The organism is Leptospira adleri (assembly GCF_002811985.1).
In the GTDB taxonomy this organism is placed as follows: Bacteria; Spirochaetota; Leptospiria; order Leptospirales; family Leptospiraceae; genus Leptospira; species Leptospira adleri.
In genome coordinates this window covers 1-57,671 of sequence record NZ_NPDU01000025.1, presented here as the reverse complement: position 1 = coordinate 57,671, position 57,671 = coordinate 1, and the positions used below count along the sequence as shown (strand labels likewise).

Here is a 57,671-nt window from a genome sequence, read left to right as displayed (position 1 = left end):
TTTCTCACCTTGTATATGCGTCCAGTTCCTCCATTTATGGTCTGAATACTCGAATGCCTTTTCAAACCGATCAGAATACGGATCATCCGGTAAGTTTATATGCGGCTAGTAAAAAATCCAATGAACTCATGGCGCATGTCTATAGTCATTTGTATAAACTTCCAACTACTGGTTTACGTTTTTTCACGGTTTACGGACCTTGGGGCCGTCCCGATATGGCGATTTTTCTTTTTACAAAAGCCGTCATTGAAGGCGCTCCGTTGGATGTTTACAACGAAGGTAAAATGAAAAGGGATTTTACTTATATTGACGACGTCGTAGATGGCGTTGTTAAAGTTATCGAGCGTCCGGCGACCCAAGATCTCAATTGGAATTCAGATTCCCCGAATCCTTCCTCTTCCGTTGCCCCGTATAAGATTTACAATATTGGAAATTCGTCGCCGGTTCAACTCCTAGAGTTTATTCAAGCCATAGAAGATGCAATAGGGAAGAAGGCGGTCCTTAATTTTCTTCCGATGCAAAAAGGAGATGTTGTATCAACCTGGGCGGATACGACGGATTTGGAAGTTGTATTCGGTTATAAACCCAACACGCCTGTGAAAGAGGGCATTGCAAAATTTGTAGAGTGGTACAATAGGTTTTATAGATCTTAAAGCGGACTTTTCTTTCATATTAAAAAATTCATAAATGAGTGTAAACGAATGTATTTAAAGTTATTTGATCAAGAAGTCGGAGAAGGGAAGCCAACGTTTATTATCGCTGAAATCGGTTTGAATCACAACGGCTCCTTAGATATCGCCAAAAAGTTGATCGATGTAGCCGTCGAAAGCGGTTGCGACGCAGTGAAGTTTCAAAAAAGGGATGTAAAGAATCTCGCGATCAATTCCTTCCTGGACGCACCGGACAATCGTTTTCCTGAATTTGGAAAGACCTATCGTGAGGTTAGGGAGTTCGTTGAATTTTCAGACGATGAACTTTTGGAACTCAAAAAATATTCCGCGCAAAAAAAGATTAATTTCTTTCTGACTCCTTTCGATCTGGAATCGGCTAAAACAGTCGAGAAGTTGGATTTAGAGGTCGTTAAAAGCGCCAGCCACAATTTGACCTTCATTCCTTTGATTCGATATTTAGCAAGGAGACAAAAACCGCTGATCATTTCTACGGGGATGTCGACCTTAGAAGAATTGGATCATACTGTTTCTATCGTTAAAGACGCCCAATGTCCTTTCGCCTTACTTCATTGTGTCTCCGCTTATCCGACTCCGCTTGAATTGGTAAATCTGAAACTGATCGATTTTTTAAAGGAAAGATACGGAGTACCGGTGGGATATTCCGGACATGAAGAATTTTCCGTTAGTAGTCAGGCAACTCTAGCAGCCGTCGCTAGGGGAGCTTGTATCATCGAGCGACATATAACACTAGATAACAATATGATGGGATTTGATCATAAAATTTCACTCAATCCTGCCGATCTGAAGTCTTTAGTCAATTCCGTAAGAAATATCGACAAGATGATGGGGGATGGAGTCAAAAGACTTCTTCCCGAAGAAAAGATCAAAAGAGATCAACAAAGAATATCCATTGCTTCTAAGATGGCCATTAAGAAAGGAACCAAGATAGAAGAATCTATGTTGTCTTATAAGGGTCCGGGAACTGGATATGCAAGTTATGATTTACCTAAACTTCTCGGAAAAGTTGCGACAACCGATATTCAGGAAGATATCTTGATTCTTCCTGAAATGATAGGCTGATAGACTATGGCAGAAATTTCCATCATAGTTAGGACAAAAAACGAAGAGAGGTGGATCGGTCATTGTCTTCGTACTCTCTACAATCAAGACTTTAAAGACTTTGAAATCATTTTAGTCGATAATGAAAGTACGGATCATACCGTACAAGTTGCGAAACGATTTCCAATTACGAAACTTGTTAATATTTCCAAATTTAAACCCGGCCTGGCGATCAACGAGGGGATTCGAGCTTCTACGGGAAAATATATAGTATGTTTGTCGGCGCATTGTATTCCTAAAAATACGAATTGGCTTTCCACCCTTCGAAAAAATTTCGATGAAAACGAAAAATATGCCGCGGTGTATGGAAGGCAATTGCCTTTGAGTTTTACGGATCCGGTCGATAAAAGAGATCTTTTAATCGTCTTCGGACAGGATCGTAGGGTTCAGATTAAGGATTATTTTTTTCACAACGCCAATAGCATGTTTAGAAGGGATATCTGGGAAAAATATCCCTTCGACGAAGAAGTCACGAATATCGAAGATCGGGTATGGGGTAAAACGATAACCGAGGCCGGATATCAGATCGTTTATGATCCGGAGGCTTCAGTCTATCATTACCATGGTCTCCATCAGGGGAATTCTCCTTCTCGCGCAAAGGGGGTCGTTTCGATCATAGAGAAGGTAGACGGTGAAATTTTTGCGGAATTACCTGAATTCTTAAAACCGGAGAATATTTATGTTACCGCAATAATTCCGATTTTAACGGATTCAGAGTTAAAGAAAGAAGAGATCAGATTGGTAGAAAACGCCGTTCAGCAGGCTAGTCAATGTTCATATATAAAGAACATATTTATCGTATCAAATAATGCAAAAATTGCAAACGATCTTCGCGTGGGTTGGATTGATAGAGATAAAATAGATAAGGAAAAAGAGTCTAGTTTGGATGAACTTCTCCAAAACGTTCTTACTCGACTTGAGTCCACCGATATTTATCCTGATTCTATTCTTTATATTAATTATGATTACTTAAATAGACCCGACACAATTTTTAACGAGCTGGTCGTGGATGCGCAATACAAAGGATGTGACACGATTTTTCCGGGGCTAGTCGATTTTGGCCATTATTGGGTTCAAACTGCCGACGATGGTTATAAGGAAACCGATTCATCTCTGAAATCGAGAAAGGATAGGGTCCCTCAATATAAGGCAATGTATGGCCTTGGATGTCTTACTTCCTCCTGGGTAATTCGTTCCGGTAAAATGGTTGGAGGAAAAATCGGAATTCTTTCCGTTCACGATTTTAAAACCTCGTTTAGATTTAAAGAAGTTCAGTGATTGGATGCTCGAATATGAAAATTGTTAAAGTTACACCGTTCTTGTCGTCTTCCAATTATGGCTCGGGAAAAGTTTTGGGTCAACCCTTGGGTGCGAAGACGCTCGGTTTCGTTGAGATCGAAACTTCGGAAGGTGTGCTCGGTTACGGAGAAGCGTATTGTGCCATTTACGCGCCGGAAAGTTTTATAGAAGTAATCAAGATATTCTCCGATGAATTAGTTGGCGAGGATGCTCTTAATCCTGAGTTTTTATACGATAGAATTCATATTCCATTCGTAACCAGAAGCGGTTTCTTTCGGTCTGCATACAGCGCTATTGACATAGCTCTTTGGGACATTAAATCCAAGTATGAAAAGAAAACCATTGCCGGGCTAATAACTATCGATCAATCAAAAAAAAAGATTAAAGTTTATGCTTCAGGCGGATCGGCTGCGTTCACGCCAAAAGAGATAGAAGAAGATGTAAATACGCAAATTTCGTTGGGTCATAATAGCTACAAGATGAGGGTAGGTTTTCAATCTTGGGAGAATGATTTAGAGAGAATCGAAAAAGCTAAGAATATTTTAGGAAATTCGAAAGAACTAATGGTCGACGCAATTATGGGGACTATCAACCCGCCGTGGACTATCGAGATCGCAAAAAAACAATTAAAGCAGGTCGAAAAGTTCAATTTAACTTGGATCGAAGAGCCCCTTGCGCCGGATAATTTACTCGACTATAAGGAATTAAAAACGCACATTTCAATTCCAATTGCCGGAGGTGAGGCTTTATCTTCTAAGCTCGATTTTGAAAGTTATATTTCTAATCAGAGCGTAGATTATTTGCAACCGGACGTTACGCATTGTGGAGGAATCACTGCGGCAATACGAATTTGTAAACTGGCAAAAAAGTATGGAATGAAGATTTCTATGCATGTGTGGGGAAGTTCACTTGCCTTTGCCGCTAATAAAGAAGTCGCATTAGCTTTTGATAATGTTCACTGGTTGGAAGAACCGACGGTTAGCTTGGATATTTCGAAAGAGTTCAGTTTTTCTAAAACCATCGTAGAAGGAGAATTGATTGCAACCGAGGAATTTGGTTTACCTTTTCCTGATCGAAAAGAAATTCTAAAAAAATATCCTTACATTCCGGGGAGCGGTTTTAAATTTCCTGCACGTGCAAAATAGATGAAAAGAATTATCGCGTGTGACCTTTTTACGCATCTTAATCTATATCGAATTCCAACTGAGTTATTAACGGCATTCAAGAATGAATTTCCGGAATTTGAAATCGTACCCGTTAACTGTCCGGGGTTTCCGCGTACGGTCGAGGGCGCGGAGATTTTCTGGGGAAATCGTCTCAGAGCGGATATGTTGGCCGGGTATCCAAAGCTTAAATGGATTCATTTCGGGTCCATAGGAATCAGCGATATCCGAAGTTCTGAAGCGAAAGAACGACAAATTCTTATAACCAATAGCAAGGGAACTTCGGAAAAGGCGGTGGCTTTGACCGCCTTAGGCTTTTTATTAAGTTTGACAAGAGGTTTAAAAAAATCTTCCGAATTATCCGCCCGATCGAAATTTTCAAGAGAGGATTTCGATGATTACTTTGGTCGAGTATCTGATTTTTCAGAATTTTATAATATACTAATTTTAGGGTATGGCGAGATAGGAAGAATCTTTGGTTCTTATTTGACTTGTTTAGGGATTCGTTATGACGTCGTGGTCGCGGATAAAGAAAGAAAGAGAGAGGGCGGTTACAATTCTTCCTACGAGTTAAAAGATTTGGACGGAATCGTTGGCCATTACGACGCAGTCGTGAATATTCTTCCCTTGACCGATCTTACAAAAGGGATATTCGATTCTTCTAAGTTTTCCCGGATGAAAACCAACAGCTTTTTTATAAATGTGGGAAGAGGCGAAACCGTAGTCGAAAACGATTTAGTGCAAGCGTTGGTTGAGAAGAAGATTGCTGGGGCCGGTTTGGATGTCTTTCAAAATGAACCTCTGGATAGTTCTTCGCCGTTGCATACGCTAAGCAACGTCGTCATCACTCCGCATATAGGGGCAATGTCTCGCTCTTATTGGGACAAGGAATTTTCTCTGTTTTCTGAAAATTTGAAACTTTTCATTAAAAATCAAGAGTTGAAGAATATAGTTGATCTGAATAGGGGATATTAACTTGAGAATTTTAGGCATCATCGTCGCAAGAAGCGGCTCTAAGGGAATACCGGGTAAAAATTTAAAAAATCTCGCGGGTAAACCTCTCATACAATATTCTATAGAAAGTGCTAAAAGATCTAAACGACTAACAAAGTTTATTGTTTCAACGGATGGAGAAGAAATTCGAGACTTTTCCCTTACGCTTGGAGCAGAGGTGCCGTTTCTAAGACCGAGTGATATTTCGGATGACAAGGCTAGTCCGATTTTGGCGATATTACACGCTAAAAATTACTTTGAAAATATAGGGGAAGAATTTGACGGATTTCTAATGTTGCAACCCACAACTCCGTTTCGATCTGAAATAGATATCGACGGAAGTATCGACTTGTTGGAAAGCTCGGGCGCGGATAGTGTCATAAGCGTAATTAGCGTCGGCGCGAACCATCCTGCGAGAATGAAATATCTTGAAAACGGTAAATTGATTGATCCTCCTTTTTGTGAGGAATACGAAAATCAAAGACGTCAAGAGTTGAAGCCGATGTTCATAAGAAATGGCGCAATTTATTTAAGCAGAAAGGAAACGATTATCAGAAATTCATTCAAAGGGAACGATTGTAGGGCCTGGGTTATGCCAAGCGAACGCTCGGTAAATATCGACACCGAGGAAGATTTTAGATACGCAGAATGGATCCTGACCAGAGAAGAGTCAAAATAGAATTCACGGAAATCGAATCATGAATAAGAATTTAATTGAACAACAGTTGCTCGACCTTGGAATTATTTCCGAAAATTCTTTGGAAGAATATTTTCCATCCGTGCGGGATCGAAACGATATATCCGTTCTGCGTTGTAAAAATTCCGGGGTTATCTTTTTATCTAAAACGGATCATATTAATCTATCCTATTATGAAAACAAAGTGAGTTTCAGAATAGGACACGAATTAGATCGAAAGGTAGCGATTCGAGTGGGACAGGAGGACGCTCGGCGGAGGGCCGATTCTTTAGGTAATTTGCTGTTAAATAAAAAATGGCTTGATGTCGGATCGGGTGTCGGAGCCGTTTTAGATCTACTGCGACCTATGGCTAAGGAGATTGTTGCAGTGGAATTGCAGGATAATATTCGAAAGGAGCTGATAAGCGCCGGTTATCGAGCCTATTCAACAATTGAAGAGGTCGAGGATGGCAATTATGACGTTGTTTCCTTGTTTCATGTTTTCGAGCATTTGGTAAATCCGATTGATACACTTAAGTTAATTAAAGAAAGATTAAATACGAACGGGAAAATAATCGTAGAAGTTCCTCATGCAAGAGATTTTCTTTTTGATTTTTTAGATTGTGAAAGTTTTAAAAAATTTACCTTTTGGAGCGAGCATCTCATACTTCATACTCGCGAGAGTCTCCGCTTATTTTTAAAAGAAGCCGGTTTTTCAAAAGTCGAAATTATTGGCGTTCAACGGTATCCGCTTGCAAACCACCTTTACTGGTTAAAAAATGGAGCGCCGGGCGGACATCATCATTGGAATTTTCTAAGCTCGAATGAATTGAATATCGCTTATGAAAACAAATTGGCGTCTTTAGATAAGACTGACACCTTGATGGCAATAGCCGAGCCTTGATTTATGTCGATTGACTTTAATTAAATTTGATTTTCGTATTTCAGTTTCAACGGTATACCAATATTCCAGATCTTTTTTAGAGATAATTTCAAAAATCAACAAGTCGAGGGTTAAAAGCCTTAGACGATGTTTTCTCTCTTTCTACTGAGACGGAACTTTCTTACCAAATTTTTTGCAAGCATGAAAACCATCAGATTGGAATCATCCGGATCCGATGACGTAGCGTTGTTTTTGTCTGAGGGTAAGAATGGCGTTAAATTATCAAAAACTGAAATATACGAATTTTCTTCGGAGCTTTCTGATCTCTATATTCATCTCATTGATACTTTCGCCGACGAGCTCTCGCTTAAAAATAGAAATCTAATAACGAAAGAGTCTTTGAAGATTCTTCTTCGTAACGCGGTCGTTCCGCTCTGTCACTGTTTTTGGGAAAGGGCTCTGCGCACTCAAAAAGCATTACGATTCAATTCTAATTTAGTCGTCACGGAAGATGAAACGTTTCCTAATTTTATTTTTCAAATTACAGAAGAGTTGAATGAAAAAATTTCTGAATCCAAATTTAACGAATATTTGCTAAGTGTTTTAGCTCCCATTTGGAAATTGAATCAGGCGAAAACAAACGGGGTCTCCAATCAGGAAAAAAAAAATCAATCCGTCATGACGGTAAAAAATGAGATCTTTTTTATTGGAAAAAATAAAAGAGTCATAAACAAAGTAATAGGAATTTTAGAAAGAATTTTCAAACGCTTATTTCAATTCGAAAAATTTTCCGTCCTGACATTTGCAAATGCAGAAGCGGCATTAAGATATAAGGTTTTTATTTGACACATTTTGATCGAGTTGAGGCCGAATGGGTTTTTGAGCCTCTGGATAAATTGTCCGAAACACGAAATCAACTTTTTAATAGCGGCAAAGTCAAAAGTGAAAGATTCGAAAGTTTTCTTTTTCGAATTGGCTTTTCCTCGGACGAGGTCACAACTTCTTGGGGTCAATTTTGTTTTTTTCTCCGGGAATGTTTTCCGATTCAATTATTGGAAGGAATGGAAATTAATTTCAAAAAAGCGAAATCCAAAATCGAAGGAGGTTATAAAAAATACCTCATTTCCTCTGGTGACGGAGATGCACGTTCGACGTTCGTTATCGCGGCTGCGAAATCGATAGGTCATAAGATCATCAAGGCGCAGCATGGAGGTCACTACGGTTATTTGCGGGATATTTCTCCCGTGATCGAATCCGAACTTCCCTCAGCCGATATTTTTCTAACTTGGGGTTGGACGAAAATGCATGAAGGTAAACAGCTTGAACATATCAAGACGATTCCCTTACCTTCACCTTGGCTTTCGGAACGAAAAAAATATTGGAAGGACGTCAAGGCCGGTAGGACGGGAGAATATGACGTGCTCTGGATGCCGCAGATGATGAAACGTTTTACGGGAGCGCCTCAAGGCGGATCTAGTATTCGAAAGGATGTCATTCACGAATTTTCAAAATATATGATCGATTTTATTCAGAAGACGACGGAAAATAAAATCAAAGTCTATGCAAAACCATATAATCCGCTTACGGTCGCTCTCCTAAATCACACCTATTCTCGACTGAAAGAAATTGGGGGGGAATACTATACTTGTTCCGAAACTTTTGATAAAGGATTAACTAAAAATCTCATTGAAAGATGTAAGATAGTTCTTTGGGATCAACCTGGAACCGGTTTTTTGGAATGTCTTTCTTCTGAAATTCCAACGATGATCTTGTGGGATCGACTTTATTGCGAAGAAGAGAGTTGGACCGAAGATAGTTTTAAAAAATTAGAAGAAGTTGGCGTAATTCATAGAACGTCTGAATCTTTAGTTAACGAAATCGTCGAATTTAAAAGAAATACTTCTGCGTGGTCGGAAAATTCACGGCGAAAGAAAGCCTGTTCCGAATTTAGCGCTCAATTCGCACTTACTTCAAAGCGTTGGGCTAAGGAATGGAAAAAGTTTCTTAAGACGCTAAATTAGAAATCTATAATTTGGAAAAAAGTATGAATAATCTTTTTGAAGAGACTCGGGCAATTGTAGAAAATTTAAAAAGAAATGGGTTTGCTAAAGGTTCGTATCCTCTTTTAACTCAATCCGAGATTGATGAATTAGAATCGTTGATTGAAAAATGTTTTAATGAAAATAGCCATGAAAGCAATTTCTCGGCCGATGCTCCAACCTTATTGAGTTTGATCGGTCGTGACGATCGAATCGACGAGTTGTTCCATAAACTTCTTTGTTCTAAAGAGGTTAAACAAATCCTTTCTGCGATTCTTGGAGATAATCTCAAAGTTTGGCAGGTTAACGTTAGAAAATCGATTTGCGGCGATCCGGGGCTTTATCTTCATCAGGATAGTTACGGAGAAACCAATTTCGTCTTTTTACTGAAATCTCAAAAAGGGAAGGAAGGAAACACCGCATTCTTACCCTGTTCTCATTTAATTCCTCGATGGGCAAAGAATATCTCCTGGGCTCAAATCGGGATTTCGAAATTCTTTCTCAAACCGTTTGAGGGGAATCGAGGAGAATTCGGATTCTTCTTTAACAAAACTTGGCATGCGAGATTTCCAAATCGCGAGGAAAGTAAGCTAATCATACTCTGTTCCTTTTTTCCGGAAGGTGGAGTTTTTAAGCCGGACGTAAAAATGCAAGAGGCTCTTCAGAGGATAAAGCAAAACGAATTGCGGGATTTACTTTCCGTTAAGAATGGAGTCGATCATCTGCCTGACGGAAGGGTGAAAGTTCTTCCTAAAAGTGGCAGAAAAGAAGTGCCTTTTGCGGTACGGATCGAGCAGAGTTCGGCCGTTAATTTAGCGGTAATGCATCTTTACGTTCTCATTTTCTTCCTTGAGCTATTTTTTAAGCCGTTACAGATTTTCTATCGAACCCTCAAAAAAATAAAAACTAAGATGGCGTAGTCCTCATGAAAAAAATATTAGTAACAGGTGCTGATGGTTTTATCGGTTCTCATCTAACAGAATCGCTTGTTCGTCGCGGTTTTGACGTTAAAGCATTCGTTTTTTATAATTCTTTTAATTCCTGGGGTTGGTTGGACCAATGTTCGGAGGATGTCAAAGGTAAATTCGAAGTTTTTGCGGGTGATATTCGGGATCCGTACGGCGTCCGGGCCGCGCTGAAAGATTGTGAAGCTGTTTTGCATTTGGCTGCGTTGATCGCGATTCCGTATTCCTATCATTCTCCGGATACGTATATCGATACAAACATCAAAGGTACTCTGAATGTGGTTCAAGCGGCTAGAGATGTCGGCGTTACAAAGGTTATCCATACTTCCACGAGCGAGGTATATGGAACCGCAAAGTTCGTTCCAATTACCGAAGATCACCCACTGCAAGGTCAATCACCTTATTCGGCGAGTAAAATCGGAGCGGATCAAATCGCCATGTCATTCTTCAATTCCTTCAATACGCCAGTCTCCATCGTTCGTCCATTCAATACATACGGCCCTCGCCAATCCGCGCGTGCCGTGATTCCTACGATTATCACCCAAATTGCGAACGGAAATAAAAAAATAAAATTAGGTTCCATCCATCCAACGCGAGACTTTAACTTTGTGAAAGATACGGTGAGTGGTTTTATCTCGGCTTTAAAATCCGAAAAATCGATCGGACAAGTTATCAACTTAGGTAGTAACTATGAAATTTCAATCGGAGATACCGTCAAAGAAATCGCAAAAGTAATGAACGTCGATGTCGAAATTGAAACGGAGGACCAGAGACTTAGACCGGAAAAAAGTGAAGTAGAACGCCTATGGGCTTCGAATGAGAAAGCGAAATCGTTGCTCGACTGGGAGGCGTCCTTCGCGGGGGTCGAAGGTTTTAGGAGAGGTTTGGTCGAGACGGTTGAATGGTTTACTAATCCTGCGAATCTCGCTTTATATAAAGCGAATATTTATAATTTGTAATTTTTTAAATATTAAATTTAAGTTATATGTCTTCAGATCTTTTCGTTAAAGACGTTGTTTCCGCTATTCGTAATGTGGTCGGGAGTTCGCCGGTTCCTTTACATGAGCCAATTTTTGCCGGCAATGAATGGAAATACTTAAAGGAATGTTTGGATTCTTCATTTGTGTCTTCGGTCGGTAAGTTTGTAGATAGATTCGAAAAGGATATAGCGGATTTTACAGGTTCGAAATACGCTGTTGCGGTCGTCAACGGAACGGCCGCGCTGCATATCGCTCTGCTTTTGGCAGAGGTTGCAAGAGGCGACGAAGTTCTTATTCCCTCTCTTACCTTTGTTGCTACGGCAAACGCGGTTACTTATTTAGGTGCTGTTCCGCATTTTGTCGAATCGGATGAAAAAACTTTAGGCATGGATCCTTTTGCGATTCGGTCTTATCTTAATTCAATCGGTGAAATGAAAGACGGCTTTTTATGGAATCGAATTACGAAGCGAAGAATCAAAGCGATCGTTCCTATGCACACATTCGGCCATCCGGTCGACTTAGATAATCTCCTTTTACTCGCAGCCGACTTCGGTTTAGAACTAGTCGAGGATGCAGCGGAATCTTTAGGAAGTTATTATCAGGGGCGGCATACCGGAACCTTCGGCCGATTCGCAACCTTGAGTTTTAATGGAAATAAGACAATTACAACGGGCGGAGGGGGAGCCATTCTTACTCAAGATGAGGCCTTAGCCAAACGGGCCAAACATTTGACTACCACCGCTAAACTCCCTCATCCTTGGCAGTATACTCACGACGAGATCGGTTACAATTATCGTCTTCCAAACTTAAACGCTGCTTTAGGATGCGCCCAGCTGGAAATGCTTCCGGAGTTCTTGTCCGCAAAGAGAAGACTGTTTCAACAATATAAGGAATCCTTTTCAAAGTTAGACGGAATTAGAATCTTTGAGGAGCCTCGCGGTTGTAAGAGCAACTATTGGTTACAAACAGTGTGCCTTTCCCAACGCAGATTCGAAGAAAGAGAAAATATATTAAAAAATACGAATGAAAGCGGTTTGATGACGCGACCAGTTTGGACTTTGCTGCATAGGTTGAAGCCATTTCAAGAGTCTCCTAGGATGGAATTGCCCGTAGCGGAAACACTTGAAAAAAGTTTAATAAACATTCCGAGCAGCGCAAACTTACCAAAGAAATTTTAATTCGTTTTTTTGGATTTAAATAGAGCTTCAATATGATTAAATTATCAGGTTGAAGAGCGATTCTTTTCGAAAAAGAATTTTATACACGAAGAATGAAAAAGAAAAAAGTGTGCGTAATAACAGGAACCAGGGCCGAATATGGTCTCTTGCGTTTTGTAATGGATGAAATTGCAAAAAGCGATCTCCTTGAATTACAACTGATCGTTACGGGTATGCATCTTTCTCCCGAATTTGGGTTAACATTTAGAGAAATAGAAAATGACGGTTTTTTTATCCATAAAAGAGTGGAGATGTTATTAAGCGCAGATACGAGCACTTCTATCACTAAGTCGATTGGACTGGGAATAATAGGCTTTGCCGATGCTATAACCGATTTGAAACCGGATCTTATTCTTTTGCTCGGAGATCGCTTCGAGATATTAGCTGCAGCAACCGCAGCGCTTATATCTTTAATACCGATCGTTCATCTCCACGGGGGTGAAATTACCGAAGGCGCTTTTGACGAATCGATTCGACATTCCGTTACGAAGATGTCCCATGTCCATTTTGTCGCCGCCGAGGTGTATCGAAAGAGAGTGATTCAACTTGGAGAAGATCCTAAATACGTCTTTAATGTGGGTGGATTGGGAATCGATTCCATTCAGAAAACCCAATTGCTTGATAAGTTAGAGCTTGAACAAGCGATGAATTTTCGATTTGGCCAAAAAAATCTGCTGATTACTTATCATCCGGCCACTTTGAACGAGAAGACGAGTGAGAAGCATTTTTATAATTTATTAGAAGCGTTGGAAGAATTAAAAGACACTCATCTGATCTTTACCTTGCCGAACTCAGATACCGGAAGTCGAAATATCATCGAGATGATTCACGAATTTGTTTCGAAACATCCGAATTCCAAAGCCTTTACTTCCTTAGGTTCATTGAAATACTTTTCTTGCTTGCAATTTATTGACGGTGTCGTCGGGAATTCATCAAGCGGTTTAATAGAAGTTCCCCATTTTAAGAAAGGGACAGTAAATATAGGCGATCGACAAAAAGGTAGATTAAAGGCTACCAGTGTAATTGATTCCGCTCCGGATAAGAATTCTATTTTAAATTCAATTCTTTTGTTATACGATCCAGAGTTCTCGAAAAGTTTAATGACCGTCTCCAACCCTTACGGAAACGGCGGCGCTAGCGAGAAAATCGTAAGAATTCTTGAGGCTTTGGAACTTTCGAATCTTGTTTCGAAAAAATTTAACGATATAGAATTCAAATGTTAGATAAAGCAGCCTATATTATCGCGGAGGCGGGTGTCAATCACAACGGTTCCACGGATATGGCGATCGAGTTGATCGACGTAGCCGTCCGTGCACAATGTGACGCTGTCAAATTTCAAACTTTCAAAGCGGAACTTTTGGTCAGTAAGACCGCACCGAGAGCTGAATATCAAAAGCACAATACGCAAAATTCCGAATCTCAGTATCAGATGCTCAAGAGATTAGAGCTTTCCGAGGATCAGCACCGAATTCTTATCGAATACTCGAAATCCAAGTCGATCGAATTCTTATCCACTCCTTTTGACAGAGAAAGTCTCGAACTGCTTACCGGGAAATTCGGTATTTCTAAAATTAAAATCCCGTCCGGCGAGATCACAAACGCTCCTTTTCTTCTGGAGATATCTAAAAGAGCGGAAAAAATCATTCTTTCCACCGGGATGAGTAATTTATCCGAAATAGAAGCTGCGTTAAGCGTCATTGCTTTTGGTTTTTTATTTCCCAACGATCTTTCCCCATCACTTTCTAAGTTCACGAACGCTTATTCCTCGTTTGAGGGCAGGCAGGCTCTTAAAAAGAGAGTCGTATTACTTCATGCGACTACTGAATATCCGGCTCCATTCGACGAAGTGAATTTAAGCGCAATGAATACGCTGAAAAAATCCTTTAGTCTGCCCGTAGGTTATTCTGATCATACGGAAGGAATTCATATTCCGATCGCCGCGATCGCTATGGGCGCGAGCGTAATCGAAAAACATTTTACCCTCGATAAGAATCTTCCGGGACCCGACCACAAAGCATCCCTAGAACCGGACGAATTGATAAAAATGGTTCGATCGATTCGCGAAATCGAATCGGCCTTTGGGGACGGATTCAAAATACCATCCAAATCCGAAATTAAGAATATGAAAATCGCGAGAAAGAGTCTTCATGCGTCCGAAGATATTTCGAACGGTGATTTATTTGCCTCTCATAATCTGATTTGTAAACGACCCGGCAACGGAATTTCGCCGATTCATTACTGGGAATACATCGGTAAAAAGTCCAATCGTGATTACATTCGAGACGATATTCTTGATCCTTTATAAACTATGACTAAAACAAAAACAATTCTCGTCGCTTGCGGTGGACACGGTCGAGTCCTACTCGATTCGTTTTTGAACTTAGGGAATTCAGTCGACGGCATTGTGGATAAGAATTTAGAAATCAACTCTTTTGTTTTTGGCGTTCCGGTGGTCGGAGGCGACGACTTCTTAAAGCACCTCGATCCGAAATCCACTCAGTTGATAAATGGATTTGGATATATAAGTTCTATTTCGTTCAGAAAAACCAAATATGAGAATTGGGTCGATTCTGGTTTTCAAGTCGCGGGAATTAAACATAGATCCGTAATTTGCGGCGGCGAATGCGATATTGCAAAATCGAGTCAGATACTCGCCGGCGTTGTTTTACAAAATAGAATCACGATCGGCGAAAATACGGTAATCAATACGAGTGCGAGCATTGATCACGATTGTGTAATTGGAAACCATACGTTCATTTCACCTGGAGTCGTTCTTTGCGGAGGAGTTTTTGTCGATGAATCCGCTTTTATCGGCGCGGGTGCAATCGTTCTTCCAGGTGTAAGAATCGGAAGAAATTCCGTCATCGGCGCTGGTTCCTTAGTGAATAAGGACGTTGAGATTGGAACTGTAGTTGTCGGGAATCCGATCCGAGCATTGAAGGGATAAAATAAACGATGGAGCATTGGGACAATAGCAAGTTAAATCCAGAACAAACTCTGATGCAGGCCATACGAGCTATGGATTCTTCGGGGATTCAGTTGATTTTGGTGTCTTCAAAAGATAATATTCTCGAAGGAATTTTAACGGATGGGGACATTCGAAGAGCGATACTAAAAGGAAGCAGTCTTGATATCAAGATCGGTGAGGTGATGAACCGAAAGCCGTTGACGGTGCAGGTCGGAACTCCGCAAGACGAAATGCTTTCTATAATGAGGAGATATACGCTCCATCATCTTCCGGTCATCGATAGAGAAGGTAAGATAGTAGAAATTATTACGTTAGACGAATTAATCGGGGCAATCGAACGACCGAATTGGGTCGTTCTTATGGCAGGAGGTTTAGGGAAACGACTGAGACCGCTTACGGATCAAATCCCCAAACCGATGTTGAACATCAGCGGTAAACCGATTCTTGAAAATATCTTACTCGGGTTTATGGAACAAGGATTTAGAAAATTCTACATATCCGTAAATTATAAGGCTGAGATGATTCGAGATTTTTTCGGAGACGGAGAAAAATGGAAAGTCCGCATCGAATACTTGGACGAAAGTAAAAGTCTTGGAACCGCAGGCGCGCTATCTACGATAAATGAAAAACATAAATACCCACTGATAGTAATGAACGGGGATCTGCTGACGAGAGCGAATTTCTCGACTCTTCTGAAGTTCCATCAAAGCGAAGGTTCTTCCGCTACTATGTCCGTTCGGGAGTATGATTTTCAAGTTCCATACGGCGTTGTGAACGTAGAAAATCACCAAATTAAAAATATAGAAGAAAAACCTATCCATAAATTTTTTGTAAACGCCGGCATATATGTACTTTCTCCGGAAGTGATCGAATTGATTCCTAAAGATACCTTTTTCGATATGCCGACTTTGTTCGAAAATTTAATTGCGATGAACAAAAAAACTTCGGCGTATCAACTGAAAGAGTATTGGTTAGATATCGGAAGGATGGAAGAATTTGAACGAGCTCAGCGCGAATGGGGAAACCAGGCATTTTGATAAACGGACAGAAAGTTTTAGCGATCATTACCGCTAGAGGCGGCTCCAAAGGAGTTCCTAAAAAGAATATTCGGCATCTCGGCGGAAAACCTCTGATCGCATGGACGATTGAGGTCGCTCAGAAATCAAAATACATTGATCGGTTAATCCTATCTTCCGACGATCAAGAAATCATTCAAGTCGCACAAAGATATGGTTGTGAAGTCCCATTTGTAAGAGAGGCAGGTCTTGCAACTGATACGGCGACAAGTATAGACGTCGTTATTGATGCACTCGAAAGATGTCCAGGTTTCGACTGGGTAATTCTTTTACAGCCAACTTCTCCGTTACGAACGACTGAAGATATCGACGCTGCAATGGAAACTTGCCTTTCGTTCGGAGCGGATTCGTGCGTTTCGGTAACGGAAGTGGAAGAAAGTCCTTTTTGGATGTACCGTATTGAAAATTCCAGGTTAACTCCGATACTGGAGCCATCCTCGGCTTCGAGAAGACAGGATTTACCCGAGATATATTCTTTGAACGGCGCCGTTTATATTTCTCAAGTAAAATCTTTACTCGAGAGAAAATCTTTTCTTCGAAGTGATTCGGTTTCCTATATAATGCCGAAAAATCGTTCCGTGGATATCGATAACGAAATCGATTTCGACTTTTTAGAATATTTAATAAGAGAGAAAAAATAATGAACCCTTACCCAAGAAGAAGGCCCTTTCAAATTGAAGCCTACACTCTGAAAGATGCTGAGCTAAAGGCTTACTATGGACTACCGCAAGAAATCGGATTTTGTAAGCGTTGTGTCATTTCTAATCAGCGACCTAACTCTACGCCTGAATATTCTCATACTAAAGAAAGTAAAAAGAAAACCATCCATTTTGATGAAGAAGGAATTTGTGATGCTTGTCGTGTTTCCGAACAGAAACAAAAAATAGACTGGGAAGAGCGGGAAAGACAGTTAAAAGAGTTATGCGATAAGCACCGTAGTAAAGACGGTTCTTACGATTGTATCGTTCCCGGATCCGGCGGAAAAGATAGTTTTTATGCAGCGCATATGCTCAAATATAAATATGGAATGCACCCTTTGACCGTTACTTGGGCGCCTCATATTTACACCGAATGGGGATGGAAGAATTTTCAAAGTTGGATACACGCAGGTTTCGACAATTTTCTATGCACTCCGAACGGACGAGCGCATAGATTGCTGACACGTTTAGCGGTGGAAAATTTATTTCATCCATTTCAACCTTTTGTCTTCGGTCAAAAATCTTTGGCGCCGAAAATGGCCCTTTTGCACAAGATTCCGTTAGTATTCTACGGTGAAAACGAGGCTGAATACGGAAATCCAATTGAAGACACAACCTCTGCAAAGCGAGATTGGTCTTACTTTACCTCGGAGGATAAATCCAAAGTTTATTTAGGAGGCACTTCCGTTTTCGATCTAAATAAGTATTTTGGAGTTGATGACCACGACTTGCAGCCTTACCTGCCTGCGGATCCGCAAAATATCGAAAAACAGAAAGTAGAAGTTCACTACTTAGGATATTATCTAAAATGGCATCCGCAAGGTTGTTACTATTATTCGGTTGAAAACGGAGGCTTTCAGGCCTCTCCTGAAAGAACTCCAGGAACTTATAGTAAATACAATAGTATAGACGATCGTATCGACGATTTCCATTATTATACTACGTTCATTAAGTTTGGTATCGGTCGCGCTACGTACGATTCTGCCCAAGAAATCAGATCTGGCGATATTTTGAGAGAAGAGGGAATTGCCCTGGTCAAACGGTTTGATGGAGAATTTCCCGAAAGATTTGCGGAAGAAATTTTCAAATACTTAAGTATTCCGAAGACTGAATTTCCGGAAGCGTCTAAAATGTTCGAACAACCCATTATGGATTACGAATATTTTATGCATCTTTCCGATTGTTTTCGATCTCCCCACTTATGGAAATTTGAAGACGGGGAATGGAAATTGAGAAATCAAGTCTGGCACTAAAAACAGATCTATATGTCAAGAGTTAGATTCATTGCAAGATTAGATATTAAAGGTCCGAACTTAATCAAAGGTATTCATTTAGAAGGCTTAAGGATTGTGGGAGATCCGCAGGAGTTTGCTAAAAAATACTACGATCAAGATGTGGATGAGTTAATATATATGGACATCGTCGCAAGCCTATATGGAAGAAATAGCCTTCATGATCTGATTCGGAATGCAGCGCATCACGTGTTTGTACCGATGACCGTAGGCGGCGGAATCAGGTCAGTCGAAGACGTCAGAGACATACTGCGAGCAGGAGCCGATAAAGTCGCGATTAATACCGCGGCGGTGAAGAGACCGGAATTAATAAGTGAAATCGCCCAAACCTTTGGATCGCAGTGTATGGTCTTGTCCATAGAGGCTAAGTCTATTGGGAACGGTAGATGGGAGGCTTTCACTGATAATGGAAGGGAGAGAACCGGTCTCGATGTTGTGGAGTGGGCCCAAAGAGGTGTTAATCTTGGTGCAGGTGAAGTTTTGCTAACTTCGGTCGATCGCGAGGGAACTCGAAAGGGATTCGATTGTGATTTAGTAAAAGCGGTGAGTGAGTCGGTCTCCGTTCCGGTCATTGCAAGTGGTGGAATGGGAAATCCGGATCATTTAGTAGAAGTCGTAAAAAAAGGACATGCCGACGCTGTGGCTATCGCAGATGTGCTACACTACGATAGGTTTAGTTTATCCGAACTTCGAAAAGCGGCCATGGAATCAGGTATCGAGGTAAGAGAAATTAAGTGAGAAAGGAAGTTGTCATCATCGATTACGGAATCGGTAATCTATTCAGCGTTAAACGTTCTTTCGAATTCTGCGATGCGAACGTAGTTTTGACGAACGAAATCGATCGGATTCAGTCGGCGGATCATTTGGTTTTACCAGGGGTCGGCGCATTCTTAGATGGAATGAACGGACTAAAAAACCGCGGATTAGATTCCGTCATCGTGCAGTATGCCAAAACCGGAAAACCGCTTCTTGGTATCTGCCTTGGAATGCAGATGTTGGCTACAACGAGTCAGGAATTCGGATTGCACCAAGGGCTTGATCTTGTTCCGGGGAAAGTGATCCCGATTGAAAATACTACCTCAGAAGGCAAATCTCATAAAATTCCCCATATCGCTTGGGAGGATCTAGTAAAACCTAACGAAAAAAGAAGCTGGGATTATTCAATTCTTAGCTCGATACCGGAAAGATCGTCCGTCTATCATATCCATTCCTATACATTCTTTCCGGACGAAGAAGAGTATAGGTTAGCGGACTGTTTCTATAACGGAAGAAGACTTTCTTCCGTTATTAGAAAAGGAAACGTGTATGGTTGTCAGTTTCATCCCGAGAAGAGCGGAAAGATAGGTCTTGAAATACTTAAAAATTTTTTGAATCTTTGAACGGTCGAAATTCTTTCTCTAGTAGGGCGCTCTTTAGAGTCATTCTACCGCGTAGATTATGAATGAGAGAACGTTATGATATCTTATCCCGATGAAGTTAAATTTTAGAAGGTTGAAAAAAGTCCCTGTCCTTGTCTTTGACAAGGAAAGAAGTAGCGACCTCGCCGCCGCCTTGCTTGAAAAAATTGAGTATGAAATCCTTCCTAGCAGGAGGGAAGAAGTTTACGTAAATTGGCGCGTTTTAGTCGTTTTTATAGGATTGTCTCTTCAGTTTATTTTAAAGAATATTATTCTTAATTTTAAATCGTTAAAATCCCCGAAACTATTGGTTCGCGGTCTGTTCTTACAATATTTTAAATCTGTAATATTCTTGATTGATCCTAAAGTTGTACTTACTTATATCGATAATAGCTTTTTTTTTCAACTTTGTTCGAAGGAATTACCTAAAATTCATTTTTGGGCGATTCAAAACGGTTTCAGGTGCGAGTTGGATGTCACCAGATGGCTTCCCAATTATCCGAAACATGAGAAAATTTTTCTTCAGAGGTTTTATTGTTTTGGAGAGTTTGAAAAACATCTCTATGCCAGAAATTTGCACGATGTAAAAGAATTTAGAGCTGTTGGTTCCATTTTTTTAGGACAGTTTTTGGAGCAAGCCCGATCCGAGCGGATTAAAGAGATATACGATATCTGCCTAATCTCTAATTACGTCCATGAATTGGGCGATAAGGATACGCGGAGCATGGCGCGAGCCAATATAAAGTTAGCTGGCTATTTATCCAAATATCAGAAAGAGAATCGGTTAAAGACGATAGTCGCTCTGAGAGGGAATGATTCTTTAGAAAAGGATTTCTATATAAAATACTTTGGCGATTCCGTCCAATTTACCGATCGAAGACAAAATAAGTTTTCTACCTACTATGCAATTCTTCAAAGCCGTCTTAGTCTAACTTTTTTTTCGACGGTAGGTTTTGAGGCGTTGGGGATGAAACAAAAGATCGTTTTTTTGAATTACTCACGGGTTCCTCAATTTAGTCCTTCGATGATCGGGCCATGGTTTTCCTCGGAAGAAAAATACGAAATTTTTAAAAAAGTTGTAACAGAAAACTTGAATATGAGTAAAAGTGAATTTAATAAAATAACGTACGATTTTCAGAAATACACCATGAATGTTCCTCTGGATTCGTACACGCACCGCCTAATTCGCAAAGATATTGAGTGTGTTCTGAATACTATTACTTAATGGAACTGAAGATACTTATATGATCCCATACGGAAAACAAGAAATTTCTCAAGAAGACATTGACGCAGTCGCGAGCGTTTTACGTTCTGATTTTTTGACTCAGGGGCCTACGGTCCCGAAATTTGAAAAGTTAATCGCCGAACAATGCCGAGTTAAATATTCGGTTGCCGTAAATAGCGCAACATCGGCCTTGCATATCGCTTGCCTATCATTGGGAGTCGGACCTGGTGATATCGTATGGACGAGTCCGATTTCCTTCGTCGCAAGCGCAAACTGCGCGCTCTATTGTGGCGCCACAGTCGACTTCGTTGATATCGATTCAAAAACTTACAATCTAAGCGCAACAAGGTTGGAAGAAAAATTGGTCCAGGCTGAAAAAACGGGCAAACTTCCGAAAGTCGTGATTCCCGTTCATTTTGCAGGTCAACCTTGTGATATGAAGCAAATCCATGCACTTTCCATAAAATACGGCTTCAAAATCATTGAAGACGCATCGCATGCGATTGGCGGCCGTTATTTAAACGAACCGATCGGGAATTGTAAATATAGCGCGATCACTGTGTTTAGCTTTCATCCGGTAAAAATTATTACGACCGGTGAAGGCGGAATGGCTCTTACAAATGATATCGAACTTTACAATAAGATGTATCGTTTGAGAAGTCACGGAATCACTCGGGATGCGGCTGAAATGACTCAGACTCCGGATGGTCCGTGGTATTATCAACAACTGGATCTTGGTTATAATTATCGGATGACCGACATACAAGCTGCGTTGGGTGTGAGTCAACTGTCTCGTTTAAACGAGTTTGTAAGTAAACGTCACGAATTGATGAAGAATTACAATCAACTTTTATCCGATAAACCTGTTCAAATACCGTGGCAGCATCCTGACGGTTATTCCGGGTTGCATCTATACGTAATCCGTTTAAAATTAAACGAAATGAAAGAGAGTCATGCTCAGATATTTGAGCGCTTCAGAAGCGCTGGAATTTTGGTCAATCTCCATTATATTCCGATCTATCGACAACCGTACTATGCCAAATTCGGATACGACATTAATGAATTTCCGGAAGCGGAAGCATATTACAAGGAAGCGATTAGCATTCCTATGTTTCCGGGATTGAAGAAAGAGGAACAGATAGAAGTCGTAGAGCGTTTGATCAAACCGATCGGTCATCAAACGTTATTCTAATCTTTTAAAAGATATCGTTTATGATCTCTTCATTAACGCTCGGAACGGTTCAATTCGGTTTGCAGTATGGTATTGCGAACCAAGTCGGGCAAATTTCTTTAGGAGAAGCCTCGAATATATTGCAAGAAGCCTGGGAAAACGGCGTAAGAACTTTGGACACGGCCGTCGCCTACGGCGAAAGCGAACAGGTATTAGGCCAAATCGGTGTAAACGACTGGAGCGTCGTTTCCAAACTTCCGCCGCTACCAACCGACGTTAGTCTCGTTCACGAATGGGTCGACAGTACGATAGCAAGTTCGCTTTCAAGACTGAAAGTAAATAATCTAGCCGGCTTGCTTCTGCACAACTCAGCGAACCTATTGGAAGAGAAAGGTGAAGAGCTTTACGCAGCCTTGGCGCGTCTTAAGCGGCAAGGAATAGTTAAAAAAATAGGAATTTCAATCTACGACGTAAAAGACATAGATTCCTATTTGGCGAAATACGAACTCGATATCGTTCAATTACCGTTAAACGTGTTCGACAGACGTTTGATTCGTTCCGGACGCATTGATCAATTCACTGCAATGGGAATTGAAATTCATGTCAGATCTGTATTTCTTCAAGGACTCTTGCTGATGGAATCTAAGTTTCGCCCTCCGTATTTTAATCAATGGGCGACCCTTTTATCAAAATGGGACGATTGGATTCTTCAAAATCAAATAACGCGCTTAGAGGCAAGTTTAGGCTTTGTCGGCTCGGTTTCAGGAATCGATAAGATCATTGTAGGAGTCGATTCGCGTGCTCATTTAAGCGAGATTATCGAGAATTCGGTAAGAAATCGATTATTAGAAATTCCGGATGAAATTTCCTCCGAGGATCCCAATTTGATTCTTCCTTACAATTGGAAATCATAAATTTATAATATACCTTTCTCTAAAATTTATATGAATAAGATTCGAATTTTGGGCGTTTTACAAGCGCGAACTTCTTCCACGCGTCTTCCGAATAAGGTGCTTAAGAAAATTTTGGGCAAACCGATGCTCGAGCTACAGTTAGAGAGGGAAGCTCGGAGCAAAAAGATCGAAAAACTGATCGTCGCCACCAGTGAAGATCCCTCCGACGACGAACTGGCATCTCTTTGCTTAAAGCTGAATGTTCCATGCTTTCGCGGTAGCTTGAACGATGTTTTAGATCGATTTTACAATGCAGCAAAGGATTTTAAGCCGGATTGGATTGTTAGATTGACCGGAGACTGCCCGTTAGTCGATCCCGATCTCTTAGATAAGATTATTGAATTCACAATATCAAGTGGTTTCGATTACGGAACAAACGCTCTTGAGCCGACCTTTCCGGATGGACTTGACGTAGAAGTTTTTAAATTTTCGGCTTTAGAGGACGCCTGGAAGAACGCGACATTACCTTCCCAAAGGGAACACGTAACGCCGTTTATCAACAGGCAATCGGATAAATTTAAGATCGGACACTATCGTTGTGAAACTAATTTATCGAATTTGCGATGGACCGTAGACGAACCGGAAGATTTTGAATTGGTTGAGAATCTTTACAATCAACTCTATCCGCAAAATCCGGAATTTGCGACAAAAGATATTCTTGATTATTTAGAATCGAATCCCAAATGGAAAACGCATAACTTGAAGCATGAACGGAATGAAGGATATAGGAAATCTTTAATGGAAGATAAAAGACAGAACTTTCGCAATAAAATAAAAAAGTCTTTGGAAACTCAGGAGTTAGCGCGCAAAAGAATTCCGGGAATGGTTCAGCTTCTTTCTAAAAGGCCGGATTTATATTCCTACGGTGTTTGGCCCGGATATTACAAAAGGGCGAAGGGAGTCGAAATTTGGGATTTAGACGATAACCGATACATTGATATGAGCATCGGTGGGATCGGTGCGAATGTATTAGGATATGCGGATCCTGACGTTGACGCGGCGGTCTTGGAAGCAATTCAGAAAGGAAGTAGCTCCTCTCTCAACTGCGAGGAAGAATTACTATTAGCGGATCTTCTGTGTGAGATCCATCCATGGGCTGAAAAAGTTAGATTTGGAAAATCAGGAGGCGAGTCGATGGCGATCGCCGTTCGAATCGCAAGAGCTTATACAAAAAAAGACAAGATCGCTTTTTGCGGTTATCATGGATGGCATGATTGGTATTTGGCTGCAAACCTCGGTACTGAAAACGCGTTAGGAGAGCATTTGATATCCGGGCTTCTGCCGAATGGAGTTCCTCGATCCTTAAAGGGAACTTCTTTTCCCTTTAGATACAACCAACTTTCCGATTTAGAAGCGATAGTCGCTAAAGAAGGAAAAGATCTTGCGGCAATCGTAATGGAACCTATCAGAGGAACTCCTCCGACAAAAGAATTCATTGATGGGATTCACGAGATTTCGAAGAAAACGGGAGCTGTTTTGATTATCGATGAAATTTCCTCCGGATTTCGGATAAATTCCGGAGGAGCTCATCTTGTATTAGGGATCAATCCGGATATCGCCGTGTTTTCGAAATCATTGGGCAATGGATATCCTATTGCTGCCATTATCGGCAAAGGTGATATTATGGAATCCGCGCAGACAACATTTATTTCCAGTACTTTTTGGACTGAAAGAATCGGACCAACCGCAGCGATTTCGATGATCAATAAGCACAGAAGCCGGAACGTCGGGTTACATTTGAAACACATCGGAGATAGCGTTCAGAATGGATGGAAAGAACTATTAAAAAAACATAATATCCCCGGTGGGGCGGGAGGATTAACCCCAATCGGATATCTTACTTTTGACCATCCGGACGCCCTCGTATGGAAGGCTTATTACATTCAAGAAATGATCTCAAAAGGTTTTTTGGCTACCACAGGATTTTATTCGATGTATGCTCACACGGACGATCACGTGAAGGCTTATTTGGCCGCTGCGGACGGAGTGCTGAAAGACCTTGCATATCTAATTGAACAAAATACTGTTCGAGAAAATTTAATTGGAAAGCCGGCAGTTAGTAGCTTTGCAAGAATAAACTAACTTGGAAGCAATCTCGTTATGAAATTAGAAAAAGAATCAAAAAATTGTCCGGCCTGTTTGAGTTCTGACATTCAATTCAGTTATTTTGTTTCGACGGAGGGATTTTTAAGCCTCCCGGGATTCAATCATTCCCGATGTAATCTCTGCAATTCGGTTTTTATGAATCCGCGACCAACGGAAGAGTCTTTGGCGACCTTCTACAAATCGACTGAAATGGAAGAGACCGTAGAAGCCGAAATTGCTAGGAATTCTGCAGAGCGGATATTGAATGAGGATAAAAGATCATACTTTTTAAAAAATAGAATCAATCCTCTTAAAAAGTTTTTAACACCTAAGGCGAAGATATTCGATGTTGGATGTGGCGTCGGGGCTTTTGTTCGAGCTATGAAAGACGAGGGATATTCCGCTCGAGGCTGTGATTTATCTAACGTATCTTTAAAAGTAGGAAAGTCTCTTTTGGGTTTGGACGGCTCCGATATATTCTCTGGAGATTACGATGCCATTCCGGAAGATAATTATGATTTAATTACCTTGTGGACCGTCGTAGAACATTTGCTTGATCCGGAAAAGACGCTGTCGTTTATCAAAAGTCGACTCGGCTCCGGTTATCTGCTGCTCGAATTTCCAGCCGCTGATAGCTTAATGATGGAACTTTACGGAAAGAATTATTTTTGGGTAATGCCTCCGTATCATATCAATTTATTTACTCTCTCCGGGCTTAGAACGTTGCTTTCAAGAGTCGGTTTCGAAATTCTTTATGTTCACGGAATGCCATCCAACTGGAATTTTTTCGAATCGATCGCCAAGGCTGCATCGATGTCGAGCGAGTTGAAAGAGACGATTAAAAAACAATGTCCGGAATTTGTTTTTGAAATCGATCGGAACATGGATAATTATGCGACGGTTCTTGGAAAAGAATCGGTGAAATACGTAGTCTGCAAAATTCGAAATTGAATTACACCCTTCTTCCGCGAAACTACGAATGCGAGAGAAAATATCAAATCATAAAAACTCGACGACTCGATTGCGTACGGTTACCTCTAAGGATGAAAGTTTGCTTTTACGATGGGCAAATGATCCCTCCGTCAGGCAGATGGCTTTCAATTCGACAGAAATATCGGTAGAAGATCATAAGAATTGGTTTAATTCTAAGTTAAATGATCTCAAGAGTAGTATATACATATTGGAAGACTTCGATACTCCTGTGGGACAAATTCGTTTTGATTTTAATGAAGAAGATCAATACTTTTATATAGACTATTCAATCGATCAGGATTCTCGGGGAAAAGGTTACGGGAACTTTATCCTAAGCGAAGGAATGGAATTACATCGTAAGAAGAATATAGAAGGAAAAAATTACAAAGCCTTAGTCAAAGAAAGTAATCAATCTTCTATTCGATGTTTTATAAAATGTGGTTTTCGACAAATTTCGAAATCAACCGGGCACATCGTTTTTGTAAAAGACGGAGTGTAAATCTCTTAAGGACAAAATTCTGTATTTCTCTTAGTAACGAATGACTTATGAAAAAAACAATTCTAACAATTGCCGCTCATCCCGACGATGAGATCTTAGGGTGCGGCGCGACTATGGCGCGATTGGCCGCGGAAGGTTGTGAAGTTCACATCCTTATTTTGGCGGAAGGACTTACTAGTCGACAGGATACTCGCGATAGAAAATCGAACCTCAAGGAACTGAGTGAGCTTGCTCAAACCGCCGTTTTAGCCGGTAAAGAAGTAGGAGCCAAAACGGTTGAAGTTCTTGATTTTCCGGATAATCGAATGGACTCGATCGATCGATTGGATATTATAAAAGTGATCGAGAAGAAAATCGATGAAATCAAACCTCGGGTCATTTTTACCCATAATAAAAATGATCTGAACATCGATCATAGAGTTGTCTGCGATTCAGTGATTACCGCTTGCAGACCCTTACCGGATCAAACAGTGAAGGAAATATATTTTTTCGAAGTTCCTTCAAGCACGGAATGGCAAATCGGAAGTAGTTCGGACTTATTCTTACCAAATTATTTCGTGGCTATCGAGGACAAATATCTACAAAAAAAAATGGACGCTCTAAAAATCTACGACTCCGAAATGAGAGCCTTTCCGCATTCAAGATCTCTTGAAGCCGTTAAAGCGCTTGCAACTTGGAGAGGAGCGTCCGTAGGTCATAACGCCGCCGAGGCATTTTCGGTTGGAAGAATTTTCGTTTCATAAATAAGGAAAACAATGAAAGAGATTACAATTGGAGATCGTAAGATTGGCGGCGATAAAACTTTCATTATCGCCGAAGTCGGTTCGAATCACTGTCAGGATATTAATCTTGCATTTGAAACTATCGATGCCTCGGTCTTGGCGGGTGCGGATGCGGTTAAATTTCAATCGTTAAACGTAGATCAGCTTTATTCGAACCCGTCTCAAGAAATCGTTGATTTACATAAAAAAATCGATTTTCCGGAAGAATGGCATCTGATTTTAAAACAGTACTGTGAAAAAAAAGGAATCCTATTTTTCTCCTCTCCAACCTATTTATCCGTTGTGGATCTTATGGAAGAAATCGAAGTTTCTTTGTATAAGCTAGCTTCCGCGCAAGTCGGTACGTTCCCGCAAATTATCGAAAGAGTTGCCAAGACTGGAAAACCGGTGATTCTCTCGACCGGCTTAGTCGATTACGGACAAATCCAAAAGGTCGTGCAAATTTTTAAGAATGTAGGAAATGAAAAATATATTATTCTTCATTGTAACAGTTTGTATCCTGCGCCTTATGATAAAGTCAACTTAAGGCTTATGAACGTTTATTCCGAAATGTTCGATTGTATCTCCGGATTCTCAGATCATACTTTAGGAAATCATATCTGCGTTGCCGCAGTCGCTCTGGGGGCTAAGGTTATCGAAAAGCATATAACTTTAAAAAGAGATTTGCCTAGCCCAGACGCACCTCTTGCGATCGAGCCTCATGAATTCTCCGATTTAGTGAAATCAATTCGCGAGGTGGAAGAATCTTTGAAGTTCTCACCGAGACTTGCTTTAGAGGAAGATGAACAAAAATTCAAGAATCGGATCCTCTACAAACCCTTTTTAAAAGCCGCGAAAAGCAAGGGGACGTCAGTCGGGTTTAAGGATTTCGAATTCAAAAGAACGCCTTCCGGCAAAATGGACGCAAATCAATTATTTACGGAAACTTTACCTATCATTTTGGAACGAGATTTCAAAGATGGCGAAATTTTCCAGTAGAGAACAAAAATACTCTTCATAACAAAGATCTTATATGAAACCATCCGTATCGATTGAACTTGATAAAAAAGCAAAACTACTCCGTAAATCAGGTAAGGATATAATTTCCTTAGGTATCGGCGATCCTCATTTCCCGCCTCCAAAACCGATTTTAGAATCTCTGCATCATTTGCCTGAACAGCATTCCCACTATTCGGATTCTTTCGGTCTTGAAACGTTGAGAACCAAGATTGCAGCAAGTTATGATGGTTTTACTAAGGATAATATTTTAATAACCCCTGGAGTTAAGCAGGGCTTATACTATTTGTTATCAATATTGAAGCCGAAGAAACTTTGTATCCTGGAACCAGCTTGGCTTGGTTACGCCGGCTTAGCCGATTATTTGAAAGTTCCTTTTTTCGCGGTGAATCTGCATAAAAGCGATTGGATAGAAAATCTTGAGAAGGAGAATTTCGATTGTTTGATTCTTTGTTCTCCTAATAATCCGGACGGTAGAATTTTCTCGGAAGAGGAAATTCTGAAATTGATCCGTATTGCAGAGTTGAAAAAAGCCTCGTTGATCGTAGACGAGATCTATTTACATTTTTCATATACGACCTCTATTGGTTTTTCAAGATTTGCAAAGAGAAAGGATTCAAAGATTTTCATTTTGAACGGATTCTCAAAAAGCTACGCTGTGACAGGTTATCGAGTGGGTTACATTTTGAGCGCCGATACGGATATGCTTAGACTTGCCGAATTATCGCAGCAGAATCTTGCGACCTGCACTTCCACACTTTCTCAATATGCGCTCCTGAATTTCGATCAGTGCAGTGATTCTATTCTTTATTATTTCAAATACTACCGCGAAAACCGCGATCTGGTAGCCACTGAATTGAAGTTGATTGAAGCCGATTTGCCGAATGGCGGCTTTTATTATTTTTTAGATTTGAGTAAATGGGGAATAAACGATTCTGATAAATTCTGTTCGGATGTTTTAGATAATTTTGGATTAGTTTTAATTCCCGGATCCAGTTACGGTTCTGGTTTTGATTCCTATGTGCGATTGTCTTTTTGTATCGATAGAAAAATTTTGATTGAGGGATTATCCAGATTAAAAAAGGCCCTGATGATTGGTGACGTTAAATGAGAAAAAAAATACTCGTAATTAATATCGGATGGGAGCAGGAGCCTCTACTGGAAAGGCTTCAGAAATTGGATTTTGAAATTTATGCGGTTCATTCCGAAAAAATGGATTATCCTTTTATCAAAGACATGGAGATTTGCGATTTTCGCGACATCAATCGAATCTTAAAATTCGCGAAGTCGGTAAAACCTGACGCTGTAATTTCCGATGAGTGTGATTATTCCCATTTTGCGCAAGCGATCGTATCGGAGGCGCTTGGACTTCCGGGGCCAACCCTCAGGCAGGCTCAGATTTCTTCAAACAAACTAACTCAGCGCACTCAAGCAAAATCTAGCGGAGTAAGAATACCTAAATTTGCAAGCGCATCGACTTACGAGGAAATCGAAGCGGTTGTTTCCGAGATTGGTTTTCCCTTAATTATTAAGCCCGTTGATAATAGAGGTTCAATCGGAGTAAATAAGGTCGCGGACATTTCGACTTTAAGGGATGCTTTCTACAATAGCCTAGGTGAAAGTCATTCAAGAGTCGTCATTGTGGAGCAATTTATCGAAGGCTTTGAGATCACAATCGACGGTTATTGTATAAATGGAATTCCTACCTCAGTTGCATTGGCAAAGAAGACTCATTTAAGCGATGAGGTTCGAGTAGCAATGGAGATAGAATACCCCGGAAAAATAAACGAACAGCTCTACATCAAAGCGATGAAAAATAACGAAGCGACCATCAAAGCCTTAGGTTATACTTTCGGAATGACGCACGCGGAATATATAGTTGATTCGAATGAGAATATATTCTTAGTGGAAGCGGCAAATCGAGGCGGCGGAGTTTATACGTCTGAGTTAATCGTTCCGAATGTTTCCGGTATCGATTTGATAAGTTTATATATTAATGACACAATGGGATTTGATTTGGATAAGAATTTTAAACCGACAATAGAAAGAAATCCGACTATCCTTAAATTTTTTTCCTTTCCACCGGGAAAACTCTCTAAAGTCGACGTGCCGGATTCGGTTTTAGCTGAGGACTCGATTCTAAAATTGAAAATTCTCGTCTCTCAGGAAAAAACGATTACTGATATTACTTCCGACGCTAATCGTCATGGATTTGTGATTTTGACCGCAAAAGAAGATTTGAGCGCTAAGGCCGAGGCCGTTGTAAAAAGAATAAATTTAACTTATCTGTCTTAAAGAGGTGGAAATTGGACGACATCAAAAAGAAAATAATTTCTTTAATAGAGAAAAACAAAATATCAACTGTCGAAGTTTCGGATGCCCTTGGTAAGAGAGGAGTTTTACCAGGATTCAAACCCTTAACCAAAGGACGGCATATCGTCGGCGAAGTCGCTTATGTTTTTACTTATCACGAATCAAATTGGCCGTTGCATAAGCAAGTTGAAACTATCGAAGAATGCAAAGTCGTTTTTGTTGACGCCTTTGATTGTGGAGAAAAGGCATTGTTTGGAGATATAGTGGCAAAATATATAAGCCTATATAAATCTTCCAAAGCCATCATTGCGAATGGACTGGTTCGGGATGCACACACTTTGTTAAAGGAGAATTATCCGATATGGTCTCTAGGAACGACTCCGCTTGGATGTGATAACAAAGATGTGAAAGCTGACGCTGCCGTTCTAAGTGCGGCAGAAAAAAGAGCGAAACAATTGAATCAAAGTCTTTTAATCGCCGATGATTCCGGAGTTGCAATTATTGAAAAAGATGAAATAAACGAAATCACTATCAAAAAATTAGAATTTATAGAACTACAAGAAGATATATGGTATTATTGTATAGATACGCTCAAATGGTCGACTTATAAGACGATTTGTGAAAAAGCTTATCTGAAAGCTCCGAATGTTCTCCCTGACGTTTTGAGGGCAAAGCTCGCTGAGTTTGATTTATAAAAGGTAAGTGAATGAGCAATTGGTCCGAAGTAACTAAAAACGCTATTGTGCGATACAACAATCGCTACGATAAATTAGGAAAAGACGTGAAGTCACTAGGTTGGGGGAGCGTCGAACAGCAGAAATATCGATTTGAGCAAGTGCTGACGGCGGCTGATTTTCTAAATAAGAACGTTTTAGATATAGGATGCGGTTTCTCCGATTTTTTGACGTACGCCAACGAAAAAAAATCCGGTCTCGCAAGATACATCGGATGGGACGTAAACGAAAAATTTCTAAACGAGAATAGATCGTTGGAAAGCGATATCGTTCATTTTGCAAGTCGAGACATCGCAAATTTAACGGAACTAGAAATAACGCAGCAATTAAATGAAAATCATCAAATATCGCTGATGTTAGGATTGTTAAATTTTAAATTAGGAAACGGAGAGAAAAACTACGAGTATTCTTTTGATCTCATTAAAAACGCTTATGAGATTACGACAGAAGTGTTAATTGTAGATTTTTTAAGTTCGAAACTGACTCCAGAGTATCCGAAAGAAGATGTTGTTTTTTATCATGATCCTTCGAAAGTTCTGGATTTTGTATTGAAGATATCGCCTAACGTAGTTCTGAAACACAATTATGCGCCGATTCCTCAAAAGGAATTTATGGTTTTCATTTACAAATGAAGATATTTGATTTCAATATTCATCTTCCTTTTATAGAAGACTCTGATGTTAACGTCGTTATCAAACAAGATCTCAATCTTTCCTCGAAAGACTTGAGCATCGGCCTAAAAAAATATAATGAAACGATCCAAAAAACGGAAGGAATTAACGTTCTGCTCTTTAATCCCAACCTTCACTTGGAGGACATAGCTGGTTTTAAAAAAGAAATTCAAAGCGTTTGTCCGAAATATGCTCTAACCTCTCTCGTCGATTTTAGAAGACCCGATATCGAGAATTATTTGGAAAAACTGATCGCTTCCGGTAGTAGGGCGATCATGTTTAATTCTTACCTGCAAGAAATTTCAGAGTCTGACTTTAGCTCCGTGCTTAAGGTATGTCAGATTGCTCAGAAAAATAATCTTGTTGTTTGCCTGGATGGCAGTTACGGAACCGCTAAGATGTTTGATTTCGATAATTTGAAGTTGGCTTGCTTTGTGGCGGATAAAATTCGCAAAACGCCGATCGTACTCGTTCATAGTGGCGGCAAAAGAATCTTGGAAGCCGCTCTTCTGGCATTATCCAATCCGAATGTTTGGCTAGATACATCATTCTCGCTTCCTTATTACATCGGATCTTCCGTTGAGTTGGATTTTGCCTTTGCTTATAAGAAGATTGGTTGTGATAGAATTGTTTTCGGGAGCGATAATCCCTATTGCCTTTTCGATGAAGCTCTGGAGGTCCATCTTGCATTTTTTGAAAAGTATAAGTTTTCCCAAACACAAATAGAAAACGTCATGTACAATAATTCAATAAATCTATTTGCTCTTTGATGAAAGTGCTTATCTTAACCGAGGCCGGATCTGGAATCGGACTCGGGCATATAACAAGGATGACCGCCCTAAGTTCTTACTTTAAAAGTCAGGAAAATCCGGTTGATATTTTGCTCTCTTTAAAGGGGAGTCCGAATTTTGCTTCTGATCAACATAAGATTTTCGACTGGCTCAATGAATCGCGGTGGTACACCGAACTTCAAAGATATGATTTCATTATCATGGATTCATATCTGGCAGGTTCCGAATTGATAAAACGCATCAATGATCATTCGAATAAATTAGTCGTAATCGATGATTTTAACAGAATAGAATACAGCGCCGATTTGCTGATAAACCCGAATGTTTTTTTTTCAAAGATTGATTATCAAAATCAAAAGTGCAAAACGATAGGAGGAAGCGACTTTGTGATTCTTCGAGAATCTTTTAGAGACCGTAAGAAGATAGAAAAGACGAAGGAGAAAAAAATTCTAATTTCAATCGGCGGCTCAGATTATAGAAGATTGTTGCCTAAACTTGCTAGTCTTTCGCTCAAATTCGAAGACGTCACCATAGTTTGTCCGGAATCAGATTTGTTAACCGACTTGACGGTTCGTTTTCCAAACGTCCGTCTTCTCGGACATTTAAATGAAGCAAGAATGGTGTCGGAAATTTCTTCCGCACGGATTGTGATTTCAGGTTGCGGACAATCGTTGAATGAACTTTATAACTTACAAAAGAATACGATTGGGATCTGTATAGACCACGACCAAATTTTAAATCAAGAATATTATTACGAAATAGGTTTCTTGCGATCGAAATTGTCTTGGGATTCATCGAACCTTTTAGAGGAAATTGAAGAAATGATTTCGAATTTATTTTTGGATCCATTTGAGATTCCATTTCCTAATAATTTCAACCCGACGCAAAATCTTCAAAACTATATCCGTTCACTCGAAGCGCTACGCGATTCTTCTAATAACTTGAATTGAGCAAGCAGTCGCAAAATTGGGATTTCATCTAATAACAACTTCCGATCAAAGGACTTGGAGATCGGGTCTGCCCATCGTATTTTTGGGGGAATGGTGCAAGCCATACCATCTTCAACATTCTTGGTCGAAGCTGGACCATATCGTCGCAAAGCCCTATGGGTTGGGTGAGAAAAAGTATCTAGACTATGAGTTTTCGAAAACGATCCAAAATAGATTGCTCGAAGTCTTAAAAGTAAAGTTAAACTCAATCCACAATGTAAATTACGATATCCGATCGTGGAAAATCATCTTAGGTCATTGGCTTAACCGATATACGGACGTGCTCATTAATCGATATAACACTTTGAGGGAATGCTTAAACGACCACGAAATAGAATCGACAACTCTGTTTAAAAACGACAAATATTTTCTGGCATCAAAAGATTCACTCTCCTTTATTTGGTCTTGTAACGACCCGGTCTGGAATAATGTTCTTTTCGGAAAATTATTGTCGTTCATTTCGGATCAAAATATAAAGGAACTCGAATGTTCTTTTGAGATACCTGAAAAAAAAGGCGAAGAAGTTAAAGAAACGTATAAAGCGAAGATAAGGAAAACAATAATGGGAATTTACGAAAGGCTTTCGAGCATATTTGTAAGAGAGAGTGATTTCCTATTAATTAGCAGCTATTTTCCTGTATTCATTGAGTTTATACTTCAATTAAAGCTGTTTCAGTTTCCGAAAATTTGGAGAACTTCCTCAACAAAAATCGAGGCGGAATATGACTCTGCACTTCGCAAAAATCTCACGAATGAAATTGCAAAAACCGAATTCGAAGGAGTTCCGCTTTATTTTTTATCGCTACTCTTCGAGATGATGCCTATTTGTTTTTTGGAAGGGTTTAAAGAAGTTACGCGCCAGGCCGACTTGTTGCCATGGCCATCCAAACCGAGATTTGTTTTTACAAGTAACTGCTTCGATACGGATGAGATTTTTAAACGGTGGATATCAGAAAAAATTCATACTGGCTCGAAATATTACGTCGGTCAACACGGTAACAACTATGGCACTTACCGGTTCAATAATCCGACTGTGGAAGAAGATACTGCAGACAAATTTATTGCGTGGGGAAATTGGGCGAAAGAATATTCTGTGCATCGAACCGGGTTTGTATTTAAGAGTCTAAGGGCAAAACGTATGGAACATGATCCTTCGGGTGACTTGCTCTTGATCGAACTTTCACTACCGCACTTGATCCGCACTTGGGATGTTTACGCGGAACACCACGAATACTTTGAAGAACAGAAACGTTTTGTTTCTTTGTTGAAACCTTCTATAAAAAAAGACCTTGTCATTCGATTGCATAGAGAATTTATTCAAAGGGATTGGTCTGAAGATATAAGATGGAAAGATTTTAATCCCGATCTGAAAATCGATCTCGGTATTACGCACAATATAAATTTACTTCGTAAGTCCAGATTAGCCGTTCATAGTTACGATTCGACTGGAATATTAGAGACGCTTTCTCTGAATTTTCCCACATTAGCCTTTTGGGCAAATGAGTTTGACCATCTTAGAGAAAGTGCGATCCCCTATTATCGAATGTTAGAGGAAGTCGGAATTTTGCATCTTTCTCCTGAATCTTGCGCTAGGCATATAAATTCGATATGGCAGGATGTGGGGAATTGGTGGTTGAGTGAGAAAGTTCAAGGGGCGAGGCGTGAATTTTGCCTTCAATTTGCTTTAATGACCGAGCGCCCGGTCGCGTTATTGACGGAAATATTTGAATCTTGATTTTTTTTAATTTTCCACATGTTAGAGAATTTGCAATTGAGTCCGTGATAATCTTTGTTTAACGTAAGGTTTTTTAATTCTCGATCGACTTTCGTTCCACTAAGCCGATTCCCTCTTAAACAAACTTTTTTCCACCCAACTGGTTTTTACCTTTGTAAAAAGTAGGAATGAAGGTTTGGATTCAATTTAAAGAATGGTAACGAGACCTTAAGAAAAAAATATTGTTTTTATCTATGATTCCTAACATTCCGAGTAGAGAACGTTCTTGAATCTATCTTAAAGAAATGTCTAAAAAGGTGTTGTATGAATAAAGAATATGCCATATTGGATGTTGGCTGCGGAAATAAAAAAAGAGCCGGTGCCATTGGGATCGATTTTAACAGTCGGACCCAAGCGGACGTTATCCATGATTTGAATTCTTTCCCGTATCCTTTTGAAGATTCTTATTTTAATGAGATTTATATCGATAACTGTTTAGAACACCTTGACGACGTAATGAAAGTCATGGAAGAAATATATCGAATCTGTAAACCGGGTGGCTCTGTTAAAGTAATAGTTCCTTATTTTAGATCGTTATGGGCCTTTACGGATCCGACTCATAAGCATTTTTTCGGAGTCAATTCTTTTACGTATTTTGATCCGGATCATATGATATTTAAAAGATACGCCTATACAAAAGTGACATTTAAAACTGAAAGGATCGTTTTTAACGAAACGCTTAGTGACGGCTGGATTAAAAGGATGTTCGTCTTCGTCGCTAATCGTTATCCATTTCGATATGAAAATTATTTAAGCCATTTATACCCTCTGGATGATATTACTTTTTATTTAAGGAAAATATAATATTCTCCTTCCAATGAAGATTTCCGTTTGTATTCCTACTTATAACCGCGCGAGTCATTTGTCCAATTGCCTAAATTCTATTTTTATTAACGGAAATAGGGAAGAGATCGATTTTGAAGTCTGTATATCCGATAACCATTCGGATGATCAAACTGAAAGTGTGGTCGAGAATTTCAAAAAAAAACTTCCGATTCGATACCGAAAGAATGAATTCAACGTCGGAGTGGCCAGGAATGTACTAAAGGTGGTCGATATGGCGGAAGGAGAATTCGTTTGGCTTATTGGAGACGATGATCTTTTGCTTCCGAATGCGCTTAAAAGCCTCTCAGATTTGATTACCAATCATTCGAAAGTCGATTATTTCTATATAAACTCGTTTCATTTGACGACTGAGGTTGTATTCTCTTATCCACAACCCTTCGATACGGCTCATTTACCGGAACACATGGAATCGTTTTCTTCCTGGAAGAAGGATGGCGAACTGAAGTTTATCGAATTAGTAGATCCTAAATATTCTTTCGATTTTTTAGGAGGAATGTTTTTGTCGGTATTTAGGCGGGAAAAATGGGTGGAAAATTGCCACATTGTAAACGCTCCCCATCTTGAAGACGAGAGAAGATTCTCTTTCTTTGATAATACTTTTGTTCATGTTAAGATATTTGCTCGGGCATTTTCTCATTCTTTGGCTTACTTCCATTCTTCCCCTTTGAGCGTATGTTTGACCGGCGCACGGGAATGGGTGCCAATGTATCCTCTGGTTCGAAGCGTAAGATTGATCGAAGGATTGAATGAATATAGAAAGAATGGTCTTTCTTTATTAAAGTATTTAAAATGTAGAAACTTCGCCCTCAAATTTTTTATTCCGGATATGATGTTCATGATTTTGCATAGGAAAGTATCTGGGATAAATTATATAAATCCGATTGGAGTTGTTCTAAGTAATTGTCTTTTTCCGAATTTTTATTTGTCTTTTTTTTATTTTTTTATTAGAAAATTAAGCGATCGTTTTAGCTCAAGATAGTCGCTCAATCCGTATAACAAAAATCGTAGTTGTAAAAAGGAAGTTTGTAAATGAATAACGAAGTTATCGAAATCCACTCATGTGAAGTTTGCTCTAACGATAAGCTAGTTTCCGTTCTTGACCTAGGCCTTCATCCCATGTGCGATGATTTGGTTCCTGTTGGCGATACCAGAAAGTGCAAAGAATATCCGATCGAAATTTTATTCTGCGAGGTTTGTTTGACGGCACACCAGCGTTTTCAGGTTCCGAAGCACGATTTATTTCCGAAGTCATATCATTATAGATCTCGTTTTACTTTGGATGTCTTAAAAGGTATGGAAGGTCTTGTCGAGTCTTGTCAGAAAAAATTCGGTAGTTTAACCGGAAAAACCGTTTTAGACATAGGTTGTAATGACGGCAGTCTGTTGGATTTTTTTCGCAACAAAGGAGCGACCACCATCGGAATTGAACCAACAGAGGCTTGCGCTGATGCGAAAGAAAAAGGACACGCAACGTTCAATGATTTTTTATCGGAGCCGTTGGCTGAAACGATAATTAAGCTTCATGGAAAACCGGATTTCATCACATTCACAAACGTATTTGCCCATATTGAGAATCTCAGGGAAGTTATCGCTGCGCTAAAAAAATTAGCCTCGTCGAACACTGTGATCGTCATAGAGAATCATTATTTAGGATCTGTGTTAGATGGGAATCAGTTTGACACTTTCTACCACGAGCATCCTCGGACTTACAGTTATACTTCCTTTACATATATGGCGAAGTCTTTGGGCGGGTCGTTGTTAGGCGTCGAGTTTCCATCTAGATACGGAGGGAATATTCGAGTATTTATCGGATTTTCTTATAACGCAGATCAAATAGACTCGTCGCTCGATCGCGAGAAGTTAGCGAGTCGCGAAAGAGATTTTATGAACAATTTCAAATTACTTAGAGAGAAAATTAATCTTTGGCTTAAGTCAAAGAAAGAAATGATTAACTCGATGTTTAAGAAGTATGGTAAATTGAGAGCAAAAGCGTTTCCTGGACGCGCTGCGATCCTAGTAAAACTTCTAGGCTTAGATGAGAATATTATCTCAGCCGTGTATGAAAAGCCGGGTTCGCTAAAGATTGGTCATTTCTTACCCGGAACGCGGATACCGATTCATTCAGACGATGAATTATTTTCATTTTCGGACAAAGCACTGCCAATTTTAAACTTGGCTTGGCATATTCCGACGGAAATACGCACTTACTTAACGCAGAACGGCTATACGGGCGAGATTATCGATATACTAGACGAAAAGGATTTTATATAACTTCAGTAATCTTATGGGAAACGTAAGTTATACCGATGTGGGCGCCCACGCTGGATCTTCCTACTTTCCTAGAAAAGTTTCTTTGATTGGAGGAGGAAGGTGGGCTCGCATCATAGCGGAAGTTCTCATTACTCAGGTTTCCCCTTCAGTCGAACTGACGATCCATTCGATACACAACGCGAAAGAGTTATCCGCTTGGGTTTCGAAATTTGATTCAGAAAAAAGGATAAAAGTAGAATCAGTCTGGCCTGAACTAACAAATGAGAGTTGTTCAGCGGTTATTATTGCGAATGCGGCTCGTGACCACGCAAAAGCAATTGAATTTGCGTTATCTTCCGAAATTCCGGTCCTGGTTGAAAAGCCTTTGACCCTTTCCAGTGAATCTTCTCGGAGATTAATTGATCTAGCTCGAATTCAAGGAACGCGCTTCGCGGCCTCTCATGTTTTTTTATATGCTAGGTATATTGAAAATTTTGCAAAGTTGGTAACAAAGGAAGGAGAATTATTGTCTTTGCAGTTTGATTGGATAGATCCTAAATCGGAGATTCGATATGGGGAGTTCAAAAAATATGATTCTCTTTTACCAATCTATGCGGATATCTTACCGCATATAATTTCGATTTTCGATTACTTGCTCCCAAATTTAGAACAAAGTTGTAAGAGTTTAGTTTTTTCACGAGGAGGAGCGAGATTGGAACTTGAAATCATCGTTGGAAACGTTCCATGTAAGATTTATTTAGAAAGAAACGGAGCTTCTCGCACTCGAAGTATTGAGGTAAAAACTACTAAGCAAGTTTTTAAGTTGGATTTTTCACAGGAGCCGGGATTCATTTCGACCGAGTCTCAAATAATTCCAGGAGATTTTAATTGGGAGGTCGGTAAAAGACCTATTGCGTCTATGTTGACTGCATTCCTCAATTGGGCTGCAGGCGGTCAATATGATAATCGTCTTAGTGTGGAATTAGGTCTTAAAAGTAATCAAATGATAGATCAAGTATCGGAATTTTACGATATTGCGATGCTGGACTGGTTGAAATCTATTCTCGTCAATCCAACTTATTCGATCGAAGATGACGTTTTATACGCATTCGCTGAAATTCTAAATATTGATAAGGCAAATTCTTCCGAGATGGAAATTAAAAGAAAATTGGATCAGATCAGAGAAAGTTTATTAAATACCGCTGATGTATCCCTTTCCCAATTGTTGGGTAAGATAAAAACACGACAATAAGTGCGTATCATAGTAGCAATAAAATATTAATCAGAAATTAAATTAGAAAGTTAACAGTAAGAATCAGGGAAAGAAATTTTCTTAAAAGATATCTTTGGTATTTTCTTTTTTAATGATAGGAGTATGTTTGAAAGTAGTAATTCTTGCAGGCGGATTTGGGACTCGTATTAGAGACGTTGCGGACGATATTCCGAAACCGATGATTCCGATTGGACCATATCCGATATTGTGGCATATAATGAAAATTTACTCCAATTTTGGACATAAGGATTTTCTAATATGTTTAGGTTATAAGGGTCAGATTATCAAAGATTTTTTCCTAAACTATGAGGCCTATACGCGCGATTTTACGATCACCTTCGGCGAAAGCGGGGGAATTAGTTATCACAGTAGGCACGATGAATTGGATTGGAAAGTGACGCTGATTGATACAGGATTGAATTCTATGACGGGTGCTAGAATCGCAAAAATGAAAAATTACGTCGGGAATGAGGACTTTTTATTAACCTATGGTGACGGAGTCAGCGACGTTAATATCAATGAATCCATCGAATACCATAAAAATCACGGTAAGGTGTTAACGGTGACCGGAGTTCGTCCGCCCGGAAGATTTGGAGAAATGGTTAGCCGGAATAACGGCCAGGTAACCGAGTTTAACGAAAAGCCACAAGCTACCGCGGGCAGAATTTCGGGCGGCTTTTTCGTCGCAAATCACGGAATATTTGATTATCTAAATGACGATTCCACTTTAGTATTTGAACAAGAGCCGATGAGAAAGTTGGTTTCCGAAGGTCAGTTAATGATGTATGAGCATGACGGCTTTTGGCAGCCTATGGATACAAGCCGCGAATTCGAATTATTGAATAAACTTTATAACCAAGGTAAGGCGCCATGGATTCGTTGATTCGTTTTTTTAAGGGTAAACGCGTTTTAATTACCGGTCATACCGGTTTTAAGGGGTCTTGGCTGACGTTTATTCTGACTCAAGCGGGAGCAAATGTCGCCGGTTACGCACTACCGCCTATAACGAAAGTCAGTCATTTCGATTTACTCGAATTAAAAAAAGGGATTCTTCATACCGAAGGGGATATTCGCGATTTTAATAAACTGAACGATCTTGTTCAATCGTTCAAACCGGAAATCGTATTTCACTTGGCCGCACAAGCGTTAGTGAGAGAATCGTATGCCGATCCGAGAACAACTTTTGAAACGAATGTGATGGGATCGGTAAATTTACTCCATGCGGTTGAGCTTTCCGATTCTATTAAGACTCTTGTATATATCACTTCGGATAAATGTTATGAAAACGTCGAATGGGTATGGGGATACCGTGAAACGGATCAGCTCGGAGGTCACGATCCATATAGTGCCTCAAAGGCGAGCGCTGAATTGGTATTTTCTTCCTATCTGAGGTCCTTTTTTCAGAAAAAGAACGATTTCGGGGCGGCCTCCGCGCGCGCAGGAAACGTAATCGGTGGCGGTGATTGGTCGGCCGATAGAATCATTCCGGATTGTATAAGAGCAATCACGACAAACGGAAAGATAATATTACGAAATCCGAATGCGACTCGACCTTGGCAACATGTGTTGGAGCCCCTTTCCGGCTATCTTACTCTCGCAAAATGTTTATCGGAAAATCCTAAAAAGTTCAGCACAACTTGGAATTTTGGTCCTTCCACTCAGAAGGTTCGTACCGTTTACGAAGTTACGAAATCCATAATCGATTCCTTAGGGAAAGGAGAAATTATCGTGGACCAATCGCAAGACAAAGTACACGAGGCGCATCTTTTGCAGCTTAACTGCGATAAGGCGCATCAATACCTAAATTGGTATCCAAGATGGAACGTTGATCAAACGCTTGAAGCAACCGCGTCATGGTATAAACATTATATTGACGGCGGCAACGTTTTGGAAAAAACTAAGGAGCAAGTTGAAAGGTATTTTGGCAATGATTGAAGGCGTAATCGTAACACCATTGAAGCAGTTCTTCGACGAACGAGGTAAGGTAATGCACATGCTTCGATCTGATTCCCCCGTTTTCTCGGCTTTTGGCGAAATATACTTTTCTTCTACGAATCCTGGGGCAATCAAAGCCTGGCACTTACACAATCGGATGACCTTGAATTACGCCGTTATTTTCGGAGAAATTAAGTTTGTGTTATACGACGACCGCCCCAACAGTTCTACGAAAGGAAATATCATGGAATTTTTTCTTTCGCCAGAGAACTACTGTTTAGTAACAGTGCCCCCTCTTATATGGAATGGTTTCAAAGGGATTGGAACTAAAAGCGCCATAGTAGCCAATTGCGCTTCGCTTCCGCACGACCCGGATGAAATAATCCGGAAACCGGCAAATGATAAGAGTATTCCCTACGATTGGAATATTCAGCACAAGTAAGATATTCAAAAATGAATATTTTAATTACAGGTGCGTTCGGATATTTAGGCGGACGACTAGTCGATCACTTTAGACGAAATTCACCCGATGCCATATTACGATTGGGCACGACGAAAGCAAAACGGGGGAATCGGGAAAAATGTGAAATTTTTCACATCGAATGGGAAAAGGAAAATACGCTTGATTATGCCTGCAATGGGATCGATTTGATAATCCATACTGCAGGGATGAACGCTCAAGATTGTTCTTCGGATCCTGCCGGCGCTTTTGCAGCGAATGCAGTGAATACGGGCAATCTACTAAAATCCGCAACTCGAAAAAAAGTCGGAAAATTTGTATATATTTCAACGGCGCATGTATATTCAAATAACTTAATGGATCTTATCTCCGAATCCACTCCGGTAACGAATACTCATCCCTATGCCTCGAGCCATAAAGCCGGAGAAGATTTGGCGATGTATTATGATTCCCTAAATAAACTTGAGAGTGTTGTTTTTAGACTTTCGAACTCCTACGGACCACCCGTCGATGAAAATGCCCATTGTTGGAATCTTCTTATACCCGATTTGTGCAGACAGGCCGTTATAGACAATAAGATTGTTTTAAGAACGAACGGCTTGCAAAGGCGAAATTTTATCTCGCTTAAGGACGCTTGCGGTGCCGTCGAATTTGTCTCTAAAAACGATATTCGTGGTGTTTATAATTTAGGCGGAATCTGGAATCCTACAGTTTGGGAAGTTGCCCAATTGATTCAAAGTCGATGTGAACTTTTGTTGGAGAAACGTCCCGAACTTTTAAGAATGGATCCCGATCCGTCGGAGAAGCCTCGTAGTTTAACATACGACATTTCCAAACTTTCTAGTTTGGGCTATACGCCGACGGAAGACAAAGTGATCGAAATTGATAACCTAATTCGATTCTGCAAAGAAAAATTTCCCAAATCATGAATTCGGATCTAATATCGGTCGTTATTCCGACGTACAATCGTGCGGCGGATTTGGAAAGAGCGATCACTTCTGTGATCGACCAGACCTATTCAAACTGGGAGATTATCGTAGTTGATAACTCGTCGACAGATAACACTAGCCAAATTCTGCGTTCCTTCCAAAATCCGAAAATCAAGGTTTACGAAATAAACAATGAGGGAATAATCGCTCGTTCCAGAAACTTGGGCTTAAAAAAGGCTAAAGGAGAATACATAGCTTTCTTAGATTCGGACGATTGGTGGCGGAGATTAAAGCTGGAGCTTTCTATCGAAAGTCTAAAAAAAGGCGCGGATGTAGTTTACCATGATCTATACGTTGTTAAACGTCAAAATCAAAGATTCCGTCTAAAAAAAGCCAGAACGAGGAATTTAACTAAACCAGTCTTCGATGATCTCTTAAAGAACGGCAATGGAATCGTCAATTCGAGTGCCGTCTTTCGAAGATCCATACTTCAAGAGGTCGGATTGTTAAACGAAGGGAAAGAGTTCATAGCTTGGGAGGATTACGATTTTTGGTTGAGAATCGCCGAAAGGAAGAAAATATTCAAAAAAATCGAACGCACGTTAGGCTATTATTGGCTTGGCGGCGGGAACGTCTCCAATGAAAATAGAACTTTGGCAATCTTGGACTCATTTTTAAAACATTATGGAAAATATTTGAAAGATAAAAATTTGCCGTGGTGGGTTCGATACACTCGCGGAAAAATATACTTTCACCGCAAAGACTACATAAGCTCGGCAAGAGAATTTTCCAATCTACATCCCGATAAGTACGAGATCCGGTTGAAATCTTTTCTTTTTGTGCTTCTTTCTAAGTTATTCGATAAGCGAGTTCGCGGTTTAAGAAAATGATCATAGGAATCGACGCTTCTAATATAAAAGGAGGCGGGGGAGTCACCCATCTTAAGGAGCTTTTAGAAAATGCAAATCCCGCAAAATACGGATTTACAAAAGTAATCCTCTGGTCTGTAACAAAAACTCTTTCGCAAATCGAAGATCGTCCTTGGCTTACGAAGGCAAATTGCTCCGAGCTTTCCGGTAATCGAATTTTACGCTGGTATTGGCAAAAGTTTAAACTATCGGAATTGGCAAGGGAGCAGAAGTGCGATCTTCTTTTTGTACCCGGCGGTTCATTTTCGGGAAACTTTAGACCGTTTGTTACGATGAGTCAGAATCTTCTTCCTTTTGAATGGGGAGAATTGCGCAGATACGGGTTTTCAATATTTACGTTGAGGTTGATTCTTTTATATCTTTTTCAAGGCGCCACTTTTCGCAAAGCACAAGGGATTATTTTTCTTACAAAATATGCAGAGAATAGAATATTAAATAAATTAAATATAGAGAATAGAAACGTCGTTATTATTCCGCACGGAATCAATGAAAAATTCTTTCATAAGCCTAAGATTCAATCTGAATTTATGGACAGACGCAATGATAATCCGATCGAGTTACTTTATGTTTCCTTTATCGGCGCTTATAAACATCAATGGAACGTCGTTGAAGCCGTAGCAAAATTGAATAAGCAAGGAATCCGGATTCATTTAAGCTTAGTCGGCGCTCTAAGCGAAAAATCGTCCGCTCGGAAATTACGATTGAAAATGAATGAATTTAAACCTTTGGATGGGATCGTTTCATTATATACCGATGTTTCATATGAAAAAATTTCGCGGTTTTATCAAAATGCGGATCTTTTTTTGTTCGCTTCCACTTGTGAGAATTTACCAAACATTCTTATCGAGGCTATGGCGAGCGGACTTCCGATTGTGTCTTCAAATTTCGGACCGATGCCGGAGGTTCTGGAAGACGCAGGTCTTTATTTTAATCCTCTTTCCGTGGAAGATATCATGAATCAATTGAAAGCCTTAATTTCTTCAAAAAGTTTAAGGGTCGAGCTTGCAGCGAAAGCGTTCAAAAAGGCTAAGTTTTATTCTTGGGTGACGAATGCGGAAACGACGTTTTCTTTTTTCCAAAAGGTAGTTATAGATTTTAGCAAGAATTAAATAGAGCCGTGTAAACGAGCGTTGATTGATTCAATGAATGAAGAATGAAAGTCGGAAATTTAACTTCGGCTATTCTTGTTTTAATGAAAGAATTACAATTTTATTTTTCATTCGCTCAAATTATTATGAAATGTATGTTCCCCAATGCAAAAAGAAATAAAGATAAATAAAGTGAATCCCCCCTTTAAAATATTGGTATTAGGCGTTTCGGGTATGTTAGGGAGCGCGGTTTATAAAGTTCTTTCTGATAATTCTTCCTTTTACGTAGTTGGAAGCAATCGAAGTAACGAGAATTTGCGTTTTTTTTCAAAGGTCGAGAAGGAGCGAATCATTTCCGGCTTCGACGTTCTAAATAACGACGATCTCATGGAATTGTTTTTAAAAGTGAAACCGGATTTAGTAATCAATTGTGTCGGAATCATTAAACAACAGAGATCGGCTAAAGAACCGTTAGTCGTTTTACCTATAAATTCGTTACTCCCGCATAGGCTGGCAAATTTATGTAAACTGATCGGTTCTAGACTGATTTTAGTCAGTACGGATTGTGTCTTTAACGGAAAAAAAGGGAATTATACTGAGCACGATATTCCTGATGCCGAAGATCTGTACGGAAAGTCGAAGGAGATTGGCGAGGTCTTAAACGAGGATCATGTTCTTACGATTCGAACTTCCATTATCGGGCATGAACTTAATTCGAATTATTCTTTAGTAAATTGGTTTTTATCGCAGCAGGCTCGGGTAAAGGGATTTAAAAAGGCGATTTTTTCAGGGTTACCTACCTGCGAAATTGCCTCAATAATTCAAAACAATATTATTCCGAACGTAAAGCTTAGCGGGCTTTACCACGTTTCAGCGGAGCCAATTTCAAAATTCGATCTGCTTAGCCTGATCTCTGAAATTTACGACAAAAAAACTAATATTGATCCAAGTGAAGAAGTCATAATCAATCGTTCCTTGGATTCTACTAAATTTCGAAACGCGACTTCTTATTCACCGAAGGCATGGCCTGAACTGATTCTTACCATGAAAAAATACAAAGAAAAATATTTGGATAGTAGCAATGTTTGATAATAAAGTTTTGATGATCACTGGAGGAACGGGCTCCTTCGGGAATACCGTGTTAAAACGGTTTTTAGGAACCAATGTTCGGGAAATTCGCATTTTTAGCCGCGACGAGAAAAAACAAGAGGATATGAGGATTTTATTATCCAATGATAAAGTAAAATTCTATATTGGCGATGTTCGAGATTATGAAAGCGTCTCTCAAGCAACAATCGGAGTAGATTATATTTTTCATGCTGCTGCTCTAAAACAGGTGCCATCTTGCGAATTTTATCCGATGGAGGCAATTAAGACTAACGTTATAGGTACAGAAAATGTGCTTTCCGCCGCGATTGCCAATCAGGTAAAAAAAGTTGTCCTATTGAGTACGGACAAAGCTGTTTATCCGATTAATGCAATGGGAATTTCTAAAGCGATGGCGGAAAAACTTTTAGTCGCCAGGTCGAGAACCGTAAAGGAAGGTGGGACCATTCTTTGTGCAACTCGTTATGGAAACGTGATGGCATCCAGAGGGTCCGTAATTCCTCTTTTTGTCGAGCAAATTAAGAAGGGAATATCCCTCACCGTCACAGATCCGAATATGACAAGGTTTTTGATGTCGCTTGAGGATTCCGTGGACTTGGTGCTCCACGCTTTTAATTACGGAGAGCAGGGGGATATTTTCATTCAAAAGTCGCCGGCATCCACCGTAGAAGATTTAGCGAAAGCATTATTAGAGATATTTAATAAACAAAATTCAATTGCGGTAATTGGTACGAGGCACGGGGAGAAACTTTATGAATCCCTAGTTTCCAGAGAGGAAATCGCTAAGGCCGAGGATATGGGAAGGTATTTTCGTATTCCCGCCGACAATCGGGATTTGAATTATAATAAATATTTTATCGAAGGCGAACGCAAAGTTTCCGAATTTGACGATTATACTTCGCATAATACGAAAAGATTAAATGTTCTCGAAATCAAAGAATTACTACTGAAGTTGGACTATATCCAAGAGAGTCTGAATGCTTAAAGTAATGACCATCGTTGGTACTCGTCCTGAGTTGATCAAGATGAGTCGAGTGATCGCGGAACTCGATCGAAATTTTCAACACGTTTTAGTTCATTCCGGTCAGAATTATGATTATGAATTGAATCAGGTTTTTTTTGAGGATTTGGAAATACGTAAACCTGATTATTTCCTCAATGTAGCGGGTGAATCCGCTACTGCCACGATCGCTCAGGTTCTTATTAAGGCTGACGAGGTTTTCGAATTAGAAAAGCCCGATGCTCTCTTGTTGTATGGTGATACAAACACTTGTCTTTCGGTTATTTCTGCAAAAAGAAGAAAAATTCCAGTGTTTCATATGGAAGCAGGAAATCGCTGTTTCGATCAAAGGGTTCCGGAAGAATTAAACCGTAAAGTGGTCGATCATTTGAGCGATATCAATTTAGTCCTTACGGAACACGCGCGACGTTATTTATTGGCGGAAGGAATTCGTCCTGAAACTATCATCAAAACCGGCTCGCACATGGACGAGGTATTAAGTTACTATCGGGGTAAAATAGATCGTTCCACCATTCTTAAAGATTTAAAATTAGAAAGTCAGAAATATTTTATCGTAAGTTCGCATAGAGAAGAAAACGTCGATACGGCCGAAAATTTGCAAAATCTATTAGAATCTTTGAATGCGATCTGCGAGGAATATAAATTACCTGTTATCGTATCTACTCATCCTAGAACTAGGAAAAGATTGGAAAGCGTTAAGAATCTACAGATGAATCCATTGATAACTTTCTTAAAACCTTTTGGTTTTTTAGATTACGTTCGTTTACAAATGTCCGCCCTTTGTATTCTTTCTGATAGCGGAACTATAACGGAAGAGGCTTCCTTGCTTGATCTTCCCGCAATCACAATTCGTAACGCTCACGAGCGTCCGGAAGGGATGGACGTGGGAACTCTCATTATGAGCGGTCTTTTAAAGGATAGAATCCTGGATTCGATTAGGATCGTAATAAACCAACGGAAAACCGAAGGCGGTAAAAAACGCCCCGTCGAAGATTATCAGGTCGGTCCGGTTTCAAAAAAAATAGTTAGCATCGTTCAGAGTTATACTGATTACGTCAATCGAACCGTTTGGCGCAAAAGTTAAATTTCCTTATGAAAATCTGTATCGTCGTGGATGATTATCTTCCGGAAAGCACTAAAGTGGCTGCGAAGATGATGCATGAACTTGCTATTGGTTTTCAGAAGAAGGGTCATGAAGTTACGGTTATCACGCCTGGACCCGGTCTTAGCCGAGCGTTTAAAAAAAGAATTATAGACGATATTCGAGTTTATTCATTTCCATCCGGAAGGATCAAAAACGTATCTAAGATCAAAAGAGCAATTAACGAAACTCTCCTATCGTATCGTGCCTGGAAATATTTGCGTCAAGAATTTAGAGCGAATAAAAACGATTTGATCCTTTACTATTCTCCAAGCATTTTTTGGGGTCCGCTGATTAAAAAATTAAAACGTTTATGGGTTGCTCCGAGTTATTTAATCTTAAGAGATTTGTTTCCTCAGTGGGCGATTGACAGCGGAATCTTGGGAAGAAATTCTATTATCACTAAATTCTTCCGATACTATGAAAAAATCAATTATGAAGCGGCAGATAAGATAGGCCTTCAATCTCCCAAAAATAAAGAATGGTTCGAAAAGGAATTTCCACAATATAGGCAGACTCGGATTTTATTTAATTGGGCGGAGAATACTCCGGTAAAATTAGGAGTAACTTCTTACAGAGAGAAATTAGCCCTCAAAGATAAAATCGTTTTTTTTTACGGCGGGAATATCGGACATGCACAAGATATGCGGAATATTTTAAGATTGGCTAACAATCTCAAGGAATTCCCGGTTGCACATTTCGTTTTAATCGGCGCAGGGGATGAAGTGGATCTTGTCAGAGAAACTATAAAAACGGATTCTCTATTCAACTTAACTCTAATGGAGCCTGTGTCGCAGAGTGAGTTTAGAATTCTTTTGGCTGAGTTTGACGTCGGTCTTTTCTGTCTCAATCGAGAACACAAAACACATAACTTTCCCGGCAAGGTCTTGGGTTATATGATTCAGTCGATTCCGATTTTAGGTTGTGTTAATCCTGGAAACGATTTGAAAGAGATAATTGAAAACGCTAACGCAGGTTTTGTTAGTATAGCAGGGGACGAAGCGGATTTTAAAGATAACGCGATCAAACTTTTGGATTCAAAAGCTCGATTAACCATGGGTCGAAATGCAAAAAGATTGATGGACGAGAAATTTTCCTTAAATGCAGCAATCAATCAAATTGAGAATTCTTTTGAGTTTAAATAATATATCATATATTTATAATAAACTATACCGTTATAGAAATCATGAATTACGAACGTCGACATTCTAAAATTTACGAACAATTTTTTCTCAGTCTATCCTTCCAGTTTTTTATCGGATGGTTACTGTTGATTTTTGGCATATATATCACCTTGGGAATTGTCGTGGGGTGGAGTAAAGAAATTCTTTTTTACGAGAATAATTTCAATACTACTATTGCTACGATATTTTCATTTTCTTTTTCCGTTATTTCTCTACGTAAAATTTTTAAATTTCCCGTTGCACAGTCTTCCGCATATATTCTTCCTATCGTTACTTTTGCATATGCGCTGATTATTACGTTTTTTTTCTTTAACCGAAAGTCCTATAGTAGCCAGGTTTTTACGGCCGCATATCTGATCACTTTGGCATGGTGCTTTTCCGGATATTTCGTAGGGCATCGTTATCGAATTCTGAAAATTGCTTACATTCCGCTTGGTTCCGCTAGAACGATGGAGAATACGCACGGCGCAGAATTCTTTCCGTTAGACGAACCTTCGTTAAAGAATCAGCAATATGACGCAGTGGTTGCGGATTTGACCTCGGACGAACTTACGGCGGATTATGAACGCTTTTTGGCGAAATGTACACTTTCCGGGATTCCCGTATATCATACGAAACAAATCAAAGAAGCTCTTACTGGAAGGGTTAAGATTCGTCATCTTTCTGAAAATGATTTCGGCTCTCTTCTTCCTTCTCAGTTTTACGGATTTTTGAAAAGAACTATCGATCTATTTGCCTGTTTGATTTTAATTCCTATAACTCTTCCTTTTCTGGCGATAACTGCATTGATCATCAAACTTGAAAGTTCCGGACCTGCGATCTTTCGCCAGAAAAGAATGGGATATAGAGGTAAAATTTTTACTATGTATAAATTCAGAAGTATGTATTCGGACGTCCGAGGAGAAAAATTTACGGAAGGTCCTTTTGATCCTAGAATCACAAGATTTGGAAAATTCATCAGGAAATATCGGATCGATGAGTTGCCGCAACTTTTTAACGTATTCTTGGGCTCTATGAGTTTTATTGGTCCGAGACCGGAATCCTACGAGCTTTCTCAGTGGTATGAAAAGGAAGTTCCGTTCTTTTCATACCGTCATATCGTGCGCCCGGGAATTACCGGATGGGCGCAGGTGGAACAAGGGTATGCAGCGGAGGTAGAGGGGATGAACGTCAAACTGGAATACGATTTTTATTATATTAAGAATTTTTCATTTTGGTTGGATATGCTCATTACATTTAAGACGATCAAAACGATCGTCACCGGCTTTGGATCCCGTTGAGTTTGGAATTTAGAAGAATTAGAGGAAGCAGTTAAAGGTCTATGTCTTTAGCAATTATTGCATTCGGAATTTTAAATATAGTTTTTTCTTATGTTTTTCTCAAAAAGACGAGTTGGATTTTAATACTGATTCAGCTTTACTGGTTTTTCTGGATGTTTATTTCCTCCTTGTCTTTAACCGGGCTCTTTATACCTTCCGATTTTACTTATTTTCTTTATATAACGCTTTTGTCCTCCGTTACGATCGGCGCCGGTATTTATAAATTTTATTCAATCTTGAAAAAGGACGAATTGGAAAAATCTAAAAATCAAACGAACTCTTTATTGAGAATTTCTGATGAAGCAAAGGAGTTTTATTTTTTTGTTTTTATTTTACTTTTCGTTTTACCGGTCGTTTTATTTTTCTTTCTAAAATCCCTTTATATCAATTTTTCACCCGGCGCGATGCCGCCTTCTATGTTTCGAGCGCATGCTTTCGGAATCTACGGCGATTCTATTTTATTCGGGAAGAACAAATACCTATATTACTATTCTTTGGCGATAAATCCCTTCATCTTGGCTACTCTTTTTTTGGGGGCGGGTTTTTATCTGAAATTAAATCGTAAACGATTGCTTATACTGGGTTCGGCCTTGGTTGCGATGGACACTTTGATGATGCTTGGAAGATTCGGATTTTATTATATTTTAGTAACTCTCTTGCTTATCCTGATTGTGAAGTTTATAAAGGATCGGGAGAATTTTCGGAAATTTTTTACGATTCCGGGCTTATTTGCGGTGTTATGCGGACTTGTTCTGATTTTTTCAATCGGTATGTTACGAGGCCCGCGAAAAATGGCGGGTATGAAGGAATTTGTTAGTATGTATGTGATCGATTATCATACGGAATCTTTCGTTATGTTCGATCATGAATTGAAGAATAAGGATTCGCTCTTACACGAGCGAACCTATGGTAGAACTTCGCTAGGCGGTTTGGAAAGAGGTTTTTCATTTCTTTTAGCTTTATTTAGAATTCCTTTTTATTTTCAAATTCAGAGCGATTTAGTAGGAGACTATCTTCATAAGAATCGCTTGTTAGGTTATACGCCGGAAGGTCAACCGAAAGAATACAACGCCTTTGGTTCAGTCTTGTTCAGTTTGTACAAGGACGGTGGAATTCTATTTACGATAATCTTTGGAGCATTGTTCGGATTCTTCGTCTCTAAATTTTCAGAGTCAATTTTTGATTTAAACCCGTTTCGACTTTCCATTTTGGCTTCTTTGCTTTTTATAGGAATTTTTGGAATATTTCAACCGGTTTTGAGCGGACCCATCCTTTTAACTATTTTATTTTTAGCCCTCTTTCCCTTTCTTTAGGGAGATCCAATTAAAAACGAGGTGCTTCGAGGGCAATTTAGCATAGTGTAATTTCCTTTAGAAGCAATTCGTAGATTGAAGAATATTCGGAAAACTGAATCTATCATCGTAAACTTATACGCGTTTTCGCTTTGAAAATTCTACAAAAAAATTGTCCTCCATCTTAAACAAAGTCTACGATCGTCATCCCAATCTTAAAAAGATTCTCCACAACGGAGGATGGCTTTTTTTCGATAAAATTTTCCGAATGGGAATGGGGATGTTTCTTGGGGTCTGGATCGCCCGTTATCTTGGTCCGGACACTTACGGAAAACTCAACTATGTTGTCGCCTACATTGCGTTAGTCGGAAGTTTCACAAGCCTCGGTTTAGACGGAATCGCGGTAAGGGAATTAATCAAGGATAAGACCTATAAAGAAGAGATTCTTTCGACTTCATTTCTTTTGCAATTTATTGCGGGTCTTTTGGCCTACGCTTTGAGTTTAGGTCTTATTCTTTTTTTGAGGCCGGGTGAAGCCGACGTTTTTTGGATGGTTTGTCTGGTTGGATTTACTCTTAGTTTAAGAGCGATCGGAGTTGTAAAATACTGGTACGAAGCTCAGGTTTTGTCAAAATATTTTGTCTGGCTTGAAAACGGACTTTTTATCGTATTTTCTTGCGTAAGAATTTTTCTAATTATAGAAGGTTATTCCGTCTTCGCGTTCGTGTGGATCGGGTTGTTCGAGTCCGTTATCAATCTGATCGGATATTATTTTATTTATAAGTTTCATGAAGGCGGATTTTCCGTTGCTCACGCGAACTGGAAGAGAGCGGTTGAACTTTTGCGCGATAGTTGGATGCTTCTTTTATCCGGTCTTGCTATTGTCATTTATATGAGAATCGATCAAATTATGATCGGTCAGATGTTAGGCGACGAAGCGGTAGGAGTTTATACAGCGGCAGTAAAAATCAGCGAGGTCTGGTATTTTATACCGATCGCAATCGCGTCCTCACTTTTTCCTTCTATATTAAGAGCGAAAGAATTTAGCCAGGACTTATATTTGAATCGGCTGAAACTTCTTCATTCGATGATGCTTTTGATCGCGCTAGTGATCGCGATCCCTATGACGTTCTTATCCGATCCGATCATCCAATTTTTATTTGGTCCGCGTTTTTCTGAAGCAGGTGTGATATTGGCGATTCACATTTGGGCTGGAACGTTTGTGTTTCTCGGTGTCGCGAGCAGTCGATATTATCTCACTGAAAATTTGCAAAAGGTGGAGCTTTACAAAAGTATTTCAGGATGTTTGTCGAATATTGTTTTGAACTTTATCCTGATTCCGATTTACGGAGTAAAAGGAGCGGCGATAGCCACCGTTATTTCTCAGTTCTTCGCAAGTACGCTGTTTAATCTTTTTTTAAAAAGAACGAGGGAGATATTTTTTATTCAGGTTGGATCCGTTAATTTTTTAACACTGCTGCGCCAATTGAATCGGCTTCGTCGATCTATTTAGTTTCTATGAGAGTTCTCTACGATCATCAAATTTTTTCCATGCAGAAATTCGGAGGGATTTCGCGCTATTTTTATGAAATTCTAACCCGACTTCAGAAAAGTAAAATTATAGAGGTCGATCATTCCGTGATTTATTCTTCTAACGAATATCTGGTCGATGATAAGGATTTTAGAGTAGAGCAACCTTATACATATCAAAGTTGGTTCCCTAAGTTAAAGTTTAAAGGAAAATATAGAATTTTTAGACTGATACAACGTGCGGGCTTTCTTCCCGATCCGGAAGCGCGGATGAAAAAAGAAATTATCGGTAAGATAAAGAATTCAAACTTTGATATTTTTCATCCAACTTATTATTCCCCGTATTTCTTGGGAACTCTTCAAGAATCGGGCAAGCCGTTTGTTTTGACAGTTCATGATTTAATATATGAGCTTCATCCTGAATATTTTTACGATGCAAAAGAAGTGATTCATAATAAGAAAATATTGATCAATGAAGCCGCGGCGATTATTGTTATCTCAGAAAACACTAAAAAGGATCTTCAAAAATTTTATAATATCAAAGAATCGAAAATCAAAGTCATTTACCACGGTTCTTCTATGATTTTGAAATTTGCAAGACAAGAATCTATCTTTGCGGAATCAAAACCAGAATATCTTCTTTTTACGGGAAATCGTTCCCATTATAAAAACTTTTCCTTTTTTCTAAAGAGTATTCGATTCTTATTCCAAGAATTTCCGAAACTTTCGCTTTACTGTGTGGGCGGCGGGAGTTTTCAGCAGGATGAAATTGCTCTTATTGAAGAGTTAAATTTACAAGAGAAGGTAAAACAATTCCAAATTGCAAACGACGAAGAATTAGCCGAATATTATAGGAACGCTTTGCTCTTCGTGTTTCCGTCCAGGTACGAAGGATTTGGAATTCCGCTCTTGGAAGCATTCAGTTGCAAGACTCCTGTCGCCTGCAGCGATACCTCCAGTTTTCCTGAGGTTGCGGGTGACGCGGCTTTTTATTTCAACCCGGATTCGGAAGAGTCGATTCGTAACTGCATCAGAGGTGCGATTGTGGATCCGGAAAAAAGGAAAGAAAAGATTCAGAAAGGAAATTTGCAGATTCAAAAATTCTCTTGGGACAAGGCGGCTTCGGAAACTTTGGAATTTTACCGGAGTGTTCTTCAGGATAAATGAATATAACAATGAAATCCCCCGTTCTTTTGATCGCATTCAACCGACCTGATTTTACGTCCATCGTTTTCGAAACAATCAGACAGTATAAACCGAGTAAATTTTATCTCGCTGTCAACGCTCCTCGCGCAGATAGGGAAGGAGAGGCGCAAAAATGCTCCGAGGTCCGTAAAATTGTGGAGAAAATCGATTGGGACTGTGAAGTTCATACCCTTTTTCGCGACGAACATTTACAACTTAAAATTTCGGTCAGCTCTGCCATAACTTGGTTTTTTGAGAACGAAGAGATGGGGATAATATTGGAAGACGACATCGTCCCGGATCCGAGTTTTTATATTTACTGCGAGCATTTATTAGAATATTATAAAAATGACATACGCGTAGGAATGATCAGCGGAGATAATTTCGGTTTCGGGCATCGCAGGAATCGGAATAGCTACTATTATTCGCTGTATTCCCATATTTGGGGATGGGCCTCTTGGAGAAGGGCTTGGAAAGGCTACGACGTTTATATGAAAGATTACGCGGATTTTTTTTCGGGACATTGGTTGGAAGATCTGTTTCCGGATCAGAAGGAATTTAGATTTTGGAAGGAGAATTTCGACGAGGTCGCTTTTAAAGGATTTGAAACTTGGGATTTTCAATGGGTTTATCACAATTTCAAAAACGGTCGCCTTAACATCATGCCTTCTGTCAACCTTGTAAAAAATATCGGATTCGGAGAAGGTGCGGCGCATACGGTTCATCCGAGTCCCTATGCGAATATGAAAACTGAACCTTTATCTTTTCCGTTAGATCATCCTAAATTCTTCGTTCGCGATCTTATAAGCGACGCCTATTCTAAAAAGACGTTTATTGGATCAGAACGACTGCCGTGGAAAAATCGATTCAGTCCGATACGCATACTGAATCGATTGAGGAGCTATCTGTTTGGAATCAAATAAGGATCAAATCGAATGTAGACTCTGCGGTTCCCCGGCGCAGCTCGAGTTTAAGACAAAAGTACTGAACCAGTATCCTATTTCTTATTATAAATGTAAGAGTTGCGATCTACTGCAATCCGAAACTCCATTTTGGTTGGACGAGGCGTACAATAAGGCGATTTCCATCTTAGATACCGGGATATTTTTAAGAAACAATGATAACGTAAAAAGGCTAACGTTATTGTTAACCGAAGCGCAGTTTCAATTGGCAAAAGGCGATTTACCGTTTTGGAAATTCCTAGTTGGAAACTCGATTCCATACCAAGGTAAGATACTCGATTACGGAGGAGGGCATGGAATTCTCGTTCGTCTCATGCGCGATGTGGGATTTGATTGTTTTTGGTATGATAAATACGCTAAGAACGATTTTTCCGAAGGATTTGGTTTTGATCCGAAGACTGAATACGACGTCGTGCTTGCGTTCGAACTGTTCGAACACTTCGACAAACCTAAGGAAAATATATTAGAAATTTTAGAAATTCAAAAACCGAAGTTATTGATTTTTTCCACTCTCTTATACGGAGAAAAAACCCCCGATATGAATTGGTGGTATTATTCCTTTGAAGCGGGACAACATATATCCTTTTACAATCTGAAAACTCTATCGAAATTAGAAGAGATTTCGGGATATTCCGTATGTTCCCTGTCTCAGGATTTCCACTTAATGATTAGAAAGGATTTAAAACTTGATCATCAAAGATTAAGAAGAAGCCTGCGAAATTTGGAAAAACGTTTTTCTTCCGTAAAGAAACTATATCATACGAGAACATTCGAAGATCATGTTATGCTTAAGAAGCAGACTTCTGAAAGTTAAGATCCGATTCCAGCAAAGACGTTACCAAATTGAAAAAGAAGCCCGTAAAATACGAAAAGAAGACCATTGACGTCGTGATTCCGTCTTTCAATGAAGAAGGAAATGTCGCGGTCCTTTATCAACGATTGAAGGACGTGATCCCTGCCGACTACGACTACAGAATTATTTTTGTCGACGACGGAAGTTCGGACGGAACCTTGAAGGAAATTCGAAAGCTCGCAGAAAAAAATTCGAATGTTGGATTTATTTCCTTCTCAAAGAATTTCGGTCATCAGATCGCCTTAAAGGCGGGTTTGGATCATTCGGATGCGGATTGTGTCATTTCTTTGGATGCCGATCTTCAGCATCCTCCGGAGCTAATTCCGATTCTTATTCGAAAATGGGAAGAAGGGAACGATATCGTCTATACGAAAAGAATGGATAACGAGAACGTCGGTCTTTTTAAAAAGATTACAGCGAAGATTTTCTACTCGCTATTGAACGCACTTTCAGGATTGAACATCGATCAAGGGGCAGCGGATTTCCGCTTGCTCGATAGAAAGGTTGTGAACGTATTAAAGACCTTCGAGGAAAGAAATCTTTTCATTCGCGGAATGGTAACCGGAATCGGTTTTCAAAAAAGTTTTATCGAATATCAGCCTGAAAGAAGAGTTTGGGGAAAAAGCAAATACAGTCTGAAACGTATGTTTTTATTCGCTTTGGACGGAATCACTTCTTTCAGCGTAAAACCTCTGCATCTCGCGACAATCGCCGGAGTTATTTTTTCCTTTTTTTCCGGAATATACGCAATTTATGCAATTGTAATATTCTTTACTTCGGACAAGGTCGTATCCGGTTGGACTTCCGTTTTGGTGAGCGTTCTGTTTATGGGCGGAGTTCAACTTATAGTTCTCGGGATCTTAGGCGAATACATAGGCAAAATGTTCCTTCAAACAAAAAACCGTCCGAACTATATCGTCAAAGACGCTAATATTTCTTCTTAACGGAACTAATCAATGAATTCAATTGTTTTTTC

56 protein-coding genes and 1 pseudogene (1 of these 57 running past the window's edge) are annotated in these 57,671 nt (G+C 39.7%); 56 read left to right on the top strand and 1 reads right to left on the bottom strand.

Translation table 11 applies throughout. The features are described from left to right. From CH376_RS11390 to CH376_RS24585, 37 genes and pseudogenes are all read left to right on the top strand, one after another. Nucleotides 1-653, top strand: partial view of an NAD-dependent epimerase gene (locus CH376_RS11390; RefSeq protein ID WP_100785490.1) — the 3' portion only. It extends 400 nt beyond the left edge of the window; the window shows 653 of its 1,053 coding nt (coding positions 401-1,053); the start codon falls outside the window, past its left edge; the stop codon is at nucleotides 651-653. Nucleotides 654-701: 48 nt separating this feature from the next. Continuing rightward, nucleotides 702-1,751, top strand: coding sequence for an N-acetylneuraminate synthase family protein (locus CH376_RS11385; RefSeq protein WP_100785489.1), 1,050 nt, complete (start codon nucleotides 702-704; stop codon nucleotides 1,749-1,751). Nucleotides 1,752-1,757: 6 nt separating this feature from the next. Continuing rightward, entirely contained in the window at nucleotides 1,758-3,068 is a 1,311-nt protein-coding gene (locus tag CH376_RS11380) for a glycosyltransferase family A protein (protein ID WP_100785488.1), read from the top strand. Between the two features lie 14 nt (nucleotides 3,069-3,082). After that, entirely contained in the window at nucleotides 3,083-4,234 is a 1,152-nt protein-coding gene (locus CH376_RS11375; RefSeq protein WP_100785487.1) for a mandelate racemase/muconate lactonizing enzyme family protein, read from the top strand. Beyond that, a complete protein-coding gene (locus tag CH376_RS11370) occupies nucleotides 4,235-5,227 on the top strand; it encodes a D-2-hydroxyacid dehydrogenase (protein ID WP_100785486.1) in 993 nt (330 codons plus the stop codon). Between the two features lies 1 nt (nucleotide 5,228). Next, a complete protein-coding gene (locus CH376_RS11365; RefSeq protein ID WP_165781741.1) occupies nucleotides 5,229-5,924 on the top strand; it encodes an acylneuraminate cytidylyltransferase family protein in 696 nt (231 codons plus the stop codon). A gap of 19 nt (nucleotides 5,925-5,943) precedes the next feature. Then, nucleotides 5,944-6,825: a class I SAM-dependent methyltransferase gene (locus tag CH376_RS11360; protein WP_100785484.1), complete on the top strand. Its 882-nt coding sequence runs from the start codon at nucleotides 5,944-5,946 to the stop codon at nucleotides 6,823-6,825. Between the two features lie 531 nt (nucleotides 6,826-7,356). Beyond that, on the top strand, nucleotides 7,357-7,650 hold the full coding sequence (locus CH376_RS24030; protein WP_125232018.1) for a hypothetical protein: 294 nt from the start codon (nucleotides 7,357-7,359) through the stop codon (nucleotides 7,648-7,650). Between the two features lie 215 nt (nucleotides 7,651-7,865). Beyond that, nucleotides 7,866-8,825 carry a hypothetical protein gene (locus tag CH376_RS11350; RefSeq protein WP_243394717.1) on the top strand — a complete coding sequence of 320 codons (960 nt, stop codon included), beginning with the start codon at nucleotides 7,866-7,868 and terminating at the stop codon, nucleotides 8,823-8,825. 23 nt (nucleotides 8,826-8,848) lie between these two features. Next, complete coding sequence (locus CH376_RS11345; protein ID WP_100785483.1) at nucleotides 8,849-9,763, top strand: putative 2OG-Fe(II) oxygenase; 915 nt, start codon at nucleotides 8,849-8,851, stop codon at nucleotides 9,761-9,763. 5 nt (nucleotides 9,764-9,768) lie between these two features. Continuing rightward, complete coding sequence (locus CH376_RS11340) at nucleotides 9,769-10,767, top strand: NAD-dependent 4,6-dehydratase LegB (RefSeq protein WP_100785482.1); 999 nt, start codon at nucleotides 9,769-9,771, stop codon at nucleotides 10,765-10,767. A gap of 26 nt (nucleotides 10,768-10,793) precedes the next feature. Beyond that, the gene (locus tag CH376_RS11335) at nucleotides 10,794-11,966 is read left to right on the top strand and encodes a LegC family aminotransferase (protein WP_100785481.1); all 1,173 of its coding nucleotides are present in this window, start codon (nucleotides 10,794-10,796) and stop codon (nucleotides 11,964-11,966) included. A 92-nt stretch (nucleotides 11,967-12,058) separates the two neighbouring features. Next, nucleotides 12,059-13,228 carry a UDP-N-acetylglucosamine 2-epimerase gene (gene neuC, locus CH376_RS11330; protein ID WP_100785480.1) on the top strand — a complete coding sequence of 390 codons (1,170 nt, stop codon included), beginning with the start codon at nucleotides 12,059-12,061 and terminating at the stop codon, nucleotides 13,226-13,228. After that, nucleotides 13,222-14,310: an N-acetylneuraminate synthase gene (neuB, locus tag CH376_RS11325; RefSeq protein WP_100785479.1), complete on the top strand. Its 1,089-nt coding sequence runs from the start codon at nucleotides 13,222-13,224 to the stop codon at nucleotides 14,308-14,310. Before neuC ends, neuB begins: the two co-directional genes overlap by 7 nt. A gap of 3 nt (nucleotides 14,311-14,313) precedes the next feature. After that, on the top strand, nucleotides 14,314-14,952 hold the full coding sequence (locus CH376_RS11320; protein ID WP_100785478.1) for a NeuD/PglB/VioB family sugar acetyltransferase: 639 nt from the start codon (nucleotides 14,314-14,316) through the stop codon (nucleotides 14,950-14,952). 8 nt (nucleotides 14,953-14,960) lie between these two features. Further along, the gene (locus CH376_RS11315; RefSeq protein ID WP_100785477.1) at nucleotides 14,961-16,010 is read left to right on the top strand and encodes a nucleotidyltransferase family protein; all 1,050 of its coding nucleotides are present in this window, start codon (nucleotides 14,961-14,963) and stop codon (nucleotides 16,008-16,010) included. Beyond that, nucleotides 15,989-16,690, top strand: a complete 702-nt coding sequence (locus CH376_RS11310) for an acylneuraminate cytidylyltransferase family protein (RefSeq protein WP_100785476.1) — start codon at nucleotides 15,989-15,991, stop codon at nucleotides 16,688-16,690. Before CH376_RS11315 ends, CH376_RS11310 begins: the two co-directional genes overlap by 22 nt. Further along, nucleotides 16,690-18,000 (top strand): N-acetyl sugar amidotransferase, encoded by a 1,311-nt coding sequence (locus CH376_RS11305; RefSeq protein ID WP_100785475.1) that lies wholly within the window; start codon nucleotides 16,690-16,692, stop codon nucleotides 17,998-18,000. Before CH376_RS11310 ends, CH376_RS11305 begins: the two co-directional genes overlap by 1 nt. A gap of 12 nt (nucleotides 18,001-18,012) precedes the next feature. Then, nucleotides 18,013-18,777 carry an imidazole glycerol phosphate synthase subunit HisF gene (gene hisF / locus CH376_RS11300; protein WP_100785474.1) on the top strand — a complete coding sequence of 255 codons (765 nt, stop codon included), beginning with the start codon at nucleotides 18,013-18,015 and terminating at the stop codon, nucleotides 18,775-18,777. Next, nucleotides 18,774-19,418, top strand: coding sequence for an imidazole glycerol phosphate synthase subunit HisH (gene hisH, locus CH376_RS11295; RefSeq protein ID WP_100785473.1), 645 nt, complete (start codon nucleotides 18,774-18,776; stop codon nucleotides 19,416-19,418). Before hisF ends, hisH begins: the two co-directional genes overlap by 4 nt. A 91-nt stretch (nucleotides 19,419-19,509) precedes the next feature. Continuing rightward, complete coding sequence (locus CH376_RS11290) at nucleotides 19,510-20,661, top strand: hypothetical protein (protein ID WP_100785472.1); 1,152 nt, start codon at nucleotides 19,510-19,512, stop codon at nucleotides 20,659-20,661. A gap of 19 nt (nucleotides 20,662-20,680) precedes the next feature. Beyond that, nucleotides 20,681-21,853: a UDP-4-amino-4,6-dideoxy-N-acetyl-beta-L-altrosamine transaminase gene (pseC, locus tag CH376_RS11285; RefSeq protein ID WP_100785471.1), complete on the top strand. Its 1,173-nt coding sequence runs from the start codon at nucleotides 20,681-20,683 to the stop codon at nucleotides 21,851-21,853. A gap of 20 nt (nucleotides 21,854-21,873) precedes the next feature. After that, nucleotides 21,874-22,746 carry an aldo/keto reductase gene (locus CH376_RS11280; RefSeq protein WP_100785470.1) on the top strand — a complete coding sequence of 291 codons (873 nt, stop codon included), beginning with the start codon at nucleotides 21,874-21,876 and terminating at the stop codon, nucleotides 22,744-22,746. A 30-nt stretch (nucleotides 22,747-22,776) separates the two neighbouring features. After that, on the top strand, nucleotides 22,777-24,867 hold the full coding sequence (locus CH376_RS11275; RefSeq protein WP_100785469.1) for an aminotransferase class III-fold pyridoxal phosphate-dependent enzyme: 2,091 nt from the start codon (nucleotides 22,777-22,779) through the stop codon (nucleotides 24,865-24,867). An 18-nt stretch (nucleotides 24,868-24,885) separates the two neighbouring features. Then, the gene (locus CH376_RS11270) at nucleotides 24,886-25,821 is read left to right on the top strand and encodes a class I SAM-dependent methyltransferase (RefSeq protein WP_100785468.1); all 936 of its coding nucleotides are present in this window, start codon (nucleotides 24,886-24,888) and stop codon (nucleotides 25,819-25,821) included. 28 nt (nucleotides 25,822-25,849) lie between these two features. Next, complete coding sequence (locus CH376_RS11265) at nucleotides 25,850-26,341, top strand: GNAT family N-acetyltransferase (protein ID WP_100788096.1); 492 nt, start codon at nucleotides 25,850-25,852, stop codon at nucleotides 26,339-26,341. Nucleotides 26,342-26,388: 47 nt separating this feature from the next. Continuing rightward, nucleotides 26,389-27,084, top strand: coding sequence for a PIG-L deacetylase family protein (locus CH376_RS11260; protein ID WP_100788095.1), 696 nt, complete (start codon nucleotides 26,389-26,391; stop codon nucleotides 27,082-27,084). 12 nt (nucleotides 27,085-27,096) lie between these two features. Continuing rightward, the gene (locus tag CH376_RS11255) at nucleotides 27,097-28,101 is read left to right on the top strand and encodes an N-acetylneuraminate synthase family protein (protein WP_100788094.1); all 1,005 of its coding nucleotides are present in this window, start codon (nucleotides 27,097-27,099) and stop codon (nucleotides 28,099-28,101) included. Between the two features lie 34 nt (nucleotides 28,102-28,135). Continuing rightward, nucleotides 28,136-29,230: a pyridoxal phosphate-dependent aminotransferase gene (locus CH376_RS11250; protein WP_100788093.1), complete on the top strand. Its 1,095-nt coding sequence runs from the start codon at nucleotides 28,136-28,138 to the stop codon at nucleotides 29,228-29,230. After that, the gene (locus CH376_RS11245) at nucleotides 29,227-30,414 is read left to right on the top strand and encodes an ATP-grasp domain-containing protein (protein WP_100788092.1); all 1,188 of its coding nucleotides are present in this window, start codon (nucleotides 29,227-29,229) and stop codon (nucleotides 30,412-30,414) included. The genes CH376_RS11250 and CH376_RS11245 overlap by 4 nt, the downstream gene beginning before the upstream one ends. Nucleotides 30,415-30,425: 11 nt before the next feature. Next, entirely contained in the window at nucleotides 30,426-31,127 is a 702-nt protein-coding gene (locus tag CH376_RS11240) for an RraA family protein (protein WP_100788091.1), read from the top strand. A gap of 11 nt (nucleotides 31,128-31,138) precedes the next feature. Beyond that, nucleotides 31,139-31,798, top strand: coding sequence for an SAM-dependent methyltransferase (locus CH376_RS11235; protein ID WP_100788090.1), 660 nt, complete (start codon nucleotides 31,139-31,141; stop codon nucleotides 31,796-31,798). 92 nt (nucleotides 31,799-31,890) lie between these two features. Continuing rightward, nucleotides 31,891-32,607 (top strand): amidohydrolase family protein, encoded by a 717-nt coding sequence (locus tag CH376_RS11230; protein ID WP_243398258.1) that lies wholly within the window; start codon nucleotides 31,891-31,893, stop codon nucleotides 32,605-32,607. 638 nt (nucleotides 32,608-33,245) lie between these two features. Beyond that, nucleotides 33,246-33,578 (top strand): hypothetical protein, encoded by a 333-nt coding sequence (locus CH376_RS24425; protein ID WP_207769137.1) that lies wholly within the window; start codon nucleotides 33,246-33,248, stop codon nucleotides 33,576-33,578. A 16-nt stretch (nucleotides 33,579-33,594) separates the two neighbouring features. After that, nucleotides 33,595-35,352, top strand: a complete 1,758-nt coding sequence (locus CH376_RS11220) for an LIC12162 family transferase (RefSeq protein ID WP_165783623.1) — start codon at nucleotides 33,595-33,597, stop codon at nucleotides 35,350-35,352. 303 nt (nucleotides 35,353-35,655) lie between these two features. Beyond that, the gene (locus tag CH376_RS11215) at nucleotides 35,656-36,195 is read left to right on the top strand and encodes a class I SAM-dependent methyltransferase (protein WP_100788086.1); all 540 of its coding nucleotides are present in this window, start codon (nucleotides 35,656-35,658) and stop codon (nucleotides 36,193-36,195) included. 13 nt (nucleotides 36,196-36,208) lie between these two features. Further along, nucleotides 36,209-36,559: pseudogene (locus CH376_RS24585) on the top strand (glycosyltransferase family 2 protein); the annotation flags it as partial. Nucleotides 36,560-36,882: 323 nt separating this feature from the next. Here CH376_RS24585 and CH376_RS24580 read toward each other — a convergent pair. Then, a complete protein-coding gene (locus tag CH376_RS24580; protein WP_243398263.1) occupies nucleotides 36,883-37,047 on the bottom strand; it encodes a hypothetical protein in 165 nt (54 codons plus the stop codon). A 219-nt stretch (nucleotides 37,048-37,266) separates the two neighbouring features. Between CH376_RS24580 and CH376_RS11205 the strand changes: the two genes are divergently transcribed. The 19 genes from CH376_RS11205 to CH376_RS11115 all read left to right on the top strand — a co-directional run bounded on the left by CH376_RS11205 (nucleotide 37,267) and on the right by CH376_RS11115 (nucleotide 57,639). Further along, complete coding sequence (locus CH376_RS11205) at nucleotides 37,267-38,508, top strand: class I SAM-dependent methyltransferase (RefSeq protein WP_100788084.1); 1,242 nt, start codon at nucleotides 37,267-37,269, stop codon at nucleotides 38,506-38,508. A gap of 13 nt (nucleotides 38,509-38,521) precedes the next feature. Next, nucleotides 38,522-39,739: a Gfo/Idh/MocA family oxidoreductase gene (locus CH376_RS11200; RefSeq protein WP_100788083.1), complete on the top strand. Its 1,218-nt coding sequence runs from the start codon at nucleotides 38,522-38,524 to the stop codon at nucleotides 39,737-39,739. Nucleotides 39,740-39,866: 127 nt separating this feature from the next. Then, nucleotides 39,867-40,643, top strand: a complete 777-nt coding sequence (gene rfbF / locus CH376_RS11195) for a glucose-1-phosphate cytidylyltransferase (protein WP_100788100.1) — start codon at nucleotides 39,867-39,869, stop codon at nucleotides 40,641-40,643. Then, nucleotides 40,631-41,695 carry a CDP-glucose 4,6-dehydratase gene (rfbG, locus tag CH376_RS11190; protein WP_100788082.1) on the top strand — a complete coding sequence of 355 codons (1,065 nt, stop codon included), beginning with the start codon at nucleotides 40,631-40,633 and terminating at the stop codon, nucleotides 41,693-41,695. Before rfbF ends, rfbG begins: the two co-directional genes overlap by 13 nt. Continuing rightward, complete coding sequence (locus tag CH376_RS11185; RefSeq protein WP_100788081.1) at nucleotides 41,688-42,137, top strand: dTDP-4-dehydrorhamnose 3,5-epimerase family protein; 450 nt, start codon at nucleotides 41,688-41,690, stop codon at nucleotides 42,135-42,137. Before rfbG ends, CH376_RS11185 begins: the two co-directional genes overlap by 8 nt. A gap of 11 nt (nucleotides 42,138-42,148) precedes the next feature. Beyond that, a complete protein-coding gene (locus CH376_RS11180; RefSeq protein ID WP_100788080.1) occupies nucleotides 42,149-43,084 on the top strand; it encodes an NAD-dependent epimerase/dehydratase family protein in 936 nt (311 codons plus the stop codon). Next, nucleotides 43,081-43,974 (top strand): glycosyltransferase, encoded by an 894-nt coding sequence (locus CH376_RS11175; protein ID WP_100788079.1) that lies wholly within the window; start codon nucleotides 43,081-43,083, stop codon nucleotides 43,972-43,974. Before CH376_RS11180 ends, CH376_RS11175 begins: the two co-directional genes overlap by 4 nt. Further along, nucleotides 43,971-45,122 (top strand): glycosyltransferase family 4 protein, encoded by a 1,152-nt coding sequence (locus CH376_RS11170; RefSeq protein WP_100788078.1) that lies wholly within the window; start codon nucleotides 43,971-43,973, stop codon nucleotides 45,120-45,122. Before CH376_RS11175 ends, CH376_RS11170 begins: the two co-directional genes overlap by 4 nt. A 144-nt stretch (nucleotides 45,123-45,266) precedes the next feature. Continuing rightward, complete coding sequence (locus tag CH376_RS11165; protein WP_100788077.1) at nucleotides 45,267-46,190, top strand: dTDP-4-dehydrorhamnose reductase family protein; 924 nt, start codon at nucleotides 45,267-45,269, stop codon at nucleotides 46,188-46,190. Then, nucleotides 46,183-47,193 (top strand): polysaccharide biosynthesis protein, encoded by a 1,011-nt coding sequence (locus tag CH376_RS11160; RefSeq protein WP_100788076.1) that lies wholly within the window; start codon nucleotides 46,183-46,185, stop codon nucleotides 47,191-47,193. Before CH376_RS11165 ends, CH376_RS11160 begins: the two co-directional genes overlap by 8 nt. After that, complete coding sequence (wecB, locus tag CH376_RS11155) at nucleotides 47,186-48,313, top strand: non-hydrolyzing UDP-N-acetylglucosamine 2-epimerase (RefSeq protein WP_100788075.1); 1,128 nt, start codon at nucleotides 47,186-47,188, stop codon at nucleotides 48,311-48,313. The genes CH376_RS11160 and wecB overlap by 8 nt, the downstream gene beginning before the upstream one ends. Before the next feature lie 8 nt (nucleotides 48,314-48,321). Beyond that, nucleotides 48,322-49,515 carry a glycosyltransferase family 4 protein gene (locus CH376_RS11150; protein ID WP_100788074.1) on the top strand — a complete coding sequence of 398 codons (1,194 nt, stop codon included), beginning with the start codon at nucleotides 48,322-48,324 and terminating at the stop codon, nucleotides 49,513-49,515. A gap of 41 nt (nucleotides 49,516-49,556) precedes the next feature. Next, complete coding sequence (locus CH376_RS11145) at nucleotides 49,557-50,834, top strand: exopolysaccharide biosynthesis polyprenyl glycosylphosphotransferase (RefSeq protein WP_100788073.1); 1,278 nt, start codon at nucleotides 49,557-49,559, stop codon at nucleotides 50,832-50,834. A 41-nt stretch (nucleotides 50,835-50,875) separates the two neighbouring features. Next, nucleotides 50,876-52,186, top strand: a complete 1,311-nt coding sequence (locus CH376_RS11140; protein WP_100788072.1) for an O-antigen polymerase — start codon at nucleotides 50,876-50,878, stop codon at nucleotides 52,184-52,186. A gap of 160 nt (nucleotides 52,187-52,346) precedes the next feature. Further along, on the top strand, nucleotides 52,347-53,678 hold the full coding sequence (locus tag CH376_RS11135; protein ID WP_100788099.1) for a flippase: 1,332 nt from the start codon (nucleotides 52,347-52,349) through the stop codon (nucleotides 53,676-53,678). Nucleotides 53,679-53,716: 38 nt separating this feature from the next. After that, the gene (locus CH376_RS11130; protein WP_243394653.1) at nucleotides 53,717-54,862 is read left to right on the top strand and encodes a glycosyltransferase family 4 protein; all 1,146 of its coding nucleotides are present in this window, start codon (nucleotides 53,717-53,719) and stop codon (nucleotides 54,860-54,862) included. Continuing rightward, a complete protein-coding gene (locus CH376_RS11125; protein WP_243394652.1) occupies nucleotides 54,859-55,803 on the top strand; it encodes a glycosyl transferase in 945 nt (314 codons plus the stop codon). Before CH376_RS11130 ends, CH376_RS11125 begins: the two co-directional genes overlap by 4 nt. Beyond that, complete coding sequence (locus CH376_RS11120) at nucleotides 55,790-56,656, top strand: class I SAM-dependent methyltransferase (protein WP_100784064.1); 867 nt, start codon at nucleotides 55,790-55,792, stop codon at nucleotides 56,654-56,656. The genes CH376_RS11125 and CH376_RS11120 overlap by 14 nt, the downstream gene beginning before the upstream one ends. Before the next feature lie 29 nt (nucleotides 56,657-56,685). Next, on the top strand, nucleotides 56,686-57,639 hold the full coding sequence (locus CH376_RS11115; RefSeq protein ID WP_243394651.1) for a glycosyltransferase family 2 protein: 954 nt from the start codon (nucleotides 56,686-56,688) through the stop codon (nucleotides 57,637-57,639). Nucleotides 57,640-57,671 lie beyond the last annotated feature (32 nt).

What these genes read in the sequence shown, in the direction of transcription:
- CH376_RS24425 (WP_207769137.1), top strand. Translation starts at nt 33,246, where the DNA reads ATGGTGTCGGAAATTTCTTCCGCACGGATTGTGATTTCAGGTTGCGGA.
- CH376_RS11345 (WP_100785483.1), top strand. Translation starts at nt 8,849, where the DNA reads ATGAATAATCTTTTTGAAGAGACTCGGGCAATTGTAGAAAATTTAAAA.
- CH376_RS11310 (WP_100785476.1), top strand. Translation starts at nt 15,989, where the DNA reads ATGGGGAAACCAGGCATTTTGATAAACGGACAGAAAGTTTTAGCGATC.
- CH376_RS11125 (WP_243394652.1), top strand. Translation starts at nt 54,859, where the DNA reads ATGAATATAACAATGAAATCCCCCGTTCTTTTGATCGCATTCAACCGA.
- pseC (WP_100785471.1), top strand. Translation starts at nt 20,681, where the DNA reads ATGATCCCATACGGAAAACAAGAAATTTCTCAAGAAGACATTGACGCA.
- CH376_RS11265 (WP_100788096.1), top strand. Translation starts at nt 25,850, where the DNA reads ATGCGAGAGAAAATATCAAATCATAAAAACTCGACGACTCGATTGCGT.
- CH376_RS11215 (WP_100788086.1), top strand. Translation starts at nt 35,656, where the DNA reads ATGAATAAAGAATATGCCATATTGGATGTTGGCTGCGGAAATAAAAAA.
- CH376_RS11360 (WP_100785484.1), top strand. Translation starts at nt 5,944, where the DNA reads ATGAATAAGAATTTAATTGAACAACAGTTGCTCGACCTTGGAATTATT.
- CH376_RS11335 (WP_100785481.1), top strand. Translation starts at nt 10,794, where the DNA reads ATGTCTTCAGATCTTTTCGTTAAAGACGTTGTTTCCGCTATTCGTAAT.
- neuC (WP_100785480.1), top strand. Translation starts at nt 12,059, where the DNA reads ATGAAAAAGAAAAAAGTGTGCGTAATAACAGGAACCAGGGCCGAATAT.
- CH376_RS11180 (WP_100788080.1), top strand. Translation starts at nt 42,149, where the DNA reads ATGAATATTTTAATTACAGGTGCGTTCGGATATTTAGGCGGACGACTA.
- CH376_RS11160 (WP_100788076.1), top strand. Translation starts at nt 46,183, where the DNA reads ATGTTTGATAATAAAGTTTTGATGATCACTGGAGGAACGGGCTCCTTC.
- CH376_RS11255 (WP_100788094.1), top strand. Translation starts at nt 27,097, where the DNA reads ATGAAAGAGATTACAATTGGAGATCGTAAGATTGGCGGCGATAAAACT.
- CH376_RS11130 (WP_243394653.1), top strand. Translation starts at nt 53,717, where the DNA reads ATGCAGAAATTCGGAGGGATTTCGCGCTATTTTTATGAAATTCTAACC.
- CH376_RS11320 (WP_100785478.1), top strand. Translation starts at nt 14,314, where the DNA reads ATGACTAAAACAAAAACAATTCTCGTCGCTTGCGGTGGACACGGTCGA.
- CH376_RS11150 (WP_100788074.1), top strand. Translation starts at nt 48,322, where the DNA reads ATGAAAATCTGTATCGTCGTGGATGATTATCTTCCGGAAAGCACTAAA.
- CH376_RS11205 (WP_100788084.1), top strand. Translation starts at nt 37,267, where the DNA reads ATGAATAACGAAGTTATCGAAATCCACTCATGTGAAGTTTGCTCTAAC.
- CH376_RS11145 (WP_100788073.1), top strand. Translation starts at nt 49,557, where the DNA reads ATGAATTACGAACGTCGACATTCTAAAATTTACGAACAATTTTTTCTC.
- CH376_RS11385 (WP_100785489.1), top strand. Translation starts at nt 702, where the DNA reads ATGTATTTAAAGTTATTTGATCAAGAAGTCGGAGAAGGGAAGCCAACG.
- hisF (WP_100785474.1), top strand. Translation starts at nt 18,013, where the DNA reads ATGTCAAGAGTTAGATTCATTGCAAGATTAGATATTAAAGGTCCGAAC.
- rfbG (WP_100788082.1), top strand. Translation starts at nt 40,631, where the DNA reads ATGGATTCGTTGATTCGTTTTTTTAAGGGTAAACGCGTTTTAATTACC.
- CH376_RS11315 (WP_100785477.1), top strand. Translation starts at nt 14,961, where the DNA reads ATGGAGCATTGGGACAATAGCAAGTTAAATCCAGAACAAACTCTGATG.
- CH376_RS11170 (WP_100788078.1), top strand. Translation starts at nt 43,971, where the DNA reads ATGATCATAGGAATCGACGCTTCTAATATAAAAGGAGGCGGGGGAGTC.
- CH376_RS11370 (WP_100785486.1), top strand. Translation starts at nt 4,235, where the DNA reads ATGAAAAGAATTATCGCGTGTGACCTTTTTACGCATCTTAATCTATAT.
- CH376_RS11380 (WP_100785488.1), top strand. Translation starts at nt 1,758, where the DNA reads ATGGCAGAAATTTCCATCATAGTTAGGACAAAAAACGAAGAGAGGTGG.
- CH376_RS11200 (WP_100788083.1), top strand. Translation starts at nt 38,522, where the DNA reads ATGGGAAACGTAAGTTATACCGATGTGGGCGCCCACGCTGGATCTTCC.
- CH376_RS11165 (WP_100788077.1), top strand. Translation starts at nt 45,267, where the DNA reads ATGCAAAAAGAAATAAAGATAAATAAAGTGAATCCCCCCTTTAAAATA.
- CH376_RS11290 (WP_100785472.1), top strand. Translation starts at nt 19,510, where the DNA reads ATGAAGTTAAATTTTAGAAGGTTGAAAAAAGTCCCTGTCCTTGTCTTT.
- CH376_RS11305 (WP_100785475.1), top strand. Translation starts at nt 16,690, where the DNA reads ATGAACCCTTACCCAAGAAGAAGGCCCTTTCAAATTGAAGCCTACACT.
- CH376_RS11175 (WP_100788079.1), top strand. Translation starts at nt 43,081, where the DNA reads ATGAATTCGGATCTAATATCGGTCGTTATTCCGACGTACAATCGTGCG.
- CH376_RS11375 (WP_100785487.1), top strand. Translation starts at nt 3,083, where the DNA reads ATGAAAATTGTTAAAGTTACACCGTTCTTGTCGTCTTCCAATTATGGC.
- CH376_RS11185 (WP_100788081.1), top strand. Translation starts at nt 41,688, where the DNA reads ATGATTGAAGGCGTAATCGTAACACCATTGAAGCAGTTCTTCGACGAA.
- wecB (WP_100788075.1), top strand. Translation starts at nt 47,186, where the DNA reads ATGCTTAAAGTAATGACCATCGTTGGTACTCGTCCTGAGTTGATCAAG.
- CH376_RS11340 (WP_100785482.1), top strand. Translation starts at nt 9,769, where the DNA reads ATGAAAAAAATATTAGTAACAGGTGCTGATGGTTTTATCGGTTCTCAT.
- CH376_RS11350 (WP_243394717.1), top strand. Translation starts at nt 7,866, where the DNA reads ATGGAAATTAATTTCAAAAAAGCGAAATCCAAAATCGAAGGAGGTTAT.
- CH376_RS11140 (WP_100788072.1), top strand. Translation starts at nt 50,876, where the DNA reads ATGTCTTTAGCAATTATTGCATTCGGAATTTTAAATATAGTTTTTTCT.
- CH376_RS11235 (WP_100788090.1), top strand. Translation starts at nt 31,139, where the DNA reads ATGAGCAATTGGTCCGAAGTAACTAAAAACGCTATTGTGCGATACAAC.
- CH376_RS11280 (WP_100785470.1), top strand. Translation starts at nt 21,874, where the DNA reads ATGATCTCTTCATTAACGCTCGGAACGGTTCAATTCGGTTTGCAGTAT.
- CH376_RS11275 (WP_100785469.1), top strand. Translation starts at nt 22,777, where the DNA reads ATGAATAAGATTCGAATTTTGGGCGTTTTACAAGCGCGAACTTCTTCC.
- neuB (WP_100785479.1), top strand. Translation starts at nt 13,222, where the DNA reads ATGTTAGATAAAGCAGCCTATATTATCGCGGAGGCGGGTGTCAATCAC.
- CH376_RS11260 (WP_100788095.1), top strand. Translation starts at nt 26,389, where the DNA reads ATGAAAAAAACAATTCTAACAATTGCCGCTCATCCCGACGATGAGATC.
- CH376_RS11250 (WP_100788093.1), top strand. Translation starts at nt 28,136, where the DNA reads ATGAAACCATCCGTATCGATTGAACTTGATAAAAAAGCAAAACTACTC.
- CH376_RS11270 (WP_100785468.1), top strand. Translation starts at nt 24,886, where the DNA reads ATGAAATTAGAAAAAGAATCAAAAAATTGTCCGGCCTGTTTGAGTTCT.
- CH376_RS11245 (WP_100788092.1), top strand. Translation starts at nt 29,227, where the DNA reads ATGAGAAAAAAAATACTCGTAATTAATATCGGATGGGAGCAGGAGCCT.